This is a genomic window from Cytobacillus sp. NCCP-133, from assembly GCF_026011715.1.
In the GTDB taxonomy this organism is placed as follows: Bacteria; Bacillota; Bacilli; order Bacillales; family Cytobacillaceae; genus Cytobacillus.
In genome coordinates this window covers 114,702-172,372 of record NZ_BRVM01000007.1, presented here as the reverse complement: position 1 = coordinate 172,372, position 57,671 = coordinate 114,702, and the positions used below count along the sequence as shown (strand labels likewise).

Here is a 57,671-nt window from a genome sequence, read left to right as displayed (position 1 = left end):
CAGACGACTTAATGTTCCTTAGCAGGCCAAGGCAGCCTGTGTTTGAACCTTTGGAGTTGGATTTTCTGGTTGGCTACGTCATCTCGATTATGAAAGAACAGGGATCCAATCACAATGTAAAAATCACAGCCGAAGACCTGGCAAACTTCCCAAAGGTCGAATGCGATGAGAAGCTAATGAAGCAAGTGCTGATCAATCTCGTTAAAAATGCGATTGAATCGATGCCTGATGGCGGCACGATAACTATATCCGCAAAAATGCTCCAGGGACAGCGGGTGCTGATCCGTGTAAAAGATGAAGGCTGCGGCATAATGGCTGAAAACATCAATCGAGTAGGCGCTCCCTTTTATACAACAAAGCCGGATGGCACCGGCTTGGGGCTTATGGTGACAAGCCAAATCGTTGAGGAACATGGCGGGGAAATTGAATTTGAAAGTGAAGTTGGTAAAGGGACTGCTGTCAGCCTAACCATTCCTTTAATCCAAAAAATCAAATAGCAGCGAAAGAATAGAGGATGTGCAATTAACTGCACATCCTCTTCTTTTTAGGCCAAAGGACATGATTAAGATTTTAATAGAATAATGAAATAACAGTATTATTAGACTATTAAAAATCTTTAGGTAATTTGATAGAATTAATCTCGCAATTCGAAAATTTTAAAATTCGAAATGGGAGGCAGCAGAAATGAGCAATAAAAATAAACCCTTCAAGGTTTTATCTTCAATTACAGCCACCACAATGATGGCTGCGGCTTTATTCGCAGGGTCTTTTGCAGGAACGACGGCAGCACCATCACAAGCATCTGCAGCAGAATTGTCTGCTCCAATTGATATGAACATAGTGGATGAAGACCGTTTAGGCAAAGCACTGCAGGAAAGAGGCATGATTTCTGAAAATGCTTCCGTTAAAGAAGTTGAAAAAGCAGTAAAAGCTTATATTAAAGAAAAGCAGGGAGAAAAACCCGGCAAGGCAGATAAGGAACATAATAAGGAAGATGAGTTTGATAAAAAGGCAAAGAAGTTTTTAACAAAGCAAAAGGAAGAGCTGTCAAAGAAGCTTAATAAAGGCCATGATAGCTTTAAAATTGGAAATTCAGGAGTCAAAGTAGCATCTGCCAAGGATGCCGGATATAAGGGCGGAGTCAGAACAGATAAAGTGCTCGTGCTGCTGACAGAGTTTGAAGATCTTAAACACAATAATATTGAGCAGGAAGAAGGCTATATGTACGCTGATGACTTCAGCAAAGAGCATTATGAGCAATTAATGTTTGGCGATAAGGAATTTAAGCTGTTCAACGGCGATAAAGTTAAGACGTTCAAGCAATTCTATGAAGAGCAGTCAGGCGGCAGCTATACCGTTGATGGCACGGTTTCAGAATGGCTGACAGTCCCTGGGAATGCTAAAGACTATGGCGATGATAACCCTAATGGCGGACATGACAACCAGGCCCCTCTTGGTCCGCGCGATTTAGTAAAAGAGGCACTAAAAGCAGCAGCTGCTTCAGGTATTGATTTAGCCGATTACGATGAGTTTGATTTATATGACCTGGATGGAGATGGCAACTTTAATGAGCCGGACGGATTAGTGGATCATCTAATGATCATCCATGCAGGCACAGGTCAGGAAGCTGGCGGCGGTGTCTTAGGGGATAATGCAATTTGGTCACATCGCTGGGTGCTTAATGGTGTTTTTCCAGTTCCGAATACTACGGCGAAAGTAGACTATTGGGACGGACAAATGGCTGCTTTCGATTACACAATCCAGCCTGAAGATGGAGCTGTTGGTGTTTTTGCCCATGAATTTGGACATGATTTAGGGCTGCCAGATGAGTATGATACGCAATATTCCGGACAAGGCGAGCCGATCGCTTCCTGGTCCATCATGAGCGGCGGAAGCTGGAATGGTAATATTGCAGGTACAGAGCCAACAAGTTTCTCCCCTCAAAACAAAGAATACTTCCAGAAGTTAATGGGCGGAAACTGGGCCAATATGACAGAAGTTGACTATGAGGACATTGATGAAAAAGGGTTGACAGCGGTCATTGATCAGAGTGTAACCAAATCAAAAAATCCGGGAATTGTTAAAGTGAATCTTCCTGTAAAAGAAGTACACGGCATTGAGCCTGAATTTGGTGATAAATATTACTACAGCACAAAGGGCGATGACCTTCATACCACTTTGACAACTCCTGAATTTGATTTGACAGGTGCAGAAGCAGCAGAATTTAATGCTAAAATGTATTATGATATTGAGTTTGATTATGACTATCTGTATGTGAATGCAATAAAAGAAGATGGTAGCAAAGTTGAGCTTGATGTGATCGGTGATGAAGATACAGACGGCGACGCCCGTGCTGAATCCTCTAAAGGCCAATGGGTAGATAAAACATATGACTTAAGCCATTTGGCCGGTGAAAAAGTAAAACTAGAATTTGAATACGTAACAGACAGCGGACTTGCATTAGACGGATTTGCCATAGACAATATTTCAGTAATGGCAGGTGAAGAAGTGATTTTCTCCGACGATGCAGAAGGCGAATCTCAGATGACTCTTGACGGATTCATTGTTTCCAACGGAATCAGCTATGCCAAGAACCATTATTACCTGGAGTGGAGAAACTATGCAGGCTCTGATACGGCCCTTGCTCACTCAAGAGGAGTAAAATATAACACTGGGCTAGTTGTTTGGTATGCGGATGACAGCTATACAGACAATTGGGTTGGCGTTCATCCAGGGGAAGGTTTCCTTGGAGTAGTGGATTCACATCCGGAACCAATTATCGGATTGAAAGATGGGAAAGAGACTGTATCTCAAAGCACAAGATATCAAATTGCAGATGCAGCATTCTCTTTAGATAAAACACCATCATGGGAAATAAGCTCACCAACTCGAGGTGACTATGACTACCCTGGTTTAAAGGGAATTTCTGTTTTTGATGATTCTAAAACATACAGCGACAGCCTCATTCCTGATGCAGGACGCATCGTTCCGGAACTTGGCTTGAAATTCCAAGTCATCGGTGAAGCAAAGGACAACTCTGCTGGAGCCGTATGGATTCATAAGTAAGTGTTAAGGCGCGAATGCCAGATATGGCTTCGTGCCTTTTTCTATTAAGAGTAGACATCTTCCTGCCTATAAGCTAGTATCATTACCGATACTAGTTTTTTTCGATTTTCGGCTATACTATAAATAATCATTTGACAAACGCGATTAAGTTTAAAAGGAGTTACCTATGACACAATCTCTCATTCAAAATATGAAGCCATTCATCCAGGAGGCTTGGAAAAAGTCTGCATTTCAGCAGCCAACGACTGTGCAGGCAGAAGCGATTCAGCCGGCTCTCGAAGGAAAGGATATCATCGCAGAATCCCCGACAGGAACAGGGAAAACACTTGCCTATTTGCTTCCTGTCCTTGAAAAAATTGATCCTGATAAACAGGCGGTACAGGCAGTCATTTTAGCCTCCTCACAGGAGCTTGTGATGCAAATTCTTGGAGAAATCCAAAAGTGGGGAGAAGGAAGCGGCATTAAAGCAGCTTCTTTTATTGGCGGTGCCAATGTAAAAAGGCAGCTTGAAAAATTAAAGAAGCATCCCCATATTGCTTTGGGCACACCGGGAAGAGTCCTGGAGCTGATTAAGCAGAAAAAGCTGAAAATGCATGAAGTCAAGACGGTTGTACTTGATGAAGGCGATCAGCTATTGGTGCCTGAGCATGCACAGACAGTACAGAATATCGTTAAATCAACACTGAAAGATCGGCAGGTTCTGCTTTTCTCAGCCACTCTTCCGCCGGTCATTGAACAGCTTGCAAAGGAACTGACAGGAGATGCTGAAGTGATCCGTGTTGAAAAAGATGATACAATCCAGGCCGCAGCAGTCGATCATATTTATTTTGTGGCTGAAGCGAGAGACAAAATTAAAATGCTCGAAAAGATATTCAGGCTTGAAGGCATTAAGGCTCTAGTTTTTGTAAAGGACATCGGCAACCTGAAGGTAATGGCGGAAAAGCTGGATTTCAAAAACATCGCTTCAGGTACACTCCACAGTGACTTAAGCAAGTTTGACAGGCAAAAAGCCATCAAAAATTTCCGTACGGGCAAAACGAATATGCTTATTGCAACCGATGTGGCAGCCAGAGGTTTGGACATCAAGGGAGTGACCCATGTTGTCCACTTTGACTTACCCAAAGACATTAACCAATACGTTCACCGTTCTGGCAGAACAGGCCGGTTCGGAGCCAGCGGTACCGTCATATCCCTTGTAACCGAAAGAGAAGAACGAGAACTCAAAAAAATCGCAAAAGAACTTGGCCTCACCGCAGAAAAGAAAACGATGCGCGGCGGGCAAATTGTTTAAGTGCTAGCACAGGCACCTATACCAGTTCATCTAACTGGTATAGGTACCTGGTACTCTTTTTTTATAAATTTATAAAAATCGAACTTTGATATCCCTTATTAAGCTCGCTTATGCGTTTGAACAGGGAACCAAGCATAGAATAGCGTCATAACTGATGATAAAGACTTAAGCAAGTAAAAAAGAATAACGGCCCGCTATATGACTCATACTACTTTTGAAAAAGATAAAAGGAGCAGGTGAGAATATGGGCAGAACAAAACTAGGCAACGGCAACGCGCAGCGAAACAACAATAAGCACAGACCGCAGCGCACAAGCGAAGAACTTGTTGAATTCACAACCGGAAGTAAAGAAAAGAAAGAAAACAACGTACAAGACTAAAGAAAAAAATAAAAAATCCTCCTTCGTCTGAAGGAGGATTTTTGCATATTTGTGACAGGTACCTATACCTGATTGCTCAACGGGTATAGGTATCTGGTACTCTTAATCAGCCTCCACTTTCGTTAGCGGTTTGTCGGCTGGGCCTTCCACGACTGCTCCATCATAGGAGAAGCGGGAACCGTGGCATGGACAGTCCCAGGTGCGGTCGCCATGGTTCCATTCGCATTCGCAGCCCATGTGGGTACAGGTGGTATCCACTAGATGAAGCTTGCCGTCCGGATCCTTGTATGCTCCGGTGCGCTTGCCTTTAATCATCACAACGCCGCCTTCATCATTCTCCAAGTCCGTCGTTTCTTTAGGCACAAATTCAAGCTTGCCTTTAATGAGCTGGCCGGCTACATCTGTGTTGGCAGCAATAAACTTCTTAATGCTTGGATCAGCCTGGAATCTGGAAGGAGTGAACAATTCTGCATATGGGTTTTCTTTTTCCATTATCAAATCTTTAATCAGCATGGCTGCGGCAGTTCCATTTGTCATTCCCCATTTTCGGAAGCCGGTTGCCACAAAAATATTTTTCTGCCTGGACGTGATCGGTCCGATATATGGAACCTTATCAAGTGTATATAAATCTTGTGCAGACCAGCGGTAGGGGTAATCCGTCATGCCAAGCACCTCTTCGGCAAAGCTCTCAAGTGCCTTATAATGTTTCATGGTATCCGGGCCGTGGCCGGTTTTATGGCTGTCGCCGCTGACTAAAATCAGTTTTTCTCCATGATAAGGCGTATACCTTAAGGAACGGGTCGGTGAATCAGCACTATAATACATGCCCCCAGGAAAATCAGTTTTGGTTCTTACCCCAAGGACATAGGAGCGTTCGGGTGACAGCCTGGCAAAATAAAAGCCCTTCATGTCCGCAAAAGGGAAATGGGAAGCGGCAATGACATATTTGCATTTCAGGCGCTGGCCATCCCTAGTCACGACATCAGGCAGGTTGCCTTCTTCTATGTCTGTCGCGGTCGTATTTTCATATACGGTTCCGCCCATCTCCACAAAATCTTTAAGAAGCTTTTTCAGATACTTCAGCGGATGGAATTGGGCTTGGTTATGCATGGATAGAACGGCTGTTGTATTAATAGTAAAAGGGATGCTGTCCTTCATTCCGCCTGTAATGCCGAGCTTCTCATAAGCTTGCCACTCTTTTTCCACCTTTTTGGCATATTCATCTGAAACAGCATAAATAATGCCTTCTTCATTGCTGAAATCACAGTCCATCTGTTTTTCTGAAACAGTATTTCGAACAAAATCAATTGCGTCCGCTGATGCTTGATAGTACAGTTTTGTTTTTTCTTCGCCAAAATGGCTGATCAGCTCATCATATATTAGTCCATGCTGTGCTGTAACCTTTGCTGTCGTATGCCCGGTTGTCCCGTTCAATATATTCCCGGCTTCGAGAATGGCTACTTTGAATCCTTCTTTGGCAAGAAGATAACCAGCTGTGATGCCGGTTATGCCGCCTCCCACAATGGCAATTTCCGTTTGAGCATCTTCCCTGAGCCTGTCAAAAGCAGGAAGTTCATCTTCTCTCCAATAAGGCTCCGGATACTGGGGCATTTTATGGTTTGATGTCGTCATACCTGTCCTCCTGTAACGTCATATTCGTTCATAATTTTTCCTGTAATCCCTGAAAGTATACAAATACCACTCTTTCTCTACCCATACCCATTCAATCTGTGTGTTCAAAAGTAACAAGGGGTTTTTATTGTATTTTTGGATAAAAAATGAAGCATGAGAAATGATAAACAGTATCGAATGAGAATGAAGTATGACAATGAGGTATTTGCCATGGTTACATTTTGCTATCTGGCTATTTTTGGCTTAATGGCCATTTTAGTGACTTTGTTTGACATGAATATTTTTAATTTTACTTTCTGGGAAGCTTTAAAAAGTACACTTTTTTCGGAGGTTGCCACCGGAAGAATGATTTTGCTCGTTACGGTTGGAGTTGGACTGGTGTCCAGTATGATAACTGATTTTCGAATTTTAAAATCAAAGAAAAAATCAGCCTCCACTTAAGAAACTTTTAGCCGAATTTTTTAGCCGAATTAATGAAATAGCATAAGCTATGGCTTCCAGGCTATTCATGCTCAAACTATGTTTTTCTTAAAAGATAACCACAGGACGTGGCGCTCTTAGTCTGCGTTTCCTCGTGGGCAAGGCGCCCTGCGCTTTTCATAAAGGGAATGGTGATTAGATGTTAAAGGAGAATATATCTCTCAGTCAGCTGCTGACGTTAATGATCAATTTCCTTTTAGGCAGTGCGATTGTGGTCGGGGTTGGCGGGGATGCAAAAAAAGATGCTTGGATTGCCATCGCAATAGCAGTGATAATCGGTCTCGGAGTGATGCTATTTTATTACTTTATTATCAGCCGGCTTCCTGGGAAGAACTTATTTGAAATCATGGAGTTTTGCTTTAAAAGGCCTATTGCTGTTTTGATTACCATTTTATATGTCATCTATTTCTTGTATCTAGCCTGCAGGGTGGTCCGCGATTTTTGCGAATTGATCGCTTCTGCCATATTGCCGTCAACACCGATCGAAATTATTTCGCTGACCATCTGCTTGCTGATGGCTTATATTTTGTATTTGGGAATTGAAGTGCTGGGAAGGACCTCGGAAATTTTCACCCCTTATTTATTTGGGTTCCTTTTTCTTCTCACAATCCTTTTGTTTGCGAGCGGGAATGTAAATCTATTTGAATTGCAGCCTGTACTGGGTGATGGGTTTCAGCCAGTGTTAAAGGCGTTATTTCCAACTTTGATTGTCTTTCCTTTTGGCGAGTTAATTGCTTTTACATTAATTCTTCCGGTTGTTTCCAATTCCAAATACTGCCTGCGCGTGTCTTTATTGGGAGTGGGAATCGCAGGGGGGCTCCTGTTATTTGCTATGTTTTTAATGATTGTCACATTGGGAGTGGATGCCTTGCTTCGTTCGAATTTTCCCATGCTTAGTTCTGCACGTGAAGTCTCAATCGGAAATTTTATTGAGAGAATTGATGCATTGGTCGTTTTTATTATGATGCTTGGCATTTTAATCAAAGGATCAGTGTTTATGTTTGCAGGATTAAAGGGCCTTGAATATACCTTTCGTCTTCCGTACCGCTACTTTTCGCTGCCGGCAGCTATGATTGTTTCCGTGTTTTCCATTTTGATTTCGGTGAACTTCGGCGACCACTGGCAGGAGGGCCTGGAGCTTGTTCCATACTTTCTGCACTTGCCTATGCAATTTGGACTGCCATCATTCCTGTTACTCCTGTTAGTTTGGAAGCTAAGGAAGAAGAAGACTAAATCCGGCGTGAAGGAGATGAAGTTTTGAGTATTCTTACATCCCTGTTAAAAATGCGAAAGAAGAAAGAGCTTCCAATCCACCAGGAAGAACTTCCGGACACCGTAGAGGAGCTCCATTCTCTGAGCCTGGAGGAGCTAAAAGAAAAAGTAAAGGCTGAGTTTGGAAGCACAATCGATTTAAGCATGGATGAGCTGAAAACAGAAGGCAAAGATGCGCTGCTGCTCTATTTAACAACCACGGTTGATACGAACCTTCTGAAAGAAACCATCTTGCAGTCACTCAATGGAAAGCATGATGGGCTTGAACTGACAACTGAGGATGACCTGAAGGCGTTATGCAAGGAAAAGTTTGGGGGAGCAGGCTACCAGCTTATTGAAACATTTGATGACATTATAACGGCCATGCTATATGGGAATATCATTATTGTTTTTAAAGACATGGAGAAGGCACTTTCCCTTTTCATGCCAAGCAATGAAGATCGTGCAATCACAGAGCCCAGTACACAGACTGTTATCAGGGGGCCAAAAGATGGATTTGTCGAATCGATCTCTACCAACGTAAGTCTAATAAGGAGACGAATTAAAAATAGGCATCTTCGCTTCGAAAAATGTATCATCGGAAGCGAGACCCACACATCTGTCTACATCGGTTATATGGAAGGCATTTCGAATGAAAAAATCGTTCAGGAGGTCCGTAAAAGGCTTAACAGCATAAAGGTACATGCTATATTTGAATCTGGCAATGTTGAAGAGCTGATCGCGGATAAATCGGCCACCCCCTTTCCACTGGCGCTGAATACTGAAAGGCCTGATACGGTGGCGGCCAATCTGCTTGATGGCAAAATTGTCATTTTAGTTGATGGGACGCCATTTGTATTATTGGTTCCTGCGGTTCTCGTTGATTTCTTTTCAATAGCGGAGGATTATTACCAAAACTATATGATGGGAAGCTTTCTAAGGATCATCAGGTATTTATCATTTATGATTGCACTGCTCACTCCTTCCTTATATGTCGGCATTTTAACCTTTCATCATGAACTTCTGCCGACTCAGCTCCTGCTGGGGATTATTGCCCAGCGTGAGGGGGTGCCGTTTCCGGCAGTAATCGAGGTGCTGATTATGGAAGTGACATTTGAAATCCTGCGTGAAGCTGGAGTAAGGATGCCAAGGGCTGTCGGGCAGACGGTTTCCATTGTCGGTGCCCTGGTAATCGGACAGGCCGCTGCTGAAGCTGGAATTATCTCGAATATCATGGTCATCATCGTCGCCATTACGGCAATTGCTAATTTTGTATCGCCCACCTACAGTTTTGCTGCAGCAGCAAGGCTTTTGCGCTTTATGCTGATTATTGTTTCAGCGATACTGGGGCTTTATGGCGTGCTGATTGTCCTTGTTTTTATCGTCGCTCACTTAAGCTCGCTAAGATCGTTTGGCGTTCCCTATTTATCGCCGGTTGCTCCATTTATTATTGAAGAGCAGAAAGATGTTTTCTTTCGCTTTCCGTTCTGGAGCATGAACCAGAGGCCTTCCTATTTAAAAACCGGGAAGCCTGACAAAATGCCAAAAACAGGATCGCCTTCTCCTCCGCCGATAAAAGGGGAGGGAGCCAATTGAAAAAAATTACGGCTATAGCGATTCTTACTTTAGCCTCCTTTTTGCTTACAGGCTGCTGGGACCAAAAAGAACTAAGTAAAATAACGGTTGTAACAGGAATGGCTGTAGATAAGGGGGAAAATGAAAAATATGTGTTAGCGGTTGAGGGGATTAATGCAACTGAACTAAATAAACAAACGGCAAGCGGGTTTGCTCCGTCAATCGTCTATGAGACAGAAGGCAATTCGCTTTCAGAACTCACCTATAAAGTAAATGAAGGCATTTCAAGGCATTTGATCTATTCGCATATGAGGACCTTGATCATTGGGGAAGAGCTGGCCAAGGAAGGAATTATTGATTTCATTGACTTTCTGGAAAGAAACAGGGAAATACGCGATGATTTTAATATTCTGGTTGCAAGAGGTGCAAGGGGATCCGATATTTTAAGGGTAACCTACCAATTTCAAAAATCGCCATCTTTAAAGCTCCATACCCAGCTCGACACGATGAAGAAGGATTGGGGAGGCGATCCCGGAGTCAGGATGAACGATGTCATCATGGCATGGACTTCTTCGGGCCGGCAGCCTGTAATGGCTGCAGTTTCCATCCAGGGAGACCCGGAGAAGGGCGTTAGTTCCGATAATATGAAAAAAGTAACACCGGATGCGCTGGTCGTTCTGGATTCACTGGCTATCTTTAAAAAAGATAGGTTGGCGGGCTATCTGTCTTTGGAGGATTCAAGAAATTATTTATGGATTCAGGATAAAATAATCAAAACATCTTTAACAGTAAAATGTGCAGAAGATCGATATATGGGAATAAGAGTTTATGACACAAAAACAAAGATCAAAGGGGACATGCAAGGCGGCCAGCCTAAAATAGATATTAATATACGGGCAGAGGCATATGTGGATGGGACTCAATGCAATAATCAATTTGATCAGGCAAAAACCTATAAGGAATACAATCACAGTGCAGAAAAGCATTTAGAAAAAATTATTTCAGGAACCATTAAAAAGGTTCAGAATGAGTATGGGACAGATATTTTCGGCTTTGGAGAAGTCGTGCAAAGGCGGGACTATAAAAATTATAAAAAAGTTGAGCATAACTGGGATGAAAAGTTTGCGGAAGCGGATGTTCAAGTAAATACAACCGTCATCCTTAGAAGAACAGGAATCAGGACCAAAAGCTTTTTACCGGAAGTAAAATAGGACCCCTGCATTCCTTCATTGACGTAAAAAAACGTTATTGATATAATGTTCTTATCGAAATTGATTTACAATTCAGCATATTTTCGGGGACGAAAGGTCTGGGCGAAGTCCAGCCCTTATTTCTTTTAAAGGGGACAAGTCAGATGAATTTTGAGACCGCTGTACTGCATAAGAAAAATAAGAATGAAAGGATCATTAAAAGCAAGGTGACCCCTATTTACCAGACATCTGCCTTTGCTTTTAATGACCTTGATGAATTGGAAGGCTTTTATCAGGGGAACGGCCATTATTTATATTCCAGGGTTGGGAACCCCAATACAGACGAGCTTGGCGAGCTAATCGCGGGACTCGAAGGAGCACCCGCTGGCGCTTGTGCATCATCAGGCTTGTCAGCCATTCTTGCGGGGGTCCTTGCCGTTGTCAAAAGCGGCGACCATATTGTGGCCGCGGATGATCTGTATGGAGGCAGCTTCCATTTAATTAAAGAAGAGCTGACACAGCTGGGAATTGAAGTAACAGTCGTGTCTTTTTCCGATCTATCTAAAGTTGAGGAAGCCATCCGCGGGAATACCAAGCTAATCTACTCCGAATCCATTACAAACCCCTTATTGAGAGTGGAAAGCCTGGAAGAAGTAGCGCGCCTTGCAAGAAAGCATAACCTTGTATCGCTTATTGATAATACATTTGCAACTCCATACCATTGTCAGCCATATCTTAAAGGAATCGATTTAGTGGTTCATAGTGCAACCAAGTATATCGGAGGCCATAGCGATATCACAGCGGGTGTCCTTGTCGGAGATGAAGAACTGACTGGGAAAGCCCGCGGAAAAATCGTGAATCTTGGAGCGAATCTCAGCCCTTTTGAAGCATGGCTGACCTGCAGGGGAGCGAAAACCCTCGCCCTTCGAATGAGGCAGCAAGCCTCCAACGCGAAGAAAGTGGCAGAGGCTCTGAAGGAGAACTCGAATATTAAAACGGTTTACTATCCATTCCAGCACGGGGAAGAAGGATTTGGTGCAATCGTGACAGTTGATCTTGCAGATCATATCAATGTGAATGAATTTTTCAAAGGGCTTGGCTGGATTAAAATTGTTCCGACTCTTGCCGGTGTTGAGACATCCGTATCCCACCCATTGACTACCTCTCACAGGGCACTCCCTGAAAAAACATGCAAGGAACTGGGCATTACAAAGCATGTGGTGCGCATTTCAATCGGCATAGAGCATGCGGAAGATATTATTGCACAGCTCAATCAAGCCATCCAAAAAAGCTTAACTTGAAAACCAAAGAAGATTCCGGAGCAGCGGAATCTTCTTTTTACGGTCTAGACTATAATCTACCTACAGTTCTGCCTTTAAATACTACTCTCCAGCCTTTCCAAAAACCAAAATTTCAGCATAGTTAAAAAGATAAGTGTTTAAATCAAATGAAAGGAACATTTGTTAAAAAATTCAAGTTCTAAGATAGGGATGAAGTTATTCCTTCCATTCAATACTAAGAAAACAGATTATTTGGAAGGAGTTGACTCTATGCCTGAGCTTCCTGAAATGGAAATCTATAGAAGGATCTTGACTGAAAAGCTGGCTGGCAAAACGATAACGGGTGTGGAAGTTAACCGTGAAAAATCAATCAATGTTAATCCTGCCCAGTTTAAAAGTGAGCTTATAAATAGTGGGTTAACTGAAATTCAACGGAAAGCCAAGCATCTCATCTTCAAGCTAAGCTCAGGAAAAAGTCTCCTGCTGCACCTTATGCTTGGCGGCTGGATGTATATGGGAAACGATGAAGACAGCCCGGAGCGTACTAAACAGGTCATTCTTTCTTTTGGTGACAAAAAACTCTATTTTATTGGCCTAAGGCTAGGCTATCTTCACCTCTTAACAGACTCGGAACTGGAAAAAGAGCTGGCTGATTTAGGGCCAGACCCGATGGACCAAACCTTCAGCTATCCTGTTTTTCGGGAGCTGATTGGCGGAAGAAGAGGGATGCTGAAAACGACCTTTGTCAATCAGCAATTCCTATCCGGGATCGGCAATTGCTATAGCGATGAAATATGCTTTGAAGCCGGCTTGCTTCCAATGAAAAAAGCTGACGATCTGGATGAGGATGAAATCAAAATTCTCTACCAGTCCCTTAAAGGTGTCTTAACCAGAGCGATCCAATTTGGGGGCTATATGGAGGAACCGTTTTTCAAAGGAGATACCAAGACAGGGGGATATAATGAGCAATGCCGGGTGTATGACAGAGAGGGCGAACCATGCCTCCGATGCAGCACTGCCATTGTAAAAGAAGAGATTTCATCACGAAAAACGTTTTATTGCCGAAATTGCCAAACTTAATGGCCAATCAAAAAACGAAGAGGCTGTCTTGACGCGCAGCCTCTTTTCCATAAAAGATAAAGGAAATATAACATTCCTGAAAGCAGATAACTGTCTAGCTACAGGCGCCTACCCCCTTGAGGTCACAAGACGAGCCTCCCAAAAAGGCAAAGAACGCCTTTCCGTGAGGCTCATCTTGTGCTTAAGCCCCCAGGATGGGGGTCATTGCAGACGTTGCCGCATGGCGTGGCGCTTTTAGTCTGCGTTCCTTCGTGGGCAAGGCGCCTTGCGCTTTTCTCATTCTGCGGAATCCTCTTGAATCTGATCGATAGTCGTGGAATCGTTGGAATCCATTGCCCCTTTTAAAAAATAAACAAGCATCAATCCGGCCAGTCCCAATGAAATAATGAATCCTGCAGTAATCACCCACATTAAACCCATCTGTTAACCTCCCTTTTTATAAGCAAATGGAGAGATGAATATGTTTCCTTACTAAAGGTATATGCCTGAAATCGATAATCTTTCCCATTCCAGTTCGAAAAAGGGAGGGAAGAGCAAGATGAATCACGAAATAAACAAAGAGGATGCCCGTTATATGGGATGTCTGCTACCTGCGTTATCAAGCAATAAAAAGGAGGAGAGACCAAGTGGATTTTAAAACAGCAGATTTATGTGATGAACACAGCAAAGACCTTTTAATCTGCCAGCAAGAACTTAAAGCTTATGGAAAAAGAAACAAGTTTTCGGGTCCGATTTCAACTGTCAGAGTTTTTGAAGATAATGTTCTGGTAAAAGAAGCGCTGGAATCCATACCAGAAGGAAATGTATTGGTTGTGGACGGCGGCGGTTCGAAAAGATGTGCCTTGATGGGCGATAAGCTTGGCGGAATTGCACAATCCAGGAAGCTTGCCGGAGTGATTATTTATGGATGCGTCAGGGATACTGTTGAGCTTGGCAGTTTGGAAACAGGTATTTTCGCGCTTGGCAGCAATCCTTTAAAAAGCAGAAAAGAAGGAAAAGGGGATCGGGATATTCCTGTTACGTTTGGGGGTATCGACTGGAAGCCTGGTGATTACGTATATGCAGATGAAGATGGAATAGTTGTAGCTTCAAAAAAATTGCTATAAAAAAGAAACACCCGTGATCAATCAGCGGGTGTTTCTGACTTTTAAGCACTATCCCCAAAATGACAGAATAACCTATCAAAAAGGGGGTACAGCAAATGTTTATCATTGCTTTGCTCATTTGGGCAGCCGGCATTTACATCTTGTTCCGCAATAAGGAAGAGGAAGAAGAACTATTACTATTAAAGCTGATCGGCTATTATTTCTTAGGTTCATTTAATGTTAACCTGAATGGCTTCGTTCTTCCTGTCGGGTTTGTCATCAGCTTGTTTTTAAAGCCCCAGCAAAATAAAAGTGTGAAGCGCGGTTCAGCCATTTTCGGATTAGTCATGATGATAGTGGGTCTGTTTTTATAGTTTAGTCATCGGTTTTTGTTTCTTGGTCCCTATTGATTTCTTCAGGAAGCATTTTGGATGCTTTCGGCACCAGACGGGGTTCATAATCAATTTCATCAGACGAAAACACTCTGATGACCATCTGGCCGTTTATGGCTTTTGCCCGGATAAGCAGCGGGTAGCTGTACCGGTTTTTAAAAGTAAAGTCAGGGCCATACCAGCTGACAGTTGCATCCCGTCCTGGCGGTACATACGGAACCTTTTTGCTGTGGGAATACCGTTCGAGCACCTTGACCCCGGCCCGGTCGACTGCGTTAAAAAGAGTGGAGGAAACCTGGCAGATGCCGCCTCCAATATCCTCTGAAAGCTCGCCCCTCACGATAACAGGTGCTCGCATATAGCCTTTTTCTTTTGTCCGCCTGCCTACTGCCCTGTTGAAAGAGAACGTTTCGCCCGGAAATACAACATAATTATTGATAGCATCGGCTGCCAATTCAATATTGTGGGAGCGTGTAGTGTTGCTGGGATTAAAATAGGTTACATATTGGCCAATCTGCTTTACACGTATATAGGCAAGAAGGTCGCGGTCCACTCGCGGGTAAACCGTCAGCATCGGAATTTCTGCGTTTGCTGGTCCTCTTTGATAAAAATATGTATAAAAAAGGTCTGTAAATGCTTTGCGATGAAGTTTTCTGCCTGGCTTTTCAGAAACAATTTTTCCTGCATCATCAATATAAGCATTTTCCGGCGGCAAGTACATCTGTTGATCCAATTTGTCCAGAAACTGATTAAATTTTTCAAAATCGATAAGGGGCATGCCTGGAAAAGGTATTTGGTATTCAGCCCGCTCCATGCTTGCTATGTTTTCCCCTTCGTTTTCAATGGTTAAAGTTTCAGGAAGATTGGCCGTATGAGATTGTATGAAAAAAAGGAATCCGAATAACCATGTGAGATTCATATCGCTGGCACACCTCCGACCATAGTATGAGCAGGAAGAGGGCGTTTCATGTGCCAAAAAGAACCGAATGAAGCATACATCATTGAGGCAGCGGACTGCTGAAGTCAGCTTGGAGGCTGGGGAATCCTGCAGAAGCGATAGTAATAAATGCTACATCCCATTTTGTGGAGAAATCCAGCCGCTGAAAAAGGAAGCCCTGAATAGTTGGGCTTCCTTTTTTCAGTTGCCTGAGTTAGACCTCATTGCTGATTATTTAGACTGTTAATTGGAGAAATTGTATAGCCTTTTTAGTAAAAACAAACAAATATTTTATATGCTGCAAAATTAAGCTTTTGTCTTACCTGTTTTAAGCCATTGGTCTGGAATACGAATTCTAGTTTTTGTCCTCATTTACGAGCTGGCAGTCTGCCGAAGAATCATCCCTGTTCTTATTTCGCCAAAGCTTGCATATCGCTTTTCCATCACTAAGCGTACCGTCTGCCATATCCATTGGCAGCAGGGCGAAAAAGACGTAATAAAAGGAAAAATAAACAAATTGATACCAAAGCATCGAAGCTTCCAAAATATCAATTCGAATTAAATAATTGACAATAAAAATGCTGGCTACATTAAAAATGGAACCCCCTAAAAATATAAGCGATTTTGTCAATTTATTATTGTATGTTAAAGAGGTGTACTCACACCCTCCATACCAAAAATAAAATCGTCTGACTTCTAAAAACTTCAGTGAAAACAGCAGTTTGCCTGATCCGATGACAACCCGAATCCCTTTTCCGCCAAAAATGGCAGCAAAGAAAAAATGGCCCAATAAATGAATAAGCGTCACCACTGGGAAAACCACGAAAAAGGCCTGTATGAACTTCATAAAATCGTCAAACCCGAACATATGAGGACCTCCGTTTCAATTGATGTATGAAAAAACCTGCGAGTTTAGGCATCCAAATTTGTTGCATATCCTTTGTCTACCCCCCTTTTTTTGAACACTAACATACATTCTTTTTCCATATTTGCAAGCGGTAATAGAGTCCGACCTGCTGCTGCGTCTCAGGTCTTATATGAAAATAAAGCTGAGGCTCGTTATAGCAAAATCGAAATACAGGTAAGATGAAATTAAGAAAGGAGGAAGTGATAATGAAAAAATTTGGATTACTGATAGCAGGTGGAATTGCAGCAATAGTGCTGATATCAAATCTTGGCCCAATGGTAGGGCTGGCAATAAGTGCGGCGATTCTATATTTTGTGTTTAAGCAATTTTTAAAAGCGGAAAGTACCTTAGCGAAAGTCGGATACGGGATTATCGGATTTATCGCGCTGATGGCTGCCGCAGCAAACTTCCCGGCCATTCTGGGCCTTGCGGCTGCCTACATCCTTTACCTTATCTATAAAAAATGGAATGATTCAAGCGTAAGTGTAAAAAAAGCTGAAAACGACCCCTTTGCAAATTTTGAAAAGCAATGGGCTGAATTAAACCGTAACTAATTCAAAAAGAGGAACCGGAATTACGGCACTATAGAAATAAAAAGGAGAGATTCATATGGCAAACCTATTAACACGAATCAAAGATACAGTAATGGCAGATCTTCATGAAGCATTGGATAAAAAGGAGAAAAAGAATCCAATCGCGCTATTAAACCAATATCTTCGTGAATGTGAGCGTGAAACTGAAAAAGTCCGCAAGCTTTTGGAACGCCAAAATACATTGAAAGAGGAATTCACCCGTGAATATGAGCAGGCGAAGGAACTTTCCGGAAAGCGCAAGCGTCAGGCGGAAATCGCTTCCCAAGCAGGTGAGGAGGAACTCTATCAGTTTGCAGCCCAGGAACAATTGCAATATGAAGAGCGCGCAAATCGCTTAGAGAGCCTTCTGACCCAATCTATCCAGCAAATGGGTGATCTTGAAAGAAAATATGAGGAAATGAAGCATAAACTAAAAGATATGCACATCCGCCGCATGGAGCTGATGGGCCGAGAAAATATCACACATGCCAATCATCAAATGGAGAAGGTGCTTGAGAACAATAGTGATAAATCTTTCTCAAGGTTCAGGGAAATCGAATCCTATCTTGACCGTCTGGATCATCAGGTGAAAAGCTCATACCACAGCAGCACAATCGATGCGCGCATTGCACAGCTTGAAAAGGAACTTGAGAAGAAGACAGTCTAATCTTTAAATTGTGCCAAATGTAAGATAAACTTTAAAACCTGCCAGATAAACCTGTAGATGAGTTAGATAACAACTTGCTAGATAAACGGCAATGCCTGTAATATAACCTAATTATCATAAAAAGGCTGATTTGTAAATTTGTGTTTCCAACTAGATTTAATCAACCCTCAGAGTTTTTAAGCAAAAACAACTATAAAAGCCTGCCTGTATAAAATACTTTCAGAGAAAACGAAAACAGAGGTTGTACGATCTCTTTTTCCCGATAAAGATAAAAACTCATTCTATTTTATGAACAAAAGATGGTATTCTTAAAAGGCGTAGAGATGCTGCGCCTTTTCGGGCTTTTAACAGGAGAAGTACAGCTTCTTAGAATTGGCCAAACAACTTGGGAAAAGAATCATTCCAGACACAAAGAAGGGGGATGCCTCGTGAACGATAAAATGAAAAGCGATTATTTCAGCTGGCTTATAGTAGTGGGCATTGTCGTTCTCTTCATAGAGATTGCCTTTTTTAATAGTGGAGTGATTTTCTCTCTTCTAGTGCCAATTGGAATGGTGTATATTGGAAGAAAGAGGATGCCGCGAAGTTCAGGGAAATGGCTTTTTTGGCTAGGGCTCATTTTTCTGCTCATAACTGTATTTAACATGATGACGCTTAAATTTTTCCTGCTTGCCTTCCTGATTCACCTGCTGATTCAGTTTGCGCAATCCAAGAAAGAACCTAAGCAGATTAAGCCCGAGCTGAAGGAACCGGGCATCAGCCTTCAAAAAGAAACAATGATAAAAAAGGATCCCCTTTTTTCCAATATATTTGTCGGACAGCAAAAAACGCCTGAGCAAGTGTATGAATGGAATGATATTAACATCCAGACAGGAATTGGCAATACAATCGTTGATTTAAGTTATACCGTTATCCCCAAAGGAGAAACGGTCATCTTCATCCGTAACTTTATTGGAAATGTTAAGGTGCTGATACCGTACGATGTTGAAGTGAGTGTCAATCATTCATCCATAGCTGGAGCAGCTAAAATATTGGAATACGAAGAATCAAAACTTTTCAGCCAGTCTCTTCAGCTGCAGACTCCAGGCTATGAAAAGGCAGGGCAGCGCGTTAAGATATTCACCTCTTTAATTATTGGCGATATCGAGGTGAAACGTGTATGAGCATCGTCCAGCGGCAAATTGTCTGGGGAGCCAGCATGTCCCTCCTGATCCTAGGGGTCTTGACGGCTTCCTTTTTTACGATGTTTCCAGCGCCCGGCTGGGGGGATTTGTGGGAGACAGAAATACTTGATCTTCCCTTTATCGTATTTGTTCCCAGTGCGAGCCTGGCAATTGGATTAATTTTCGGATTCATGTCAGGTTTATATTGGCGCCGCAAGCTTTACACCGTGGATAGCATGCTTCATCAAATTGAAGAAGGGCGTCAGCTGCTGGATACTGATGAGTTGAACAGCGGGAGGGAACTGGAGACCATTGCAGCCAGGGTGGATAAAATTCAAAAGCATATAGCAGAGCAGGCAAAAATCTCGCAAAAGCTTGCGAATGAAAAAGCGGAGGATATTGAAAGCAGGATGCAGGAAATCGTCTCTCAGGAACGGAACAGACTGGCGCGTGAACTCCACGATTCCGTGAGCCAGCAGCTATTTGCAGCATCCATGATGATGTCTGCCATAATGGAAACACAGCAGGACACTGAAGGTAGACAGGCAAAGCAATTAAAGATGGTTGAAGAAATGATCCACCAATCACAGCTTGAAATGCGCGCCTTGCTCTTGCATTTGCGTCCGGCTGCATTGAAAGGAAAAACACTCCAGGAAGGAATTGAGGAGCTGCTTGTGGAATTGCTTCAAAAAGTTGCGCTGGAGATTAAATGGAAGGCGGAAAACTTCCCGCTGGATAAAGGAGTGGAAGACCACCTATTCCGGATTCTTCAGGAAGCTGTATCCAATACACTTCGCCATGCCAAATCGCATAGCATGGAAGTGCTGCTCATACGAAGAGATGATTATGCCATTCTCCGTGTGGCAGATGATGGAGTCGGCTTTGATGTGGAGGAAACAAAAGCTGGTTCCTACGGTCTGCAAAATATGTATGAACGTGCTGCGGAAGTCGGAGGCAGCATGAAAATTATCAGTGTAAAAAATAAAGGAACACGCCTTGAAGTGAAAGTTCCGATTATGTAAAACTGTCTGCTGCGGCAAGAGAGGGTGTGGCTAATGATTAAAGTTTTATTTGTCGATGACCATGAAATGGTCCGAATAGGAGTGTCATCTTATTTGACCGCACAGCCTGATATTGAGGTCATTGGAGAGGCGGATAACGGGAAAACTGCAATTGATATGGCACTGGAATTGCGTCCGGATATTATTCTGATGGATCTCGTCATGAAGGAAATGGATGGAATTGAAGCGACGAGAAAGATCATCGAGCAGTGGCCTGAAGCGAAGGTAATTATTGTGACTAGCTTCCTTGATGATGAAAAAGTCTATCCGGCACTTGAAGCAGGGGCCACAAGCTATATGCTGAAAACTTCCAAAGCGAGTGAGATAGCTGATGCAGTCCGAAACACCTACCATGGCCAATCTGTTCTGGAGCCCGAAGTGACCGGAAAAATGATGGTGAAAATGAGACAAAAAAACCAGCATCTGCCCCATGAGGAATTAACCAGCCGTGAAATGGAAATTCTCCTCTTAATGACAGAAGGGAAAACGAACCAGGAAATCGCTGATGAGCTGTTCATTGCCTTAAAGACAGTAAAGACACATGTGAGCAACATTCTAAGCAAGCTTCAGGTTCAAGATCGGACACAGGCTGTTATTTATGCCTTTAAGCACTCGCTAGTTGAATAGGAGTTGAAAGAGCTAATCAAGATTAGCTCTTTTTATTTTGCCCTGAGGATCGCACGATTAAAAATGATGATTCGAATTGTATATAGAAGGGTAACAATAAAACAAACTAAAAATGGCGGTGATAATATGTCAGTGATAGCGTTACTAAAAAAAGGGAATAAATCTTCCGGAATGGCCGCTCTCGGAAATACGGCTTTGACTATTGCCAAGGGGGTAGCGGCAATGATAAGCGGAAGCGGGGCAATGCTTGCCACAACCCTTCACTCCCTGGCGGATGCCCTGAACCAGGGATTTGTCTTCTTTGGCAGTGCACTTGCTGAAAAGGAGCCAACCAAGAGGTTTCCAACCGGATTCGGGAGGGTCATTAACTTATTTGTTCTGATAGCGGTTATTGTTATTTCCATCATGGCCTACGAAACCTTACATAAAGGCTGGGAACTGATTCAGCATCCGAAAGAATCGACAGATCTCTGGCTTAATGTAGGTGTTATGGTATTGGCGGTTTTGGTAGATGGCTTTATTTTAGTGAAGGCAATGAAAGAAATTGCCCATGAAACCAGAACTCCGGTCAAAGGCCTGGGAGTAGTACCCGTTGCATTTAAAAATGTCGGACTTGCTACTCCTCCAACACGGCTTGTTTTTTATGAAGATATTATTGCTACATTTGGTGCGCTTCTGGCCCTCATATTCATTCTCATTGCCCACTTTACTGGCCTATATTTTCTCGATGGTGTCGGAACCCTTCTGATTGGACTCCTGTTAGTCGGTATTGCCATCAAGATCGGTTTTGAAAATACATTAGGCTTAATCGGCGTGGCAGCACCAAAGGATATCGAGGACCGGATTGCGAAAATTATCCTGGATGACCCTCAAGTTGTGGACATCAAACAGCTTAGACTCATCCAAGAAGGAAGAAGATACCATGTGGAAGGCTATATCGAGCTTGTAGAAGGACTGACACTTGCAATAGCAGATGATATAAAAATTGGCGTAAGAAATGATCTGCTCGATGACCCTGACATAAGTGATGTCACCATCGGAATATTGGAAACAGACAAAATCCAGACATGGAAACAGTAAAGAGAAGGAAGCCTCATAGATAGGCTTCCTTTTTATGATATCAGAATTTACTTCCTTTTGAACTTAGATAACTGTCTAGCTCCAGGCGCCTTGCGCTTTTCTTATAGAGTAACAAAGTATATCCCCAGCATTATTACAATTTTTATGCGGGGGTGTGAGTGTAAACACATGTGAGTATATTATGCATAAATATGAATTTTTATAAAAAAATTTCAAAGATATCTTCCCATTACCGTTTAATTATTGTATAGTGTTATACAAATCTGAATAATTATTTTAATCTGAATAAACGAATATAATAAACCTTTTATATCAGGATTTTCCTAGATGGAAGTCTATTTAAAAATGAGTAATTTATTGGAGGGATGAAATGAACAGTTTTTTTATGGACTGGAATTGTGAAAAGGAAGTGATATCTTCAATGGAAGAAGATATTATGGTGACCAATTCAGAAGGCATAATTATAAAAGTCAGTAAAGGAAGCGGCAGCCACTACGGAGTTGATCCGGAATCTCTATTGGGGGAATCAGTGTACGAGCTTGAGAGGAAAGGAGTTTTCAAGCCTGCCATTACGCCTGAAGTGTTAAAGAAAAAGAAGAAAGTCATATTGGTCCAGAAGGCGGGGGCTGGTAAAAAGATATTGATAACAGGCATTCCCGTATTTAATGAAACAGGCAAAATTGAGTATATTGTCAGTTATTCCTATGATGTTTCGGAACTGCTCGTCATAAAAGAATACCTGAACAGTGTTGAGGAAGAAATGGCAAGGGTTAAGAGCGAGCTTGACCTTTTACGCAATAAGAGCATCAAAATGGACGGAATCATTGCTGATAGCCAGGCAATGAAAAATATTGCTGATACGATCGGAAGAATTCGGGATGTTGATGTGACAGTCCTGCTCCTAGGAGAATCAGGTGTGGGAAAATCAGCTCTTGCCAAATGGATTCATCAAAACAGCAATCGAAAGGACGGCCCTTTTATAGAGGTTAATTGCAGCGCCATTCCTGAATCGATCTTTGAGGCTGAGTTTTTTGGCTATGAAGGCGGTGCTTTTACAGGTGCAAAGAATAAAGGGAAAATGGGTTTTGCTGACTTGGCAAAGGATGGAACCCTGTTTTTAGATGAAATTGGAGAACTGTCGGCGCATCTTCAGGCAAAACTGCTGAAATTTATACAAGACAAGAAGTTTTATAGAGTTGGTGGAACTAAGCTTGTAAACGCTGATTTTCGCCTGCTTGCTGCTACAAATAGGGATCTTGAGAAAGCGGTTGAAACAAAGGAGTTTAGGCAGGATTTGTTCTTTCGCCTGAATGTCGTGCCGCTAAAAATTCCGCCGTTGAGGGAAAGAAAAGAAGATTTGATTGCTTTGATCCATTATTTTCTTCACTCCATTTCAAAGCGCCATAACCGTATTCGGGAGCTTGATAAAGGGCTGATAGAACATCTTCTTCAGCTTGAGTGGAAAGGGAATGTAAGGGAACTTGAAAATCTAATGGAGCGCCTTATTGTGACAAGCAGGGATTGGGTGATCACAAAAGAGGATTTGCCGTATGAATACCATATACAGGGAAAAAGTGAAGACTTTATTCAACTCGAAGGGCAATCGCTGCCAGCCATACTGGGGGAGATCGAGAAAAAAGTTTTAATGAATGCTAAGAATCGTTATCGAACGACTACAGAAATAGCCAGAGCCTTGGGCATTAGCCAGCCCTCAGTAGTGAGAAAATTAAAAAAATATGATTTTTAATACATACTTTGGCATGAATATTGCATTATTGATTCATATAGAAGCAATAGTTTATTACATCCATGCAAGATTCAGGAGGGAAAAAGAATGAACGGAGAAAACTGGGGTCATCTTGTTGGAAATATCGCGAATTTATTGGCGCCAAGCATGGCAAAAGACCACCCGAATTTACCGGTAGTGAAAGCGGAAGGCTGTTATTACTACGGTGCGGACGGGAGGGAATACCTTGATTTCACATCTGGAATTGCCGTTGAAAATGTCGGCCATCGCCATCCGAAAGTTGTACAGGCTATTAAGGACAGCGCGGATCATCTTGTTCATGGTCCATCAGGAGTTATCATCTATGAATCCATTTTGCGGCTAGCTGACGAACTGGGAAAAATCACGCCGGGAAACCTGGATTGCTTTTTCTTTGCAAACAGCGGAACAGAGGCAATTGAAGGAGCTATTAAGCTCGCAAAATATGTGACAAAAAGGCCTTATGCTGTATCCTTCACTGGCTGTTTCCACGGTCGCTCGATGGGGGCATTAAGTGTCTCTACATCCAAGAGCAAATACCGGAAGTACCAGCAGCCTTCGTGGCTGACCTATCAGCTTCCATATGCAAATGGGAAGGATTGCCCGCACGGGGAAGACCCTGAAGAGTATTTCCCTAGAAAACTCGAAAAAGATGTTGAGACTCTATTCAATCATCAGGTGGATCCGGAAGAGGTTGCCTGCATGATTATTGAACCGGTTCTGGGAGAAGGCGGCTACATTATCCCGCCGAAACAATGGATGAAAAAAATCAGGGAAATCTGTGACCGGCACGGTATCCTGCTGATTTTTGATGAAGTGCAGACCGGATTTGGCCGTACAGGGGATTGGTTTGCAGCACAGGCATTTGAGGTGGTACCAGATATTATGGCGATTGCGAAAGGGATTGCAGCCGGTCTCCCGCTCAGCGCGACAGTCGCTTCTAAAGAGCTGATGGAAAAATGGCCTCTGGGCGCCCACGGAACAACTTTCGGCGGAAATCCGATTGCTTGCTCCGCAGCATTGGCATCCCTGGAAGTATTAAAGAGTGAAAACCTGCTGGAAAATGCGAAAAATATGGGGGATTATGCCCTAAAGAAATTGAATGAGCTAAAAACCAAGCATCCAGCAATAGGAAGTGTAAGAGGATTAGGTTTGATGATCGGCATCGAAATCATCGATCCACGCACAGGAAATCCAGATGGCAATGGGGTAATGGATATCCTGAATAGTTCGCTTGATAGGGGAGTTCTCTTCTATCTATGCGGAAACTCTGGCGAAGTGATTCGGATGATTCCGCCGCTTGTTGTGACAAAAGAGCAAATTGACAAAGGTTTAGAAGTTTTAGATGAAGCACTGACAGAGCATGAAGCTGTTGCTGCCAAATAAAAAGGGGGAATGAGAATGAAGGCTGAGACAAGAGTAAAACCGCAGGCCGTCACAGGCGAATATTGGAAGTTTATTATTCCGTCATTGATAGGAACGCTGTTATTCCTCGTTCCGGTTAAGTTTCAGGGCGATGTTACAATTGGAGTTGGAATTTTAGCCTCCCTATTAAGTAAAGCATTCAGCGAGCAGATGCCGGCTTTTATTATTTTTATTCTCGGTTTATCCGCAGTTCTTTCCATTCTGGCGAAAGTGGCCAAGCCGGCATTTATTATGGAAAACAAATTCCTGAAAGGGTTATTCGATACAGGGAAACTTGGTTTAACGATGAGATTGCTTGGTTTCGCAGTCGGTTTGATGACCATACTGGAAGCTGGGCCGGAATTTATCTGGAATAGAAATACAGGTGGTGTGGTTCTTTATGATTTGGCTCCGGTCCTGCTAACATGGTTCCTATTTGCAGGCATTCTTCTTCCGTTATTAGTGGAGTTCGGATTAATGGAGTTTATCGGGGCGCTAGTCCAAAAATTTATGAGGCCGCTGTTTACCTTGCCTGGCCGTTCTTCCATCGATACTTTGGCTTCCTGGATGGGAGCAGGAACCGTTGGAGTATTAGTGACAACAAAGCAATATGATGAGGGCTTTTATACGAAAAGAGAAGCGGCTGTTATCGCAACCACGTTTTCTATTGCCTCTGTTGCTTTTAGCTTAGTGGTAGCAAATGTTGTAGGGCTCGGCCATTTATTCATTCCTTTTTACTTAACAGTTTCAGCTGCTTGTATTGTGGCTGCATTGATCATGCCAAGAATTCCGCCTCTATCAAGAAAGCCTGACACTTATTATGAACCTGTAGGACAGAAAATTGATGAAACGATTCCAGAAGGTGTTTCGAATTTGAAGTGGGGATGGCAGCAAGCAATCGAAAAAGCCAAGAATGCACCAGGCCCAAGGAAGCTTCTGTTAAGCGGAGTGGAAACCGTTTTGGATATTTGGATGGGATTGATTCCTTTGGTCATGAGCCTGGGAGCAGCCGCTTTAATCATTGCCGAATATACACCTGTTTTCCAGTTTATTTCGTACCCGCTCATTCCAATTCTTGAGTTCATGCAGCTGCCTGAAGCAGGAGCAGCCGCCCAAACCATGCTGGTTGGATTTGCTGACATGTTTTTGCCTGCAGTTATTGGAAGCGGGATTGAAAGCGAGTTAACGAGATTCGTAGTAGCAGGGCTGTCATTAACACAGCTGGTCTATATGTCAGAAATCGGCATTTTGATACTGCGCTCCAATATCCCGTTAAGCTTTACAGATTTATTCATTATTTTTATTGAAAGAACCATCATTACGTTACCGATTATTGTGCTGCTTGCGCACGTATTCGTTTTTTAATAGGAAAGGAGGAGGCTGCAACTATAGCTGCCTCCTTTTCCTATTTTAGAATAAATCTTTTTAAACTTAGATAACTAATATTATCCGGACATGTCTCATATCTTATATAGAATCTGCAGTATAAGGAGAGGCGAAATGAGTAAATTCTTCAAAGGGGTAGTTTTGCTGGCGCTGGCTGCATTTGCCAGCGAGTGCATAGAGTTTGTGGTAAACATGGTGCTCGCCCGGGAGCTGGGTGAGAGAGGGCTCGGCATGTATATGTCGATTTTGCCCACCATCTTCCTGATTGTTCTTTTAGCAAGCTTCGAGCTGCCCATCTCCATATCCAAGTTTATTGCTGAAAAGGATAATAAATATCATTTAAGTATGCTTAACCATGTGATCAAACTGACAACTCTATTTACAGCTGTTCTTGTGCCGATTGCAGCATCGATTATACCGTTTATCTCTGTTTTTAACGAGTATCATCCTCTATTAAGATGGATTGTGATCGGCTTTATACCGATTGTTTCATTCTCTTCGATTGCCAGAGGCTTTTTTATGGGCAAGCATCAAATGGGGAAAATTGCAGCTTCCAATTTCCTTCGCAAAGCTGTGCAGGTTTTGCTGCTGGTTGTGCTGTATCAGGTCTTCCAGTTTGATACAAATACTGCGGTTTTGATTGCATTTTGCACATTCGTAGGGAGCGAGATTGTTGTATTTCTTTATTTGGTCCATATGTTTATCATTCAGTATCAGCGTGTTAGGAAAGAGCCATCTCAATTTATAAGCGGAAAAAGCGTGAGGCATAGTTTGATATCTGTTTCAGTGCCGACTACCGCTTTAAGGGTTTTTCATGCTCTGACTCATGCTGTTCAGCCCTTTCTAATAAAAGGGGCACTCCTAAAAGCAGGAGTGCCAGGGGAAATAGCGACAGAGCATTTTGGGATGCTGGCAGGTGTAGCCATGACGATAGGCTTCTTTCCGTCATTTATTGCCCATTCGTTTTTAATCATGCTGATTCCAACTGTCTCGAAAGAATTTGCCGATAAAAATCTGGAGGAATTGCGCAGGCTTTTGCAGCAGGTATTCTTTGTTACCTTCTTGTATGGGGTCCCGTCTGTAGGACTTTTCTGCTTGTTCGCCAGGCCGCTAACGGAGGTATTTTTCCATTCAACAGATGCAGCCATATACCTGCAGATGCTATGGCCATTCTTTCTGCTCCATTTTTTCATTATCCCGATGCAAGCCTATTTAATTGGTATGGGGCTGATGAAAGATGCCTTTTATCATTCCGTGTGGTCTACGATCGTTTCTTTCACAGCCATATTCCTTCTGGGTTCACTGCACAGTCTTCAGATGGACGGTATTATCATGGGCATGAATATGGGTGCTGTTCTGCTTGCTATGATGCATTATGTGACCGTTTGCCGGAAAATCGGTTTGACCTTGTACCTTTCGCCTGCAAAGCAGTTTAATTAAAGATTTTTATTTAGAAAACAGAGAAAAAGCATTTGCCCATCAGCAGATGCTTTTATTTTTGCTGGTATTCAATTGGGCCAAACTTTTCTTCAATCGCATTTTCATCTCCATATATGATGATATGGTCGCCTTCTTGTATTACTGTAACCAGCCGATCTTTTCTTATTTTTAAGTCGCCTCTTTGGATATATAAAACAAGGATATCTGCATCCTCTTCAATAATATTTCTAAGCTCTTTTCCAATAAATTGGCATGATTCATCAATGAAATAATCCAATATTTGATCACTTTCATCTGTCAAGAGAGCATCCCGGATTGGCAAATCGCGAAAATCAAAATGTTCTTCCAGCTCATGTTCGAGCTTTTCGGAAAGAAAACTTTTTATTTGAGGCATTTTTAACATGAAAATAATAATGATGAGAACGACTGCTGCGATCGAAATTTTTGTTGTATAAAATTCATCGGAAAGCAGATTGCTTATAGCCGAAATGATTACTGCCAGTGAGAAGGCTCCAAATAATATCAAGAAGGCGCCTAATCTCCTGCGTATGGGGTGGTCAATAATCAGCTCAGATTCACCTGTAGTAAAGCCGGTACCAGTCAGCATGCTGATAACCTGGAAGCGGGCTACATGCTTATCCAGTCCAGTATAGCTAAAAAGCAAGGAATTTATTTCAATTACAGCCAGAACGATTCCCAAATAAATAAGGATAAAAAGTACACCCATCTCTATTCCTCCGATTGGTCCTGTTATATAAAAAACCTAAGGAAGCTTATCCTTAGGTCATTGCTGAACTTTTTCATTATAGTAATTTACAGAATACATGGCGCCTTCATCAACCATTTTATTGTCTTCTATATTATGTGGATCCGGATGTCCCAATTTTTCAGTTGGGACTGTGTCGTTTAAAAAACGGTCAGGAATCATGCCCTTCATTTTCACGGCAAGGGACTGAACCTTGAATCTATTATTCTTGCTGGCCAATAACAAGATACTTGCAATGCCAACACCGGCTAAAAGATAGGGATTGAACGGACGAGAATTCAACATTTTACTCCTCCTCATAAACTTAAAATGGGTCTATCTTGCTCTATATTTACCCGATCAGTTGAAGTGAAAACATTTTGGCCTCTAAATATCATTTCCAGTTTAAGAAAAAATTACTCTTTCTATTAGGTTTTATTGAGTATAAGGATAGGGAATTATAAATTTAGTAGAATTATGCTCCGACTGAAAGGGAGATGGAGATGGAGAAAGAATATAGAGAAAACAATTGGAAATGGTATCGTTATGACCATACCAATGAAATTGATAAGTCTTTTAACAATGATTATAAGAATGCGCTATTGCATTGGGCTAAAAATACTTCTGATAATAAAACCAATTTAATGAAAATGAATACAACACTCCAGGGCAAAGAGTATATGAGCGGATCGCTTATTTATCAGCAAACCATAGATGATCAAAACGAAAATAAGTTATTTCATTATTTTCTGGCCAGAGATTTTTTAGTGACAATTAACTTTAATTCAACTGTTATTGAATCAGTTGATGAAAAGTCTTTGCTTAAAAAAATGGATTATACCCAAAATGCCATTGAAGGTTTTTTTGTTTTATTAGGTGAAGTACTGAGTGAAAGTATTACAAAGATAGACAAATTTGAACTTCGATTGAATGATTTATTATGGAAAGTAAAGAAAAAGAACAGCATCGAAATTTTAGAAGAAATTTATCAGCTTAGACATGAGCTTCTTGTTTGGAAGAATTTAATTATCCCTGTAAAAGAGATTAAATTGGGGATTGAAGAAGCCTTTGGAGAGGGCGTTAGCAAAGAAATTGAATTTAAGAGGACATGTAAAAGAATTGAAAGGGGCGATACACTAATTCGAGAATATCAGCAGGAAATTGATACTCTTGTAAACTTTGAGGAAATCGTCTCCCACCACAGAGGAAATGAGATCGTAAAAACCCTGACAGTAATTACAACATTAATGACACCAGTAGCATCATGGGGAGCCCTGTGGGGCATGAACTTCAAATATATGCCTGAACTAGACTGGAAGATTGGTTATCCCCTGTCACTCTTAATAATTATCGGCTCAACAGCAGCCCTCTATATCATGCTTATTAAAAAAGGCTGGATGGGTGATATATTAAGGGGGAAAAAGAAGAACTCTTTTTTCAAATAAACAAGAGTGCCGTCAAAAAGTGGCACTCTTTTCTGTGTTTTGCAATATATAGTCCAGTGTTTCCCTAATCCCATCCGCATAGGCTGTTTTAGGAATGGAGCCTATGCGGTTTTCGTATTTGCTGCCCTCAAGAATAACAGGCGTTTCATTCAGATACATCAATTCCGCATATTCCCTCATCATCGGATCAAAGATGCCAATGGCACAGATCATCCACTTATGGACAGGGTGAAAGGAGACCTTTTTATTAAGATGCCGGGCGGCAATATGGGCAATTTCTTGACCCGTAATCGTTCCTGCCCCGGGCATATTCCATGTCTCGCCATATGCCTCTTCATTTAAAGCAAGCTCTGTTAATGCCTTTGCTCCATCTTTAATAAAAATATATTCTCTGGCTATATCGGTTTTACCGACAAATAAGCCTCTATTTTTATTAATAATTTGCTCGAAAGTGTAATGTAAAAGAGTGTTCCCTGCATGCGGACCGTAAAAGTCTGGAAAGTGGGCGATGATGTATGGGACAGCAGCACCCTTAATTTTCTCACTTAAAGTTTGGCGAAACTGGCCTTTTTTTGTGTGAGGATCCCTGTCTGCTGTTTCTGTGGCAGGCATGGTTTGAAAACCGTAGGAGTATATATTATCAACATAGATAAAAGGCTTTTTATGTTTGCGGCATACGTGCAGAATATTATCAAGGATGATAGACAATGCCGGTTCCCAGTTCTGGTAAGGGATATTGATCGCATGGAAAACGGCATCTGCTTCAGAAACCGCTTTTTCGATATCTGCTGGCTTCAGGGCATCTCCAGCAAAGATTTCCGCATTTGGACCCCATTCTTCTTTGTATTTAGTCAAGTTCTCTTCTGATCTAGCGAACGCGATCGTCCTGATATTTTTATGGCAAAGAGCCTCTGTCAGAGCATACCCCATACCGCCTGTAGCGCCAAGGACTGAAGCAGTTTTAATCATTTTAATCATCCTTTTCAGTTTTTATTGACCACTGTTCAAATAATGGCAAAACAAAAGAAATGAAGATTTCTATTTCTTTAGCTAATTGCTTTTATTAAAAAGTTTACGTGGGAAGCGGCAAGCTCTTTAACTTCATCAAAGCTGGTTTCTGATTTGCAATAATGCGTGACAAAACCGTGCATACTTAAAAATATTGACCATGTCTCCTTGATAGAAAGCGGTTTGGCAGAAAGCGAGTTAATTGATTGGGCAAATTGCAGATAGCTGTTGTTTGGTCCTTCTTGGAGGTAGCTTTTCACATCATTATCGCGTATCAAAAACATTAATTCATAATGCTTTTGGTGGGTTAGGCCAAACTCGATATAGCGGTAGAGAATGTTGTATAGCTTCTGTTCATTTGTGTCAGCAGATTCTGACAGGACGCTTTCAAGCACTTGATTAAGTTGCTGGAAATCGGCTTCAACCATTTCATAAAATAACTGTGCTTTATTTTTGAAATGATAATAGATGGCTCCGTGGCTGCAGTGGAGAATATCCGCAATTTTTCTCATGGATGCGGCTGAGTACCCTTCTTTGACAAACAAGTCACGGGCTACTGTGATAATCGCTACTTTTGTTAGTTCATCGTGTGCTGCTTTTCTGGGACTCATGAAATCACCTTTCGTTATTGAACACCGGTCAATAAAATTATATGCCGTTGGGGAAATATTTGGCAACTCTTTTTGATAATCATTCCAAATTATTTTTATTAACTGTCAGCTTTTGATATGCTTTAAGAAAAATATTTTTCAGGAGGAAAACACCATGAATGAAACAAAAACATGCAGAGAATCTTTTACAGTAAAAACCAGCATCGTCCTGCCCCCTGACACCAATACATACGGAACATTATTTGGTGGCAAGTTAATGGCTTATATTGATGATGTGGCTGCCATTGCCGCTATGCGTCATGGAAGAAACAATGTGGTCACAGCATCAACGGATTCAGTCGACTTCCTGCATCCTGTTTATGAAGGCAACTCGGTTTGCCTAGAGGCATTCGTAACTTATACAGGCCGGACATCCATGGAGATTTTCGTGAAAGTCATCGCAGAAGATTTGATTACTGGGGATCGAAATGTATGTGCCATGTCATTTTTGACGATGGTTGCTGTTGATGAAAACGGAAAGCCCACTCCGATACCAACAGTTGTACCTGAAACAGATGAAGAAAAAAACTTATATGAAACAGCGAAGGAGCGGGCGGAAATCCGTAAAAAGCGCAGGAAAGACAGTGAAGCCAGGGCGAAGAAATTCGGCACAGGCCTGCCTTGGTAGAAAAGGAGGAAAATATGGGTTCAAGAGTGATGCATGCTGTTATCTCAACGGAAATCGCATCAGATTGGAACTTGAAGACAAATTAGCCTTTGTATGGGGAGGAATAGCGCCTGACGCTGTTTCTCCCAAACAGCTTTCACATTTTTACAAAGGGAAGTCATCTATCGAAAAGGGGGATCATCGAGTTAAAGAAGTTTTTAATTGTAAAAAAATAACTCCTCATTTTTTCCTTGATATGTAATTTGAACCTTTTTATATACATGCCTTTAGTTTAATAGATTTAACTTTCAGAATATTAACTTAGAAAGCAGTTTTTTCTGCCTTCAGGAGGGAAAAAGGAATACCAAAAACAATAGGAGGGATTACAATGTCACAAAAAACAGTAAAGATTTAAAAGATGTTGTAAAAGAACAGCAGTCAGAGCAGGACATGCAGAAATCACTAAAAGATCAGGAACGAATGCCAGACCAGCAAAACCGTTTGAAGGACCCGGAAAATATGAGAAAGTAAATGTAAGGAAGAGGGCTGCCTATATGGCCCTCTTTTTTAGAGGAAAAAAGACATTCGTCCCGAATAATAAGGCAAAGGTTTGCCGATGATGAATATCATATAAAAAGGGGGACGGAAGATGGGCGTTTTATTTGGTTTAATCATTGCAACCCTGGTGTTTGCCTACGGAATTGACCGCAAACGCAAGAAGATAAACAACACATTGCAAAAGGGCATTAGCCCCAATGAAAAGCCTGGGGAGAGCACAAATTATACGATGGGCGACAACCATTATACCGGCGGCGGCCAATGATGAAGCATTGCTTTACAATGAGCAAGGCTTCTTTTTTTGCCGAATAATGCTTTCATCTCCTAAAAATGGGAAAAGCTAAGGGTGCAGGGTTTCTTTTGGTCATCAAACAGGGTATAAGAACTTCATATGTTATCTTTTTAGAGTTGGAGAAGTGGAAAATGAGAAGACGGAGAGTTGAATCAATATTTGTATTTATCTTGATCGCATCAACTTATACGCTATTTTTTACAGATGCCGGCACACTCATCAAAGCAGGTGCTGCCATTTTGTATGGGGCAGCTATTATAATTAGCGCCTATTCCATCATGCTTGAAAACCGCACTCCTCATCAGACTCTTTTATGGATGTATGTTCTCGTGTTCTTTCCGGTGTTTGGCTATTTGTTCTACTTGTTTTCCGGACAGCTTTATCTAAAAGGCTACCTTTTTAAAAGCAAAAGGAGCAGGGATCGGGATGAATGGAAAAGACTGATGAAGAGAGAGGATACTCCCGACATTACTTTTATGCAGGACAGCCAGCAGTGTTTTGCGAAGTTTGCAAATAACGTAGCGCTGACACCTTTAAGCGTCAATTCGAGGGCAAAGATTCTAAAAAACGGCGAGGAAACCTTTCATGAAATGAAAAAAAAGCTGCATGAGGCAGAAGAGTTTATTCACATAGAATATTATATTTTCCGGTCAGACCGGCTTGGAAAAGAAATTATCAATATTTTAATTGATAAAGCCAAACAGGGTGTACAAGTCCTCTTTATTTTTGATGCGGCAGGCAGCATGGGCATTTCCCTGGAGGATCTGCAATCAATGGAAGATGCAGGCATTAAAGTGAGGCCATTCTCTCCTTTGAAATATGGATTCTTCAACCAGAAATTCAACTTCCGCAATCACCGCAAGATTGTTGTCATTGATGGAAAGGTCGGCTTTGTAGGCGGCCTTAATGTCGGCATAGAATACTTGGGGGAAGACGAAAAAATTGGTTTCTGGCGTGATACACATATGGTTCTTAGAGGCGAGGCCGTTTACACGCTCCATACGGTATTTTTGCTGGATTGGGAGTATGTCAGCAAGGAAGAAGTGCTTGGGGAGTACAGAAATGTAAAGTATCCAATTGACGATGATGTCCTGGATGGAGCGGTTCAGGTGGTGGCGAGCGGGCCTGATACACAGCAGGGAATCATGAGTGATTTGTATTACTCCATGATCTCCTGTGCCACGAAATCCATATGGATTGCTACACCCTATTTTGTGCCTGATGAATCCATCCGAACAGCGTTGCGGGTTGCAGCAGCCAAAGGGGTGGAGGTGCGCATCCTGGTTCCGGAAGTGAACGACAGCTTTCTGACCCAGTACGCAAGCCGATCGTACTTCCCGGAGCTCCTGCGGTACGGAGTGGAAATCTATTCGTACAAAAAAGGATTTTTGCACCAGAAAATTATTATCGTTGATGGAATTCTCGCTTCAATTGGAACGGCCAATATGGATATGCGCAGTTTCCATCTCAACTTTGAAGTCAATGTTTTGCTATACGGCACAAGCTCCATTCGCGATCTTGTCGCCCATTATGAAGAGGACATGGAAGAGAGCGTTAAAATAAGCCCTGTTCAGTATTATAAACGGGGCTTTATCGAAAGATCGAAAGAATCATTCGCCCGGCTATTTTCAGGGGTGTTATAGAGGAATCCTTAAAGGTGCCTAATGTAAGGCTCCTTTTTTCATGGAGTTCAAAACTTTGCAAATAGAGGCCTCAGTCCTGCAAATAGACTGCCCGAATCTGCAATTAGGCAAGGGGAAAAGGCGAATAGACTGATCAATTTTGCAAATACTTTTGCCTAATCTGCAAATAGCTCAACCGCCAACTGCCAAAAGAACCATTTAGGTCTCCAGACCGAGGCACAATCATTTTCCTTATTGGTCAAAAAAGGAAATAGTCATACTAAAATGATTATCAGTGCGATATGATTAGAATAGTTTGAAAAATTAGAAATAAAGGGGGGTTCATGCTTTCACAATCAATTATTGAAGATGTGATAGCGGCCGCACTTGCCACTGGCGGGGATTTTGCGGAAGTATATTTGTTGAGAACCGTTTTACAAATAATCTGGCCTTGCAGGGCGGGAAAATTGAGAGCAGTTTATCAGGCAGGGATTATGGGATTGGCATTCGCGTATTCAAAGGCCTTCAAAGTATTTATGCCTATACAACGGATGGCTCAAAGGAAGGTTTGCTGAAAGCAGCGGGAAATGCTGCACAAGCGATTAAAGGAAATACCGCCATCCAGCCATCCCAGCTGCACAAAGATATCATACAGCCGGCGCATCCCATTTCTCTAAACCCGCGTGAAGTCGAAAAGCTCCGCAAAGCAGAGGTGATGAAAAAGGCTTACGAGATTGCGAAAAATTATCATAACAGCATTCAGCAGGTAACAGTAAGATACCTGGATGAAGAGCAAAATGTGCTGATTGCCAACTCGGAGGGCAAGTTGGTAGAAGATCGCAGAGTGCGCAGCCGGCTTGCGATCCAATCCATTGCTGTAGAAGGGAATCAAATGCAGCCTGGATTCTACGGTCCTGGTGCCCACAAAGGTTTTGAATTTATGGAGAATCTGAATCTCGAACATTATGCAAATGAAGCTTCCCGTATTGCGGTTACGATGCTTGGCGCAGGCCCATGCCCGAGGGGAAATTCCCGGTCATCATTGATAATGAATTCGGCGGGGTTATTTTCCATGAAGCCTGCGGACATGGTCTTGAAGCGACATCTGTTGCAAAAGAGAACTCTGTTTTTGCGAACAGGATAAGAGAAAAAGTGGCTTCTGATGCCGTTACATATATTGATGACGGCACCATCGCCAATGAGTGGGGATCCCTCACGATTGATGATGAAGGTGAAAAAGCACGTAAAAATGTGCTGATTGAAAATGGTATTTTAAAAGGTTACTTGATAGATAAATTTAACGGGCGCAGAATGGGCATGGAGTCCACTGGGTCAGGAAGAAGGCAGTCCTACCGCTTTGCACCGACCTCGAGGATGACGAATACGTATATCGCCAATGGTAAGTCCACTCCCGAAGAGATTATTTCGAACACGGAGCATGGCATCTATACGAAATACATGGGAGGCGGACAAGTAAACACAACTACTGGCGATTATAATTTCGCCGTTATGGAAGCATACCTTGTAAAGGATGGAAAAATCGGGAAACCGCTCAAAGGTGCTACCTTAATTGGAAATGGTCCCAAGACCCTTCAGCTAGTTGATATGGTCGGAAATAATCTGGATCACGGAGCTGGCATGTGCGGGTCTCAGAGCGGCAGCATCCCTGTGAATGTTGGCCAGCCGATGATTCGTGTGAGCGAAATGACTGTAGGCGGAAGAAAGGGGGACGAATAGAATGAATTTGCTGGAATTCAAGGAGAAGCTTTTTCAGCTGGGAAAGCAGCATGGATTTACCGATATGGAGCTTTATTATGAGAGGGATGAAAAGTTTGCCTGTGAGCTGTATAAAGGTGAAATCGATTCTTACGATACTTCGGAAGTGTTCGGAACCTGCTTCCGAGGGCTTTACGAGGGCAAGATGGGCTATGCCTTTACAGAAAAGCTAGATGAAGAATCCCTCTCCTTTCTTATCGAAAATGCGAAGGAAAACGCCCAATTCATAGAAGATGACGTGCAGGAAGAAATATTTAGCGGCAGCGGGCAATATGAAGAAGGAAACTTCTATTCAACGAATCTCGCTGAAGTTACGATTCCTGAAAAAATTAATTTGCTTAAGGAAATTGAGAAGTATATTTATGCTTATGATGAGCGGGTTACAGGAACCGATTATTTTATGTTAAACAGCGGTGAAACGGAAAGGGCTATTATGAACAGCAAAGGCCTGAATCTCCGTGAAAAGAAAAATCATATCGGCATTTATGTATCCGTGATCGTAAAGCAGGGGGATCAGGTGAAAAATGGAGAATACTCTAAAATTACAAGGGACTTCTCGATCTTAAAACCCGAAAAAATCGCAAAACATGCTATTGAAGAGGCATTGTCCCAGCTAGATCCTCAAAGTGCAGAAAGCAAAAACTACCCAGTTCTGCTGCGGAACGGTGCGGCGAGTGCATTACTGCAAACCTTCACACCTATTTTCTCAGCGGAAAATACTCAAAAGGACAATCCGCTTTAAAAGGAAAAACGGGCGAAAGGATTGCGGTGCCATCATTGAATATTGTGGACAATCCCTATTTGGAAGAAGGGCTGCTCAGCTCAAACTTTGATAGCGAGGGGTGGCCACCGTCAAAAAAGAAGTTGTGAAAGACGGCAAACTTGTATCGCTGCTGTATAACCGCAAAACAGCGCAGAAGGAAGGCGTTGAATCAACAGGCAATGCCTACAAAGCCTCTTATAAAGGAGCGTTAGCGGTAGCTCCAACGAATCTTCATGTCGTTCCAACTGATAAGAACTATAATGAATTGGTTTCCTCTATTTCTGAAGGGATCATCATAACTGAGCTGTCCGGACTTCATTCCGGTGCGAATACGGTATCTGGCGACTTCTCCATTGCAGCAAACGGGTACTTCGTCAGAGACGGAAAAGTCCAAAACGCTGTCAATCAAACGACCATTGCGGGCAATTTCTATGAGCTGCTGAACAATATCGAAGCGATTGGATCTGACTTGGAATTCTCCATGGGATTCATGGCCGCGGGCTATATTGGATCGCCATCACTGATAAAAGAGCTTGATGTAACGGTGGAGTAAGAAATTCACTCATTTGAATCCGTTTCATCATTATGGTTCAATGGAAGCATACCTTTTCAATACTGGAGGTTCCATGTGAAACTAATTGCTTCCCATCCGTTTATCATTGTCAGCCGGACGATTGATTGGAATCAGCAGCAGTATATAGAACAGAAACACTATCTTCATCTGTATGAGGATCACATAATCTCGCCAACTGAAAAATTCCTTCTTGATGAAGTATGGGATATGTCATATAGGTCTTCCAATTCGGATATTGGCTTTCTCTATCTTCATACAAATAGAGGGTTATACTCCTTTCATGTAAAGTCCGAACCCAGGCAATTCATTAGTCTGTATAAAGAACTTAAGCAGTAAAGTGAAACTTCAATCATTGGGGGGCTTTATCCCTTAATGATTTGTTAGTTGAACCATTCGGGCCTTTACGGGCAGTTGGACTCTTACTTATCCGCCTTCGATTATTCTGAGTCCTGAAGGGGGAGTTTTACTGCTCGTTAGACTGCGAAAAATAAGCCGGAATTGTCACTTGCAGACAATTCCGGCCCATTATTTAACGTTATGCCTGTTCTGTCAGGCGGACTAGCATATGTGCGAGTTTATGCCTTTCCTCTTCATCTCCAACCTTCCATAATTCTTTCAGCAGCTGTTCTTCACTGTTTCTGGGATTTACGTTTTCAGCGAGGTAAGCAGCAACTTTCTCTGCAGTGACCGCAAGCTGTTCTTCATTTAATCCCAATTTTTTGCCGAGTTCGAATCTTTCGCTTAGATAGCTTTTAAACTCATCGAAGCTGCTTAAAATATCTTCAGCTCTTTCATTAGAGATTCGGTCCATTGCCTTGCTTACATTGCTTGAATCCAATTCACCATCTTGTTTGATTACATGTTCTTGTTCATCCATTTTTACAGACCTCCCAAAAGAAAGTTTTTTTATTCAATATCCATTTGGGAGCAAACTTAAAATTGTCAGATCTCGCTGGATGGCGATTCCTGAACAGCTTTCAATTTTTTAAATGTTACTTTAGACAAAATAACACCTATTTCATACAGCCCAATCAGTGGCACTAGGACAAGAATTTGTGAAAATAAATCCGGAGGTGTAATAAGGGCTGAAACTACAGCCATGATCAAATAAGCATATTTTCGCAGCGAGCTGAGCATGGCTGGTGTGACAATGCCGATCGTTGTCAGAAACAATAACAGCAAAGGCACTTCAAAAAGAAAACCAAAAGGGATGGTCGACATAAGCAGAAAGGAAAAATACTCTCTGGCAGTGATCATCATGGCAAAGTGTGATTCTCCCAAAAGCATTAAAAATTGATAAATGGCGGGAAAAATAATAAAAAAGCCAAAGCCAAGACCGCCAATGAAGCTGAAGAGAATAGCCGGGAAAAATAGTAAGGATACTTTGCTTTCTTTTTCAGTTAATGCAGGCTTCACAAATAGCCAGATCTGATAGGAGATAAAAGGAAGCGAAAGCCCAAGGCTGATGCTCCCTGCAATTCCTGTGTACAGTTTAATGACATCCAGCGGTCCAAGCATAACAAGCTCATGTTCATTTGCAAGTATAGGTATCAATCTGTTTATAAAAAACAGACATAAGATAAAGCAAATGATAAAGAACAGCAGTGACCGAATCAGCACTTTTCTCAGATCTGTTAAATGCTCTACAAGGGTTTGTTCTTCCGTTTTCATAATAATAAACCCTCCTATTAAAGCGGTTTATCCTTCTGGTCAGCCGTTTCAATTGAACGTGCTTTTGAATCAGGTTCATCATCATCGCTCATAATATCTTTAGCAGATTTTTTGAATTCTGATAGGGTCCTTCCAAAGGCTGACCCGATCTCAGGAAGCTTTTTTGGCCCAAAGATAATTAAAGTAATGACCAGGATAATAATCAATCCAGGAATTCCGATATTTGAAAGCCCCATGACTTTCCCTCCTTTTTGTGAAATTCTTAAAAGGTAAGTTAGTTTTCGTTTGAACTTCGAGAACTGTCTAGCTCCACAAGGAACGCTTCCGCAGCTTCATCATAGAAGAACTAAAAGCGTTTGCTTTTAGGAGGATGCGGGCCATGCAGACGTTGCCACAGGACGTGGCGTTCTTAGTCTGCGTTCCTTCGTGGGCAAGGCGCCCTGCGCCTTCTTATGCAAGCAGGCCGCCTTCTTTGCTGTATTTAATGATTCCTTCTGCAGCACGGTATGCGAGTGCCCCAACTGTTCCTGTCGGATTATAGCCCCCGTTATGAGCGAAAGCAGATGCGCCAATGACAAAGACATTTTCTGCATCCCACATTTGCAAATAATTGTTCACAGCTGATGTTTCGGGCTCAGCCCCCATGATGACACCGCCGGTATTGTGTGTTGTCTGATATGGGACGATATCGTAATGTTCCAGCTGCTGCCTGTCATTAATTTTTGACGGTCCCATTTCCTTCATGATCTTATCAGTGATTTTTCCAATATAGTTATAAAGATTTTTATCCTGTTCGGTGAAGTCGTATGTCAGACGAAGCAGCGGAAGTCCGTAAGCATCTTTATAAGAAGGATCCAGATCCATAAAATTGTGCTGCACAGGCATGGAAGCTCCCTGCGTCCCAATGCTCAATGCCCGAGTAAAATATTTGATGGAATTTTCCTTAAACTTGCTGCCCCATTTCGGTGTATCAGTCGGTACCATATTATATTGGATGGGGCGGTACCCGGATTGGTTGATGGATATGGAGCCGCCATGGATAAAGTCGAGATCGGAGTGGTCAAAATTGTCTCCATTGTAATCATCAACAGTGGCACCAAGAGCACCGGCCCCCATAAAAGTATTAAACTGCTCCTCATCAAAAAAACCTGCTGAACCTGGAAGGATCTGATAACAATAGTTCTTTCCAATTACCCCAGTGCCTGTGTCAGGATTGTAAGGACGTCCCAGTTTAGATGTCAAAAGAAGCCGGGTGTTGTTCATGACATAGCTGGTCAAAATGACCATTTCTGCCGGCTGAATGAATTCTTCCTTTGTTTGCACATCAACATAGCGCACACCGGTTGCTTTTTTGCCGTCATGAATAATTTCTGTTACATTCGCAAAGTTGCGGATATCCACATTTCCCGTTTCTTTGGCAAACGGAATGACGGCCACGGTGGGATCCGCCTTTGCTCCATATTCACAGCCGAAGCGTTCGCAAAATGCACAATACTGACACTGAGCGAGCTTGGCTCCATACTGATTTTCATAAGCCTGGCTCATATTGCCGGATGGCATATGGTAAGGTTTCATCCCCAATGATTTTGCTGCCTCTTTAAATCTTGCCGTAATGGGTGTTTCTTTCATTGGAGGATTTGGGAATGGATTCGCTCTCTTTGGCCCTAGCTCGCCTTCTTCTCCGCTAATCCCTGCGGCTTTTTCAAATTCGTAGAAATAGGGCTCCAATTCATCGTATGTAATGCCCCAATCCTGAACCTGAAGACCTTTAATCTTTGCTGCTCCATATTTTTTAACCGTCTGCGACTTAATTTCAAAGTCATACGGAAGAAAACGGAAAGTATGCCCATTCCAGTGAACACCAGATCCTCCAAGTCCCTCGCCAAGCAAAAAGGAGCCAAGCTGCCGCATTGGAAGGGATCTTTCCTTTGCATGATTGCGGAAAGTAATCGTTTCTCTTGAAAGATCCTGCATTAATTCATAGCGGATTCCATAGCGAAGTTCATCATGGACAACATAGTAGTCCTTAACACCACGCTCTTTACCCCGTTCGAGACCGACTACATTTAAACCTTGTTTACCGAGCTCAGCCGCAATGATTCCTCCGGCCCATCCCACTCCTACAATGACTGCATCTGTTTTTGGCAATGTTTTAGCCATCTTCATCACTTCCTTAAGAGATATTTCTATTTCGTATATGAATGGAGACTGTTCGGTTTAATTTCAACAAATTTTTCCGATTCAATTTGATTAATATAGCTCATCTGATGGCCGGGAAAGTCCTTCATTTTCCAGCCTTCCATATTCTTGTTTCCGGCATAGGCAGGATCTGCATAGACCCCTTCAATGGTTGCAGCCCGGAGAATATTAAAAAATGTCCTGGACGTAACACCCCGAAGCTTAACTTTGTCCTCTTCAAAGGCTGTGAGAATTTCATCCTGCTGTTCACCCTCTAGTTCAGCGAAAGGTTTATTATATTTATCACGGCTGTAGGTTTGCAGGGCGGCAAGGCCGACATCAAATACTTCATGCCGTTTTAAGGGAGATTGGTAACCCTGGAAGTTTGACCCAGGGAAAAATGGACCCTGCATATATTCCCTCGTATTGTTTCCCCATGAGCCCGCAAGCTGATGGTCGATAAAAAACGGAACATCCAAATCATTTGCCCCAGGGCCATTCTCATCCTTAGGATAAATTCTTTCGACAGCTGCCTGCAGGATTCCAAATGTCTCAGGGTTTGTGAAATATAAGGGTGACTGCTGGTATGCAACCTGGTCATGTCCATTTCCGTGCCCGCCTGTATCACTGACTTCTTCATCTTTCTTCATATTCGCGCCAATCAGGCCGCCAAGAATACCGCCTCCTACCAAGCCTCCAGCAACTAACCCGGAATTGCGGATGAATCTCCTGCGGGACATGGTTGATTCTTGTTTTTGTTCATGCTCAGACATATATAAAGAAACCTCCTTTTAATTGCCATTATGGAGAAAGATATACTGATCTAAACAGTTTTTGAAAACTTTTTTACAGATATTGAGATTTCTTTAGTTAAATTTAGGGATTTAGGGGAGGAAAGATACGAAAGAAGGTTTTTGGGAGGCATTAAAAAAAGGTGCAAACCGATTGGTCTGCACCTTTTTTAAGTCCGATGACGGACAACCTAAGGGGGTACGATTTGCATAAAGTTTCACATCTTTATTTATTTTTTAATAAATCCCTGATTTCTGTTAAAAGCTCGACATTCTTATCCACCACTGGTGCCGGCTTCGCAGCCTCTTTCTTTTTGAATCGGTTAATCGTTCTGACAACCATAAAAATTGAAAATGCGATAATCAGAAAATCAACAATATTTTGGATAAACAATCCGTATTTTACTTCAGCGCTGCCGACCTTGAGAATCAAATCCGAAAAATCAATTCCTCCTAAAAGAAGTCCGACAAGCGGCATAATAATATCATCTACGAGGGAAGATACAATTTTTCCAAAAGCAGCTCCGATGACTACCGCAACAGCCAAATCTAAAACATTCCCTTTTAAAGCAAATTTCTTAAATTCATTCCACATACTTTTTCTCCTTTTTGCAAATTAACGTAATTATACTATGAAGAATAAGAGGAAGCCAGATGCAACAGTCATTGGTTCTTTGAAGAGGATCACCGCTAATAATTAAAGCAAACCTCTATTATGTGATAGCCTCAATCCACACTGTATTCTTTCCTAAAATATCCGTTGACAGAAACAAGCTTTTTCTCTATAGTAACTATGACAATTGCATTTAGAATATTCCCGTGTGAACGGGAGAGGTTCATAGCTTCACCCTCTATAAAAAACTATGGCTTTGATTATACAAAATCAACCATATCCAAAAGAGGATATGGTTTTTGTTTTTTCAGGCTATGTTTGGGATCTCTCTTTGAATTCGAGGGATTGATATAAAGGGAGGCTTTTTTTATGTCAGGAAGAAAAGATGAGGAATTAACGGATATTTCACTATTGGGTAACCAGGGCACAAAATATCTATTTGAATATTCGCCTGAGATTTTGGAAGCGTTTGATAATAAGCATCCGAACCGTGATTATTTTGTAAAGTTCAATTGCCCTGAGTTTACGAGTCTTTGCCCGAAAACGGGACAGCCGGATTTTGCGACCATTTACATCAGCTATATTCCAGATCAGAAAATGGTTGAAAGCAAATCATTAAAGCTATATCTTTTCAGCTTTAGAAACCATGGCGATTTTCATGAAGATTGCATGAATATCATCATGAACGATTTAATCGAACTGATGGATCCGCGCTATATTGAGGTTTGGGGCAAGTTTACACCGAGAGGCGGCATTTCCATTGACCCTTATTGCAATTATGGGAAGCTGGGAACGAAATATGAGAAGATGGCGGATTACCGCTTGATGAACCATGACCTTTATCCGGAGACCATTGACAATCGTTAATGTGAAGGAGATTTCTTTGCTGTGATCTACCCACGGTTTCGAGAGAAAGCTGATTGATTCAACCGTGTTCTTTCTAATTGCCTTCTATGGCACATGCTGCTCAGCGCATTACTGGGGATGATTGCCACGCAATATACTTATACGTTTATCGCAGCGGCTGCTGATGCACCTTTAGTCTATTTATTCGCTAAAATGGCAAAAAAGAACGTGCTTGTGGAGAAATAAATAGGGCACTGTATGCTTGCCTAAAGCCCCATTTTGACCTAATATCAAAAAAGCAGAGCAATCTGCTTTTTTTTGTTGCAGAAAAAAGGCATTAATGGGATTATGTTTAAGGAATATTCTGTATATTAATAGGAAACAGATGTAAGAATAACTTTGATTTCATACATACTATAAGAAAGCATTAAAGGGGGGATAAGATGAAGGTACATAAAAAAGACCCTCGCTTTAAAATTGCCGAAAAAGAAGCGTGGATCGGAATAGGGCTTGTTCTATTTAATTTTATATGGTGGTACGGATTTGCTTATGGAATGGGCTCGGGCCCGGCAGAGGAATATACATACATATTTGGATTGCCGGCATGGTTCTTCTATAGCTGTGTAGTTGGTTTTCTCATAATGGTTGTACTTGTCGCGATTGCTGTAAAGTTCTTTTTTAAAGAAGTTCCTTTTGAAGATCAGCAGGAAGGGGGCGATTCCGAATGAACTGGGAAGTTGCGGCTCCACTGCTCATTTTTTTAGTCGTCATCTTTATTATTGGTTTCTGGTCCAGCAGACATATTCAATCGGGAAATTCATTTCTTCAGGATTACTTCCTGGGCGGAAGGCAGCTGGGCGGCTTTATTCTGGCCATGACGATGATAGCTACCTATGGCAGTGCGAGCAGTTTTATCGGCGGGCCCGGCGTTGCTTATACGCAAGGGCTCGGATGGGTTTTGCTGGCCATGTCACAGGTGGTTACAGGCTATTTCGTCCTCATGGTTTTAGGGAAGAAGTTTGCCATCTCAGCACGGAAGTATAATGCGGTCACGCTCATCGATTTTCTTAAAGAACGATACAACAGCAAATGGGTAGTCTGGCTTTCGGCTCTAAGCATTATCGTCTTCCTGTTTTCTGCTATGGCGGCGCAGTGGGTAGGCGGTGCAAGATTAATTGAGTCTTTAACGGGATTAAGCTATCTGTCTGCTCTGTTTATTTTTGCAGCATCTGTTTTGGTTTATGTCGTGATCGGAGGGTTTCGGGCTGTAGCGGTGACTGATGCAGTCCAGGGAGCGATCATGTTTATCGGAACGCTGATCCTGCTAATTGCAATAATCGCAGCGGGGGGAGGCATTACCACTATTATTAATGACCTCTCTGCAGAGAATCCGAATCTTATTACCCCATTTGGCTTTGATGGGGGACTGACACCTATGTACGTTTCGTCCTTCTGGATTTTAGTAGGAGTTGGCGTGGTTGGCCTTCCTCAAGTTGCGGTGAGGGCAATGTCCTATAAAAATGCGAAAGCCATGCATCGTGCGATTATTATTGGAACAGTGGTGGTTGGCTCCATTATGCTCGGCATGCATCTGATCGGCGTCTTCGCCCGTCCGATTCTGCCGGGAATTGAATTAGGGGATAAGGTAATGCCATTGATAGCAATGGAAGTGCTGCCTCCGTGGCTTGCAGGGATTGTACTCGCTGCTCCGATGGCAGCAATCATGTCGACAGTAGATTCCTTATTGCTGCTTGTAAGTTCGGCCATTGTGAAGGATGTATATATGAATTATATTAAGCCTGATGCGAAAGAGGGCACAATTAAAAAAATGAGCTTTAGCGTTACCGCCCTGTTAGGAATCCTGGTGTTCCTAATGGCGCTAAGTCCGCCTGACCTGCTGATCTGGCTAAATCTGTTTTCTTTTGGAGGGCTGGAGGCAGCCTTCATTTGGCCGGTTGTGCTTGGTTTGTATTGGGGGAGAGGCAATCGGTATGGAGCGGTAGCCTCCATGATTGCAGGGACAGGCTCTTATATTCTTTTTCATACCTTCTACCCAAACGCGTTTGGCATGAATACAGTCGTTATGCCTATTTTATTTTCGCTGCTGACATATGTAGCGGTAAGCCTATTTACCGGAAAATCATCAGCTGAAGTAGCAGAAATTTAGAAAGGGACAGGTTTCGCAAGGACGGGACCTGACTTTTTGTGATTGCAGAATTAATATCGTTTTGAACTTAGATAACTGTCTAGCTCGAGGCGCCATCGGCTCTCGAGTCTAAGCCAATCCTTCCAAAAGGTTAAAAAACAACCTTTTCAGCCGGCTCGTCTGATGCTTGTAGGGGGTGGACAAGGCGCATTGCACTTTTCTTTGGTATCCCTGGCAAGAACCAAATTCAATCAAACGTTTGATTGAAGCAGGAGAAAAGCCTTAAACCGAGGATATGAAAGGAAATGCTTATTTTTATAAAAAAATGAGCATATTGGTAGATTTGTAGAAACTATCCCTATTTGTTACACTAAATAAGTTAAAGGCAAAGTATTTGTAACATTTGACTTTAAATGGAAATGTTTTTATAACATTAGGGAGAATACAATGAAAAATTTTATATATATTATCTCAATGGTCTTGCTGCCATCTGTACTAGCAGGCTGTTCAGACGAAACCAATGCTTCATTAAATACAGAAGAAATTACTTTTAAAAAAGAAGATAAAATAGAGTCGGAAAGCAAGCCTTCTGCTGTAAAAACAGAAGGAAAGGATAAAAAAGATTCTGTTTGGATTAAAGAAAAAGCCTTATTTCAGTTTGAAGCAGCTGATGGGAAACTGAATTATACGGTATTTCTATACGCTGAAGATGAACAGAAAGTTACCCTGGAAGAAGACGGTTCCAAAGGGGAAAAAGGAGATTCCGTTTACACTGGGCATTACTCAGTCTATTTGGCAGAAAAGGATGGAGATGTCGCATATAAGCAGGATGTTCTCCAGGACTTTGGTGAATTATCCTTTAACCCATCCAAGGAACAAGCTTATCCATTAAATATGAGAAATAAAACGATCATTTCGGTGTTTCAGGAGAATGACAAGCATTTAGCTAAAGGGGAGCTGCTTGCCATTAAAGATGGCGAGGTAGTCGAAATTAGTCTAGAAAAAGAATTGATTACTTCTGCACATGCGAAGGTCAAAACGATAAATCAAAAGTTTATCCAAACTGCTCAAACGAATCAGAAACAGTGGGTTTTTTCAACATGGCTTTTTAATGAAGAAACATTTTCACTGACTCTTCATGATCGGGAAGAGTTGAAGAAGGATGACGGTAATAGTATCAGCTGGATGGACCTCTGGCTGGATGAAGAGTTTATCTATTATCCATTTAAAAATCTGGAACTCGGCAGCGATGTCATAGAAAAGGCAAAACAGGGGATCCCATTCGGCAGCCCTTATCCGATTGGCACCCATATAACTGAAATAAAAAAGTCTGATCCCAATTTCATAAAAGAGGGGATTTCAAACGATATCCCTTATGTGATGTATCCGGAAATCACCTACTATTTTGAACCTGAAACAGGCAATGTAACGGCTGTCTCCATCCCAGGGCAGCGGATGAGAATATCAATTGATGAAATTACTACCTTATTCGGCACTCCTGCAGAACAAAAAGAAGCGCCGTTATCAGGCGGCCAGATTTCCCGGTATACTGCAGACAAATACTCCATCGAAGTTTTTTCCGATGAAGACGGGAAGGTAAGCAAGGTATACGTGGTAAAGTGAAACTTCAATCAGTGGGAGTGCTTTATTCCCGCTGATTGTTAGTTGAACCAATCGGGTCTTTACGGGCAGTTGGACTTCTGCTTATCCTTCTTTGATATGGGAAGATGGAGACATAGTGCCCGTTAGGCGCGGTAAAACCAAAAAATCATGCGGAGTAATTCCGCATGATTTTTTGGTGGTTTCTAGATTATCCTATCTTTCTTAAAAAGCCCAATCGCCTTCGCGGAATACTGGTTCAGCTTGCCCATTTTCGGTAATTCCGTCGATGTCCATTTCGGATGAGCCAATCATGAAGTCAACATGTGTTAAGCTTTCATTTAATCCGTTTTCCGCCAGCTCTTCACTTGACATTTTCTTTCCGCCTTCAATACAGAATGCATAAGCACTGCCGATTGCCAGATGGTTGGAGGCATTTTCGTCAAATAAAGTGTTATAGAAAAGCAAGTTTGACTGGGAAATTGGCGAGTTAAAAGGAACAAGGGCCACTTCACCAAGATAGTGGGAGCCTTCATCTGTTTGAACAAGCTGCTTAAGGATTTCTTCTCCTTCTTCTGCTTTTACATCCACAATGCGCCCATTTTCAAAAGTCAGGCTGAATTTATCGATGATATTTCCGCCGTAGCTTAATGGTTTTGTGCTTGAAACCGTTCCGTTAACACCTGTTTTGTAAGGAACAGTGAACACTTCTTCAGTTGGCATGTTAGCCATGAATTCATTTCCTTGTTCATTGATGCTTCCAGCTCCGACCCATAAGTGGCCTTTTGGAAGTTCAATGGTTAGGTCTGTTCCAGGAGCTTTGTAATGAAGCTTCTTATAACGCTTGCCGTTCAGATAGTCCACTTTTTCATGAAGTGTTTCATCATGCTTTTTCCATGCTTCAACCGGGTTATCCAAGTCAGTGCGAGTCGCTTTAAAAATGGCGTCCCAAAGCATTTCTACCCGTGATTGTTCCGGTGCATCAGGAAAGACCATATTGGCCCATGATTGGGATGGCGCCGCGATAACAGTCCAGCTTACTTTATCAGACTGTATAAATTTGCGATACTTTGAAAGCGCTTTACCGGCAGCTTTTTGGAAGCTGCCAATGCGTTCTGATTTTACACCTTTCAGCAAATCAGGGCTTGCAGAAACGATGGACATGAAAGCCGCGCCATTTTCAGCCAGGTCTTCCATCTCTTTAGCGCGCCATTCAGGATATTCTGTGAAGGCTTCGTCCGGAGCTAAATCATACTTTGTGCGGGTAACCGTGTCGTCGCTCCAGTTCACGATTACATTGTGTGCACCTGTTTCATAAGCTTTTTTTACAATAACACGAACGAGTTCAGCAGAATCAAGGGTGGTGTTAATGACTAGCGTCTGTCCCTTTTGAACATTGACGCCAACTTTGACAGCCAGCTCAGCGTACTTCTCTAAATTGTTTTGAAAGTTACTCATTATGTAATCTCCTTTGTCAGAATCTTCATTCCTAATTGTAGCTTTTCTGAAAGGAAAAAGAAACAGATTGAACTGAAAATCGTGCTGGAGAAGCTGAAGGTTCCATCTCAGCATGGAGCTGCTTCCAATATGGCAGCAAGATTGTGACAGAGTGAATTTAAATCTCCTGGGCTGCAGAAGGTTTAAAATGAAAAAACGGTCTTAAAAGTCTTAAAAGTCTATATCTAACCATAATAAACCCCCAGCTCCAGCTGGGGGCAAAGATTAATCATTATCCTTCATCGCGGCCTTCAGCAGATCGCCAAGGCTTGTTCCAAAAGTTTCTTCCTTTTGGGTATATTTTTGGACAAGTTTGCGTTCTTCACGCTTGTTGACTGCTTTTTTCTTGTCCTGTGCTTTTTCCACAACGTTGCATGGACGGCACTGGAAGTATGTGCCTGCTTTGCCCTGGTGGATCTCCATCTTCTTGCGGCATTGAGGGCAGCGGCGGTTTGAAAGCTTTGGATCTTTGCGTTTGCGGAAATTGCATTCAAGATTCGAGCAAACAAGGATTTTCCCATCTTTTGTGTTTCTTTCCTTTAGGAAGGAATCACATTCCGGACATTTTGAGCCTGTGAGGTTATGGGCACGATAAGATTTGTCGCTCGTTTTAATCTCGGATACCAGTGTTCTGGTCTGCTTGCGGATGTTTTTCAGGAATTCCTTCGGATCCGCTTTTCCGCGGGCGATCTTTTCCAAATCCTGCTCCCATTTAGCTGTTAGTTCAGGCGATTTCAAATCATCATTCACAAGATCCATGAGCTGCTTGCCTTTTTTTGTTGGATACAGGCGGCCATTTTGCCGTTCTACTGCTTCTGTTTCAAGCAAGCGTTCAATGATCTCTGCCCTTGTGGCCGGTGTTCCAAGGCTGTACTTTTCCATTTGAGTCAGAATATCCGCTTCGGAATAACGGAGCGGAGGCTCGGTCAGCTTGGCAGCAGCTTCTGCTGATTGTAATGTAAAGGATTGGCCCTTCGAGATGTTCTTCAGGCTTTGCTTATCAGCTTCCTCGTCCGCATGACGCTCAACCTTGCGATATCCTAAGTCAACAACAGCTGTTTCCTTGGCTGTAAAGGTTTCACCGTTTGCGTCAATAATGGCATGTATGCTTTCGTACTTAAATGGGTTATGGAAAAGCGCCAGGAACCTGCGAAGAATCAGTTCATATAACTTGCGTTCATCTGGGGACAGATCGCCCAGATGTACTCGTTCCTCGGTCGGTATGATCGCATGGTGGTCTGTTACTTTTTCATTGTTAAAGACACGCTTCGCCAGCACTTTTCCCTGATTGGCCAGAATCGGCCGCACTTCGTCTTTATAGGAAGCTGAAATGCCGTGGAGGCGATCCATCATGGTTGCTTCCATATCCCTAGTCAGATAACGTGAGTCCGTCCTTGGATAGGTGACCAGCTTGTGCTGTTCGTAAAGCTTCTGCAGGACATTCGACGTTTTCTTGGCTGAGAAGCCAAAGCGCTTATTAGCATCCCGCTGAAGCTCGGTCAAATCATATGGAAGCGGCTGCGGTTCTGTTTTCTCTTTTCGGTTAATGGACTTTATAACAGCTTTTTGCCCATTTACTTTCGAAACAATTTTTTCGGCTGTTTCTTTTGAAAAAAGGCGCTTTTCCCCGTTGTTTTCCCAATCAGCCTGAAGGGGACCTATCAGGCCGTGTATGGTCCAGTATTCTTTAGGAACAAATTTTTGAATCCTTTTTTCCCTTTCCATAATGAGTGCGAGAGTCGGAGTCTGCACCCTTCCAGCGGAAAGAGGATCCTTATATTTCGTTGTAAGCGCCCTTGTGACATTCAGGCCGATGAGCCAGTCAGCCTCTGCACGGCAGACTGCGGATTCATACAAGTCATCAAAATGTTTCCCGGGTTTTAACGTTTTAAATCCATCGCGAATGGCACGGTCTGTAACGGAGGAAATCCATAATCGCTTAATGGGTTTTCTCCAGCGGATTTTATCCAGTATCCACCGCGCGACAAGCTCACCTTCCCGTCCGGCGTCCGTCGCAATAATCATTTCTTTAATATCTTGTCTCTTTGCCAGATTTTCGATGGCCCTATATTGGTGGCTAGTCTGCTTCATCACCTTCAATCCCATTTGGTCAGGAATGATTGGCAGGTCCTCGAGCTTCCATGTTTTATATTTGCTGTCATAGTGCTCAGGCATCTTTAACTCGATTAAATGGCCAAGAGCCCAAGTCACGACATATTTATCGCCTTCGATATAGCTTTTATGTGATTGCCGGCAGCCCAGCACTCTTGCAATTTCACGTGCAACGCTGGGTTTTTCTGCAAGAACAATTGATTTCATAGTAACTCCTTTCAATTAAGGCAATTCTTAATCCTTTTCTATCCTTACTCAGTATAGCGGAAAAGCTTCAAAATTTGTAATAAGGGGGCTATCTTATATAAACAGCCTGCTGTTTTAAAAAGATAAGGAATGAGAAAGTTATAAGGTGTATTGCTTCCAATTTATTGACCATTCATTCTACAATGGTACATACAGTATCTTTACAAATGGAAAGACAAGGTGAAATCATGGATTCAAAAAACAAAAAGCTATATGACTTTATTCAAGCAAATTCAAAAAACATAACGGATAAGTGGCTTTTAACAAGAGAGAAGCAGAGAAATTCCATTTACTCTGCAGATGCAGACCCGGCATATGAGAACTTGCTGAGGGAGCAAAACGCCTTTACTAATTACACAGTTTCTACAATTTTGCTTGAGGACGAAGATGTGTTCAAAGAGAATATGGAAAAGTGGTCCAGTACTGTTGCTGAAAGCAGAATTGATTCTAATACGCCCATTTTCGAAGTCCTAGAAGCATTAAGCCATGTCAGGGAAACGTTCTGGGAATTTGTACAGATGTATATCAAAGAAAATCAGGATCAAGTGACAACAGCCGATGTATTAAAGTGGAGCTCGATTATTAATTCAGCTTTCGATAAACTCATCAATAAGTTTACGGAGAAATATTATAACCTAACAAATAGAAGGCTTGTAGCCCAGCAAAATCTAATTAACGAGCTGGGGGCACCGGTTATTCCTATTAAAGATTCGACTGCAGTTTTGCCGCTGATTGGCAATATCGACACAGAGCGGGCCCAAAAGCTTCTTGAACAAATACCCCAAAAATGCGCGAAGGAAAATATTGAGCATCTTTTCATTGATTTATCGGGAGTTCCCATAATTGATACAATGGTTGCCCATCAAATATTCTCATTAACCGCCGGGTTAAAGCTGCTGGGTGTAAAATCAACCATTTCAGGCATTCGGCCTGAGGTTGCCCAGACTTCCATCCAGCTTGGTTTGGATTTCACCGGCATTGATACGTATAGTACATTAAAACATGCTTTTAAAAGAAAAGGCTTTGAAAAGGAAGAATAGGATTTGTAAGAAGCTGGATGCGCGTGCCGGCTTTTTCTTTTTGTAAAAATCCTTTACTGTATTACCATTCTACCATTCTAATATGTTAAAATATGGTAAAAAAGTGATTGACAAATATCCACTTTGACACATAAAATTAATTATATTCTGAAAATATATTGATATTGGACTGATGATGATGAAGTACCAACAAAATCACACTGCGAATAAATCTTTTAAAAAGGCTGTATTTCAAACCCTTGTTTGAGATACAGCCTTTTCTTTATCTCGCTAATGTACCGGGGAGGATATGAAATGGAAAATTTAACAGGATCTGCGATGACTTTAATGTATGGGAGGGAAAATAAAATGGTTACCTTGAACGGAAACCAGCTTACGCTGAATGAAATTAAAAGAGTTTTATTTGAAGGAGAAAGAGTTGCTGCCTCTGAAGAGAGTATGAAAAGTGTAAAAAACAGCCATACAGCCGTTAAGAAGATTGTCAGTGAAGAAAAAGTGGTTTATGGCATCAATACAGGATTTGGAAAATTCAGCGATGTGCGGATTGACCAGGGAGATGTTCAGGACCTTCAGTTAAATTTGATCCGCTCTCATGCATGCGGAGTTGGAGAATCATTTCCTGAATCTGTATCCCGGGCGATGCTGCTTTTAAGAGCCAACGCATTATTAAAAGGGTTCTCAGGAGTTCGCCCGGTGTTAATTGAAACATTGCTTGAACTGGTTAATAAAAATATCCATCCGGTCATTCCTCAGCAGGGTTCGCTGGGAGCAAGCGGCGATTTGGCGCCCCTTTCCCATTTGGCACTCGTGCTGCTTGGTGAGGGAGAGGTATTTTACAAAGGGGAAAGGAAACCAGCTATAGAAGTGCTGGAGGAGGAAGGGATTTCACCTTTAGTACTGGAAGCCAAGGAAGGCCTGGCCCTGATCAACGGCACGCAGGCTATGACGGCAATGGGTGTGGTCGCCTATCTTGAAGCAGAAAGATTGGCTTATCAAAGTGAGTTGATTGCCGCTGTGACAATGGAAGGTCTGAACGGTATTATCGATGCCTTTGATGAAAATGTCCATCAGGCAAGAGGCTATAAGCAGCAGGTGGATACTGCAAGGAGAGTGCGGGAGTACCTCTCAGGAAGCAGCCTGATTACCAGGCAGGGAGAAATTCGCGTTCAGGATGCCTATTCCATCCGCTGTATTCCTCAAGTGCATGGTGCTTCCTGGCAGGCGCTTGATTATGTAAAAGAAAAGCTTGAAATTGAGATGAATGCAGCAACAGATAATCCCCTTATTTTTGATAACGGAGAAAGCGTTATTTCGGGAGGGAATTTCCACGGGCAGCCAATCGCACTCGCAATGGATTTTATGAAAATTGCTGTTGCGGAGCTTGCTAATATTTCAGAGCGCCGGATCGAAAGGCTTGTAAATCCCCAGCTTAGTGATCTGCCGCCATTTTTAAGCCCTGAGCCAGGCCTGCAATCAGGCGCTATGATTATGCAGTATGTTGCAGCCTCTCTTGTTTCCGAAAATAAGACGCTTGCCCATCCTGCTAGTGTGGACTCCATCCCATCTTCTGCTAATCAGGAGGATCATGTAAGTATGGGGACAATTGGTTCAAGGCATGCTTATCAGATTATCCAGAATGTAAACAAAGTCCTGGCCATTGAATTGATTTGCGCATTGCAGGCTGCTGAACACAGAGGGCCAGATAAAATGGCAGATAAAACGAAAAAATTCTATGATGAGGCCCGAAAAATTGTGTCTTCCATTACAAAAGACCGTATTTTTTCGAAAGACATTGAAGCTTGTGCATTCTGGCTTAAAAATATTGATATTGAAGCAATATAAAAAAATGGGTCTGAAGTGATTCAGACCCTAAATCTTATTCTTTTGCACGATCCTCAAGCTCTTTTGCTTCATCTTCTTCAAAACGGTTTTTAAATGATTCCTGGGTTACAATTAATTCCTCGTCTTCTTGTGCTTCGGTTGTATGCTGTTCTACCATTGTAAGTTCTGGGAAGTTCCCTGGATGATGCTTTCTTTTATGGTTGAAATGTACTCCACGTGACATGATCATGCCCCTTTCTTCAGTAGAATTGCGATCTTTTACTATTTTTCCCCTGCGGTTAAGGACTATGTATGGAAGCTAATTTCATTCTTTTTACGTTCATATTTTCCTTCATGTGCATATTTATATAAAGCAGAAGAGGAAGGCTGAAGGGAGGGAATCGTGAATGAATGGGCAAAGTGAGGCCGGTTTTTGTGCCGGACGAGGAGATCGTGCTCCCATATTCATAGCGGATGCCATTATAGACAGCCAAATAAAGAAAGTGAATCTGGAGAATTATAAGGGAAAATGGGTATTGCTTTTTTTTTATCCAAGCGACTTTACCTTTGTCTGACCAACAGAATTGGCGGCGGTCGCCGCTGTTCAGCCATATTTAAAAGCACTTAATTGTGAAGTGATGTCCATTAGCACGGATAGTGTATACGCTCATAAAGTATTTAAGGAAACATCTCCTTCATTAAAAAAAGTAAACTATCCAATGGTGAGCGATCGAACACATGGCATCAGCAGAGCCTACCGGGTACTTGATGAAAAGTCGGGTGCAGCTGTAAGAGCTTCTGTTTTTATTGATCCAAATGGAGTGATCGCTGCAAAATTAATTTATCCTGGGGAAGTTGGACGTAACCTTCATGAACATGTTAGAATCCTGCAGGGAGTTCAATTTGCGCAGCAGACAGGGCAGGGAGTGCCTGCAAATTGGCAGCCGGGTCAGCCGGGAGTCATCCGGGATCCGAATTTAATAGGGAAAATATAGACGGAGGAAGTAAGAGCTTCCTCTTTTTCCGCATAGCCCTAACATATAATTACTTTAATTAACAGCGTCTAATCTATATAATTAGAGGAAACAAACTATGTAAAGGGGGAACTGAACGTATGGACTTGTTTACCATTATTTCGGAGGACCGGATTAAAAGGGCATACAAGAATGGAGAATTTGAAAACTTGCCCGGCTACGGCAAACCAATGCCTTTCGATGATTTAGCATCAGTGCCGGAAAATCTGAGGATGGCATACCGTATTCTGAAAAATGCAGGCTATACTGAGGAAGAAAGCCAAATGAAGCAAGAAATGCTAACGATCGAAGACTTAATTAAAAAGTGCAATAACAGTGAAGAGAAGAAAGAACTTCAGCAGAAGCTGAATGAAAAAATGCTTCGGTTTAATAGCATAATGTCAAAAAGAAGGCAAAATACGAATTCATCCATTTTTAAAAATTACGAAGAGAAAATAAACAATAAATTATTCTAGTCCGGATTCTAAATAAGTTCCCCCACCCTGAAATTGGACTAACGATCGAGGAGAAGCTTCTATGAATAAAGATGAGTATATAAAAACTCTGGAGAGAAGGGTGGAGGAATACGAAGCAGCAATTGCCGATATGACTGCCCCAATTATTCCATCCATTGTCCCCAAAACGATTTTGGTGCCTATTACAGGCCTTCTGATGGCAGAAAGGTTTGAAAAGATTACAGTCAAGATCCTGAATTATATTAAGGACCATGATGTCGAATTCGCCATTATTGATTTTACCGATATTACAATTGATCGAATTGAGAGAATGTGCCTGGTAGAATTAGGCCAGCAAATCAAAAATTTGACTGAATCGATTAATCTAATGGGGGTAAAACCTTATTTTGTTGGCATGACCCCGCAGCTGATAAAGGAAATTGTCCTGTCTGGCATTGAGCTGAATGCAGAAACACATGCAACTTTCCAGGCGGCTTTAATGCATCTGATGAAAATCAACAAACTTGTATTTCAAAAAATATAGCTGACTTAACAACTTCTCTCCTAACCAGGAAAGAAGTTTTTTTGATTTAAAAGATAAGATAAATTTTTGAACGTCGATAACTGTCTAGCTTCAGCGACTGCCTCCCTGAAGTCACACGTCGGTCCTCTCAAAAAGGCAAAGAACGCCTTTCCGTGAGGCCCGCTTGAGGCCACCAGGATGGGGTCATGCAGACGTTGCCACAGGACGTGGCGTTCTTAGTCTGCGTTCCTTCGTGGGCAAGGCGATTGCGCATTTCTTATTTGACATGCACAAATTCAAACAGAATGGGGATTTGTCCATGCGGAAAACAGTTTGTGTACATATTCTATAGTATCAAGAAAGAAAGGGGGTATTGGAATGTCTAGAGATTGGAGAAGACGATTTGAGATTAATGCAGATGAAGTAGAAATTCGTGCTGACAGAGTCATTGTCAGAGAAGAAGATGATAGACGACGCGATGATGTAGCTGGTGCTGAAGACAGACGCAGAAAACATCACCGTGATGACGATATTGCAGGTGTTAAGGACAGACGAGGAAGACATTGCGGATGTGGAGATAAAGTTGGCGGAGCAGAAGATGATCGCAGAAGGCATCATCGTGACAGAGTAGCTGGTGCTGGAGATCTATGGTTTAATAGGGATTTAGCCGGTTCTGGAAGAGGCTGCCGACGCAGACGCGGGGCAGAGGATGACCGCAGAAGACACAGAGGATTCTGCGGCTGCCGCTGGTTCTAATCGCTTGATTTGGGACAGGGGGAATTCCCTGTCCTTTGGCATTTTAAAAACATCTAAGAAAAATTTCCTAAAGAACTGTTAAAAGTATCCGAAATTAATAATAGATAGGGTGGATTTTACACTACATAGATAGGTGTGGCGCGGATGGATAAAACAACGATAATAGGAGTTATTTTAGGGATCATAGCAGTCGGAGCCGGGATGATCTATAAAGGGGTAAGTCTTTCTGTTCTCCTTAACCCTGCAGCGATTCTGATTATTATTTTAGGTACAGCTGCGGCCGTATCCATTGCTTTTCCGACTAGTGAAATAAAAAGGGTGCCCAAATTATTTAGGGTCTTATTTAAAGAAGAAAAACTTTTGGATTCTGCTGAAATGATTCGAATGTTTTCAGACTGGGCCCAGCTGGCAAGAAAAGAAGGGCTGCTGGCCCTTGAAGTCAAAACCAATGAAATCGAAGATCGTTTTTTAAAAAGCGGATTGTCATTGGCCGTTGACGGTCAAAGTGCTGATTACATCCGGGATGTTTTAAGCGAAGAAATCGAAGCCATGGAAGAACGGCACCAATCAGGAGCCTTGATATTTTCCCAGGCAGGCACCTATGCCCCTTCCCT

Annotated in this window: 56 protein-coding genes, 2 pseudogenes and 1 riboswitch (2 of these 59 cut by a window edge); of the genes and pseudogenes, 41 read left to right on the top strand and 17 right to left on the bottom strand. The window is 42.2% G+C overall.

Annotated elements, in window-relative coordinates:
• The 4 genes from NCCP133_RS10930 to NCCP133_RS10915 form a co-directional block, all read left to right on the top strand.
• On the top strand, positions 1 to 497 hold the 3' portion of the coding sequence (locus tag NCCP133_RS10930; RefSeq protein ID WP_264804999.1) for an ATP-binding protein. 742 nt of this gene lie to the left of the window's left edge; the window shows 497 of its 1,239 coding nt (coding positions 743-1,239); its start codon lies off the left edge, out of view; its stop codon occupies positions 495 to 497.
• 187 nt (positions 498 to 684) lie between these two features.
• On the top strand, positions 685 to 3,066 hold the full coding sequence (locus NCCP133_RS10925; RefSeq protein ID WP_264804998.1) for an immune inhibitor A: 2,382 nt from the start codon (positions 685 to 687) through the stop codon (positions 3,064 to 3,066).
• Positions 3,067 to 3,232: 166 nt separating this feature from the next.
• The gene (locus NCCP133_RS10920; RefSeq protein WP_264804997.1) at positions 3,233 to 4,357 is read left to right on the top strand and encodes a DEAD/DEAH box helicase; all 1,125 of its coding nucleotides are present in this window, start codon (positions 3,233 to 3,235) and stop codon (positions 4,355 to 4,357) included.
• A gap of 244 nt (positions 4,358 to 4,601) precedes the next feature.
• A complete protein-coding gene (locus NCCP133_RS10915; protein WP_258549819.1) occupies positions 4,602 to 4,736 on the top strand; it encodes a hypothetical protein in 135 nt (44 codons plus the stop codon).
• A gap of 102 nt (positions 4,737 to 4,838) precedes the next feature.
• Here NCCP133_RS10915 and NCCP133_RS10910 read toward each other — a convergent pair whose 3' ends face one another.
• Complete coding sequence (locus NCCP133_RS10910; RefSeq protein WP_264804996.1) at positions 4,839 to 6,368, bottom strand: FAD-dependent oxidoreductase; 1,530 nt, start codon at positions 6,366 to 6,368, stop codon at positions 4,839 to 4,841.
• Between the two features lie 153 nt (positions 6,369 to 6,521).
• Here NCCP133_RS10910 and NCCP133_RS10905 point away from each other — a divergent pair, with 153 nt between their 5' ends.
• The 6 genes from NCCP133_RS10905 (at position 6,522) to mutM (ending at position 13,224) form a co-directional block, all read left to right on the top strand.
• Complete coding sequence (locus NCCP133_RS10905; protein WP_264804995.1) at positions 6,522 to 6,809, top strand: hypothetical protein; 288 nt, start codon at positions 6,522 to 6,524, stop codon at positions 6,807 to 6,809.
• 178 nt (positions 6,810 to 6,987) lie between these two features.
• A complete protein-coding gene (locus tag NCCP133_RS10900) occupies positions 6,988 to 8,109 on the top strand; it encodes a GerAB/ArcD/ProY family transporter (protein WP_264804993.1) in 1,122 nt (373 codons plus the stop codon).
• Positions 8,106 to 9,695 (top strand): spore germination protein, encoded by a 1,590-nt coding sequence (locus tag NCCP133_RS10895; protein ID WP_264804991.1) that lies wholly within the window; start codon positions 8,106 to 8,108, stop codon positions 9,693 to 9,695. The genes NCCP133_RS10900 and NCCP133_RS10895 overlap by 4 nt, the downstream gene beginning before the upstream one ends.
• Positions 9,692 to 10,885, top strand: a complete 1,194-nt coding sequence (locus tag NCCP133_RS10890) for a Ger(x)C family spore germination protein (RefSeq protein ID WP_264804990.1) — start codon at positions 9,692 to 9,694, stop codon at positions 10,883 to 10,885. The genes NCCP133_RS10895 and NCCP133_RS10890 overlap by 4 nt, the downstream gene beginning before the upstream one ends.
• Positions 10,886 to 11,028: 143 nt before the next feature.
• Positions 11,029 to 12,165, top strand: a complete 1,137-nt coding sequence (locus NCCP133_RS10885; RefSeq protein ID WP_264804988.1) for a trans-sulfuration enzyme family protein — start codon at positions 11,029 to 11,031, stop codon at positions 12,163 to 12,165.
• A 249-nt stretch (positions 12,166 to 12,414) separates the two neighbouring features.
• Positions 12,415 to 13,224: a bifunctional DNA-formamidopyrimidine glycosylase/DNA-(apurinic or apyrimidinic site) lyase gene (mutM, locus tag NCCP133_RS10880; protein WP_264804987.1), complete on the top strand. Its 810-nt coding sequence runs from the start codon at positions 12,415 to 12,417 to the stop codon at positions 13,222 to 13,224.
• 276 nt (positions 13,225 to 13,500) lie between these two features.
• Here the strand turns inward: mutM and NCCP133_RS10875 are convergent, their stop codons facing one another.
• Positions 13,501 to 13,644, bottom strand: a complete 144-nt coding sequence (locus tag NCCP133_RS10875; protein ID WP_264804986.1) for a hypothetical protein — start codon at positions 13,642 to 13,644, stop codon at positions 13,501 to 13,503.
• Positions 13,645 to 13,850: 206 nt separating this feature from the next.
• On the opposite strand from NCCP133_RS10875, the gene rraA reads away from it, so the two are divergent.
• Complete coding sequence (gene rraA / locus NCCP133_RS10870) at positions 13,851 to 14,330, top strand: ribonuclease E activity regulator RraA (protein ID WP_264804985.1); 480 nt, start codon at positions 13,851 to 13,853, stop codon at positions 14,328 to 14,330.
• Positions 14,331 to 14,425: 95 nt separating this feature from the next.
• The gene (locus NCCP133_RS10865) at positions 14,426 to 14,683 is read left to right on the top strand and encodes a hypothetical protein (protein WP_264804984.1); all 258 of its coding nucleotides are present in this window, start codon (positions 14,426 to 14,428) and stop codon (positions 14,681 to 14,683) included.
• Position 14,684: 1 nt separating this feature from the next.
• On the opposite strand, the gene NCCP133_RS10860 is transcribed toward NCCP133_RS10865, so the two are convergent.
• Positions 14,685 to 15,620, bottom strand: coding sequence for a VanW family protein (locus NCCP133_RS10860; protein WP_264804983.1), 936 nt, complete (start codon positions 15,618 to 15,620; stop codon positions 14,685 to 14,687).
• 373 nt (positions 15,621 to 15,993) lie between these two features.
• Complete coding sequence (locus NCCP133_RS10855; RefSeq protein WP_264804982.1) at positions 15,994 to 16,506, bottom strand: hypothetical protein; 513 nt, start codon at positions 16,504 to 16,506, stop codon at positions 15,994 to 15,996.
• Positions 16,507 to 16,751: 245 nt separating this feature from the next.
• On the opposite strand from NCCP133_RS10855, the gene NCCP133_RS10850 reads away from it, so the two are divergent.
• The 10 genes from NCCP133_RS10850 (at position 16,752) to NCCP133_RS10805 (ending at position 27,710) form a co-directional block, all read left to right on the top strand.
• Positions 16,752 to 17,099, top strand: coding sequence for a lmo0954 family membrane protein (locus NCCP133_RS10850; RefSeq protein WP_264804981.1), 348 nt, complete (start codon positions 16,752 to 16,754; stop codon positions 17,097 to 17,099).
• Positions 17,100 to 17,154: 55 nt separating this feature from the next.
• Complete coding sequence (locus NCCP133_RS10845) at positions 17,155 to 17,784, top strand: PspA/IM30 family protein (protein ID WP_264804980.1); 630 nt, start codon at positions 17,155 to 17,157, stop codon at positions 17,782 to 17,784.
• Between the two features lie 428 nt (positions 17,785 to 18,212).
• Entirely contained in the window at positions 18,213 to 18,947 is a 735-nt protein-coding gene (gene liaF, locus NCCP133_RS10840; protein WP_264804979.1) for a cell wall-active antibiotics response protein LiaF, read from the top strand.
• The gene (locus tag NCCP133_RS10835) at positions 18,944 to 19,969 is read left to right on the top strand and encodes a sensor histidine kinase (RefSeq protein WP_264804978.1); all 1,026 of its coding nucleotides are present in this window, start codon (positions 18,944 to 18,946) and stop codon (positions 19,967 to 19,969) included. The genes liaF and NCCP133_RS10835 overlap by 4 nt, the downstream gene beginning before the upstream one ends.
• Positions 19,970 to 20,002: 33 nt before the next feature.
• On the top strand, positions 20,003 to 20,635 hold the full coding sequence (locus tag NCCP133_RS10830; RefSeq protein WP_264804977.1) for a response regulator transcription factor: 633 nt from the start codon (positions 20,003 to 20,005) through the stop codon (positions 20,633 to 20,635).
• 126 nt (positions 20,636 to 20,761) lie between these two features.
• Positions 20,762 to 21,715: a cation diffusion facilitator family transporter gene (locus NCCP133_RS10825; RefSeq protein WP_264804974.1), complete on the top strand. Its 954-nt coding sequence runs from the start codon at positions 20,762 to 20,764 to the stop codon at positions 21,713 to 21,715.
• A gap of 370 nt (positions 21,716 to 22,085) precedes the next feature.
• Positions 22,086 to 23,462 carry a sigma-54 interaction domain-containing protein gene (locus tag NCCP133_RS10820; protein WP_264804973.1) on the top strand — a complete coding sequence of 459 codons (1,377 nt, stop codon included), beginning with the start codon at positions 22,086 to 22,088 and terminating at the stop codon, positions 23,460 to 23,462.
• Between the two features lie 87 nt (positions 23,463 to 23,549).
• On the top strand, positions 23,550 to 24,866 hold the full coding sequence (locus NCCP133_RS10815; RefSeq protein ID WP_264804972.1) for an aspartate aminotransferase family protein: 1,317 nt from the start codon (positions 23,550 to 23,552) through the stop codon (positions 24,864 to 24,866).
• 15 nt (positions 24,867 to 24,881) lie between these two features.
• On the top strand, positions 24,882 to 26,249 hold the full coding sequence (locus NCCP133_RS10810) for a YjiH family protein (protein ID WP_264804971.1): 1,368 nt from the start codon (positions 24,882 to 24,884) through the stop codon (positions 26,247 to 26,249).
• Between the two features lie 135 nt (positions 26,250 to 26,384).
• Positions 26,385 to 27,710 (top strand): polysaccharide biosynthesis protein, encoded by a 1,326-nt coding sequence (locus NCCP133_RS10805; RefSeq protein WP_264804970.1) that lies wholly within the window; start codon positions 26,385 to 26,387, stop codon positions 27,708 to 27,710.
• A 52-nt stretch (positions 27,711 to 27,762) separates the two neighbouring features.
• Here the strand turns inward: NCCP133_RS10805 and NCCP133_RS10800 are convergent, their stop codons facing one another.
• Both NCCP133_RS10800 and NCCP133_RS10795 read right to left on the bottom strand, forming a co-directional pair.
• Entirely contained in the window at positions 27,763 to 28,437 is a 675-nt protein-coding gene (locus tag NCCP133_RS10800; protein WP_264804969.1) for a TrkA C-terminal domain-containing protein, read from the bottom strand.
• A gap of 57 nt (positions 28,438 to 28,494) precedes the next feature.
• Complete coding sequence (locus NCCP133_RS10795; RefSeq protein ID WP_264805016.1) at positions 28,495 to 28,758, bottom strand: hypothetical protein; 264 nt, start codon at positions 28,756 to 28,758, stop codon at positions 28,495 to 28,497.
• 200 nt (positions 28,759 to 28,958) lie between these two features.
• Between NCCP133_RS10795 and NCCP133_RS10790 the strand changes: the two genes are divergently transcribed.
• Positions 28,959 to 29,900: a magnesium transporter CorA family protein gene (locus NCCP133_RS10790; RefSeq protein ID WP_264804968.1), complete on the top strand. Its 942-nt coding sequence runs from the start codon at positions 28,959 to 28,961 to the stop codon at positions 29,898 to 29,900.
• 12 nt (positions 29,901 to 29,912) lie between these two features.
• Here NCCP133_RS10790 and NCCP133_RS10785 read toward each other — a convergent pair whose 3' ends face one another.
• Complete coding sequence (locus tag NCCP133_RS10785) at positions 29,913 to 30,869, bottom strand: SDR family NAD(P)-dependent oxidoreductase (RefSeq protein ID WP_264804967.1); 957 nt, start codon at positions 30,867 to 30,869, stop codon at positions 29,913 to 29,915.
• A gap of 77 nt (positions 30,870 to 30,946) precedes the next feature.
• Entirely contained in the window at positions 30,947 to 31,519 is a 573-nt protein-coding gene (locus NCCP133_RS10780) for a TetR/AcrR family transcriptional regulator (protein ID WP_264804965.1), read from the bottom strand.
• A gap of 154 nt (positions 31,520 to 31,673) precedes the next feature.
• Here NCCP133_RS10780 and NCCP133_RS10775 point away from each other — a divergent pair, with 154 nt between their 5' ends.
• The 7 genes and pseudogenes from NCCP133_RS10775 (at position 31,674) to NCCP133_RS10740 (ending at position 38,086) form a co-directional block, all read left to right on the top strand.
• Complete coding sequence (locus NCCP133_RS10775) at positions 31,674 to 32,186, top strand: acyl-CoA thioesterase (RefSeq protein ID WP_264804964.1); 513 nt, start codon at positions 31,674 to 31,676, stop codon at positions 32,184 to 32,186.
• 628 nt (positions 32,187 to 32,814) lie between these two features.
• The gene (locus NCCP133_RS10770) at positions 32,815 to 32,988 is read left to right on the top strand and encodes a hypothetical protein (protein ID WP_264804963.1); all 174 of its coding nucleotides are present in this window, start codon (positions 32,815 to 32,817) and stop codon (positions 32,986 to 32,988) included.
• Between the two features lie 158 nt (positions 32,989 to 33,146).
• On the top strand, positions 33,147 to 34,658 hold the full coding sequence (gene cls / locus NCCP133_RS10765; protein ID WP_264804962.1) for a cardiolipin synthase: 1,512 nt from the start codon (positions 33,147 to 33,149) through the stop codon (positions 34,656 to 34,658).
• Between the two features lie 323 nt (positions 34,659 to 34,981).
• Positions 34,982 to 36,374 (top strand): annotated as a pseudogene (locus NCCP133_RS10760) (TldD/PmbA family protein).
• A gap of 1 nt (position 36,375) precedes the next feature.
• The gene (locus tag NCCP133_RS10755) at positions 36,376 to 37,155 is read left to right on the top strand and encodes a TldD/PmbA family protein (RefSeq protein WP_264804961.1); all 780 of its coding nucleotides are present in this window, start codon (positions 36,376 to 36,378) and stop codon (positions 37,153 to 37,155) included.
• Positions 37,092 to 37,729: pseudogene (locus tag NCCP133_RS10745) on the top strand (metallopeptidase TldD-related protein). Before NCCP133_RS10755 ends, NCCP133_RS10745 begins: the two are co-directional and overlap by 64 nt.
• A gap of 75 nt (positions 37,730 to 37,804) precedes the next feature.
• A complete protein-coding gene (locus NCCP133_RS10740; RefSeq protein ID WP_264804957.1) occupies positions 37,805 to 38,086 on the top strand; it encodes a hypothetical protein in 282 nt (93 codons plus the stop codon).
• 199 nt (positions 38,087 to 38,285) lie between these two features.
• Here the strand turns inward: NCCP133_RS10740 and NCCP133_RS10735 are convergent, their stop codons facing one another.
• From NCCP133_RS10735 to mscL, 6 genes are all read right to left on the bottom strand, one after another.
• Positions 38,286 to 38,627: a DUF3243 domain-containing protein gene (locus NCCP133_RS10735; RefSeq protein WP_264804956.1), complete on the bottom strand. Its 342-nt coding sequence runs from the start codon at positions 38,625 to 38,627 to the stop codon at positions 38,286 to 38,288.
• A 65-nt stretch (positions 38,628 to 38,692) separates the two neighbouring features.
• Positions 38,693 to 39,421, bottom strand: a complete 729-nt coding sequence (tatC, locus tag NCCP133_RS10730; protein WP_264804955.1) for a twin-arginine translocase subunit TatC — start codon at positions 39,419 to 39,421, stop codon at positions 38,693 to 38,695.
• Between the two features lie 17 nt (positions 39,422 to 39,438).
• Positions 39,439 to 39,657 carry a twin-arginine translocase TatA/TatE family subunit gene (gene tatA, locus NCCP133_RS10725; protein WP_264804954.1) on the bottom strand — a complete coding sequence of 73 codons (219 nt, stop codon included), beginning with the start codon at positions 39,655 to 39,657 and terminating at the stop codon, positions 39,439 to 39,441.
• Positions 39,658 to 39,871: 214 nt separating this feature from the next.
• The gene (locus tag NCCP133_RS10720) at positions 39,872 to 41,581 is read right to left on the bottom strand and encodes a GMC family oxidoreductase (protein ID WP_264804953.1); all 1,710 of its coding nucleotides are present in this window, start codon (positions 41,579 to 41,581) and stop codon (positions 39,872 to 39,874) included.
• A 26-nt stretch (positions 41,582 to 41,607) separates the two neighbouring features.
• On the bottom strand, positions 41,608 to 42,372 hold the full coding sequence (locus tag NCCP133_RS10715) for a gluconate 2-dehydrogenase subunit 3 family protein (RefSeq protein WP_264804952.1): 765 nt from the start codon (positions 42,370 to 42,372) through the stop codon (positions 41,608 to 41,610).
• 244 nt (positions 42,373 to 42,616) lie between these two features.
• Positions 42,617 to 42,985 carry a large conductance mechanosensitive channel protein MscL gene (mscL, locus tag NCCP133_RS10710; RefSeq protein ID WP_264804950.1) on the bottom strand — a complete coding sequence of 123 codons (369 nt, stop codon included), beginning with the start codon at positions 42,983 to 42,985 and terminating at the stop codon, positions 42,617 to 42,619.
• 230 nt (positions 42,986 to 43,215) lie between these two features.
• A riboswitch (PreQ1 riboswitch) is annotated at positions 43,216 to 43,261 on the top strand.
• A gap of 111 nt (positions 43,262 to 43,372) precedes the next feature.
• Between mscL and queF the strand changes: the two genes are divergently transcribed.
• The 4 genes from queF to NCCP133_RS10690 all read left to right on the top strand — a co-directional run bounded on the left by queF (position 43,373) and on the right by NCCP133_RS10690 (position 47,618).
• Positions 43,373 to 43,870 (top strand): preQ(1) synthase, encoded by a 498-nt coding sequence (gene queF / locus NCCP133_RS10705; RefSeq protein ID WP_264804949.1) that lies wholly within the window; start codon positions 43,373 to 43,375, stop codon positions 43,868 to 43,870.
• 422 nt (positions 43,871 to 44,292) lie between these two features.
• Positions 44,293 to 44,577, top strand: coding sequence for a YhdT family protein (locus NCCP133_RS10700; protein ID WP_264804948.1), 285 nt, complete (start codon positions 44,293 to 44,295; stop codon positions 44,575 to 44,577).
• Entirely contained in the window at positions 44,574 to 46,016 is a 1,443-nt protein-coding gene (gene panF, locus NCCP133_RS10695; RefSeq protein ID WP_264804947.1) for a sodium/pantothenate symporter, read from the top strand. The genes NCCP133_RS10700 and panF overlap by 4 nt, the downstream gene beginning before the upstream one ends.
• A 426-nt stretch (positions 46,017 to 46,442) precedes the next feature.
• Positions 46,443 to 47,618 (top strand): hypothetical protein, encoded by a 1,176-nt coding sequence (locus tag NCCP133_RS10690; protein WP_264804946.1) that lies wholly within the window; start codon positions 46,443 to 46,445, stop codon positions 47,616 to 47,618.
• 201 nt (positions 47,619 to 47,819) lie between these two features.
• Here NCCP133_RS10690 and NCCP133_RS10685 read toward each other — a convergent pair whose 3' ends face one another.
• Positions 47,820 to 49,052 (bottom strand): aminopeptidase, encoded by a 1,233-nt coding sequence (locus tag NCCP133_RS10685; RefSeq protein ID WP_264804945.1) that lies wholly within the window; start codon positions 49,050 to 49,052, stop codon positions 47,820 to 47,822.
• A gap of 264 nt (positions 49,053 to 49,316) precedes the next feature.
• Positions 49,317 to 51,410, bottom strand: a complete 2,094-nt coding sequence (locus NCCP133_RS10680) for a DNA topoisomerase III (protein ID WP_264804944.1) — start codon at positions 51,408 to 51,410, stop codon at positions 49,317 to 49,319.
• Positions 51,411 to 51,637: 227 nt separating this feature from the next.
• On the opposite strand from NCCP133_RS10680, the gene NCCP133_RS10675 reads away from it, so the two are divergent.
• Positions 51,638 to 52,489: an STAS domain-containing protein gene (locus NCCP133_RS10675; protein ID WP_264804943.1), complete on the top strand. Its 852-nt coding sequence runs from the start codon at positions 51,638 to 51,640 to the stop codon at positions 52,487 to 52,489.
• A 348-nt stretch (positions 52,490 to 52,837) separates the two neighbouring features.
• Complete coding sequence (hutH, locus tag NCCP133_RS10670; RefSeq protein WP_264805014.1) at positions 52,838 to 54,331, top strand: histidine ammonia-lyase; 1,494 nt, start codon at positions 52,838 to 52,840, stop codon at positions 54,329 to 54,331.
• 34 nt (positions 54,332 to 54,365) lie between these two features.
• Here the strand turns inward: hutH and NCCP133_RS10665 are convergent, their stop codons facing one another.
• Entirely contained in the window at positions 54,366 to 54,554 is a 189-nt protein-coding gene (locus NCCP133_RS10665; protein WP_264804942.1) for a hypothetical protein, read from the bottom strand.
• A gap of 163 nt (positions 54,555 to 54,717) precedes the next feature.
• Between NCCP133_RS10665 and NCCP133_RS10660 the strand changes: the two genes are divergently transcribed.
• The 5 genes from NCCP133_RS10660 to motA form a co-directional block, all read left to right on the top strand.
• Positions 54,718 to 55,305 carry a peroxiredoxin gene (locus NCCP133_RS10660; protein ID WP_264804941.1) on the top strand — a complete coding sequence of 196 codons (588 nt, stop codon included), beginning with the start codon at positions 54,718 to 54,720 and terminating at the stop codon, positions 55,303 to 55,305.
• Between the two features lie 119 nt (positions 55,306 to 55,424).
• Positions 55,425 to 55,799 carry a DnaJ family domain-containing protein gene (locus NCCP133_RS10655; protein WP_264804940.1) on the top strand — a complete coding sequence of 125 codons (375 nt, stop codon included), beginning with the start codon at positions 55,425 to 55,427 and terminating at the stop codon, positions 55,797 to 55,799.
• A 61-nt stretch (positions 55,800 to 55,860) separates the two neighbouring features.
• Positions 55,861 to 56,322, top strand: coding sequence for an STAS domain-containing protein (locus tag NCCP133_RS10650; protein WP_264804939.1), 462 nt, complete (start codon positions 55,861 to 55,863; stop codon positions 56,320 to 56,322).
• A gap of 357 nt (positions 56,323 to 56,679) precedes the next feature.
• Positions 56,680 to 57,057: a hypothetical protein gene (locus tag NCCP133_RS10645; RefSeq protein WP_264804938.1), complete on the top strand. Its 378-nt coding sequence runs from the start codon at positions 56,680 to 56,682 to the stop codon at positions 57,055 to 57,057.
• Positions 57,058 to 57,201: 144 nt separating this feature from the next.
• Positions 57,202 to 57,671: the 5' portion of a flagellar motor stator protein MotA gene (gene motA / locus NCCP133_RS10640; protein ID WP_264804937.1), read on the top strand. 325 nt of this gene lie beyond the right edge of the window; the window shows 470 of its 795 coding nt (coding positions 1-470); it begins with the start codon at positions 57,202 to 57,204; the stop codon falls past the right edge of the window.

Coding starts and splice junctions, on each gene's coding strand:
- tatC (WP_264804955.1), bottom strand. CDS start 39,421: ATGAAAACGGAAGAACAAACCCTTGTAGAGCATTTAACAGATCTGAGA.
- NCCP133_RS10885 (WP_264804988.1), top strand. CDS start 11,029: ATGAATTTTGAGACCGCTGTACTGCATAAGAAAAATAAGAATGAAAGG.
- NCCP133_RS10855 (WP_264804982.1), bottom strand. CDS start 16,506: ATGTTCGGGTTTGACGATTTTATGAAGTTCATACAGGCCTTTTTCGTG.
- queF (WP_264804949.1), top strand. CDS start 43,373: ATGTCAGGAAGAAAAGATGAGGAATTAACGGATATTTCACTATTGGGT.
- NCCP133_RS10810 (WP_264804971.1), top strand. CDS start 24,882: ATGAAGGCTGAGACAAGAGTAAAACCGCAGGCCGTCACAGGCGAATAT.
- cls (WP_264804962.1), top strand. CDS start 33,147: ATGAGAAGACGGAGAGTTGAATCAATATTTGTATTTATCTTGATCGCA.
- NCCP133_RS10680 (WP_264804944.1), bottom strand. CDS start 51,410: ATGAAATCAATTGTTCTTGCAGAAAAACCCAGCGTTGCACGTGAAATT.
- hutH (WP_264805014.1), top strand. CDS start 52,838: ATGGTTACCTTGAACGGAAACCAGCTTACGCTGAATGAAATTAAAAGA.
- NCCP133_RS10790 (WP_264804968.1), top strand. CDS start 28,959: ATGGAGAAAGAATATAGAGAAAACAATTGGAAATGGTATCGTTATGAC.
- mutM (WP_264804987.1), top strand. CDS start 12,415: ATGCCTGAGCTTCCTGAAATGGAAATCTATAGAAGGATCTTGACTGAA.
- panF (WP_264804947.1), top strand. CDS start 44,574: ATGAACTGGGAAGTTGCGGCTCCACTGCTCATTTTTTTAGTCGTCATC.
- NCCP133_RS10805 (WP_264804970.1), top strand. CDS start 26,385: ATGAGTAAATTCTTCAAAGGGGTAGTTTTGCTGGCGCTGGCTGCATTT.
- NCCP133_RS10910 (WP_264804996.1), bottom strand. CDS start 6,368: ATGACGACATCAAACCATAAAATGCCCCAGTATCCGGAGCCTTATTGG.
- NCCP133_RS10815 (WP_264804972.1), top strand. CDS start 23,550: ATGAACGGAGAAAACTGGGGTCATCTTGTTGGAAATATCGCGAATTTA.
- NCCP133_RS10905 (WP_264804995.1), top strand. CDS start 6,522: ATGAGAAATGATAAACAGTATCGAATGAGAATGAAGTATGACAATGAG.
- NCCP133_RS10785 (WP_264804967.1), bottom strand. CDS start 30,869: ATGATTAAAACTGCTTCAGTCCTTGGCGCTACAGGCGGTATGGGGTAT.
- NCCP133_RS10720 (WP_264804953.1), bottom strand. CDS start 41,581: ATGGCTAAAACATTGCCAAAAACAGATGCAGTCATTGTAGGAGTGGGA.
- NCCP133_RS10665 (WP_264804942.1), bottom strand. CDS start 54,554: ATGTCACGTGGAGTACATTTCAACCATAAAAGAAAGCATCATCCAGGG.
- NCCP133_RS10865 (WP_264804984.1), top strand. CDS start 14,426: ATGTTTATCATTGCTTTGCTCATTTGGGCAGCCGGCATTTACATCTTG.
- NCCP133_RS10825 (WP_264804974.1), top strand. CDS start 20,762: ATGTCAGTGATAGCGTTACTAAAAAAAGGGAATAAATCTTCCGGAATG.
- NCCP133_RS10645 (WP_264804938.1), top strand. CDS start 56,680: ATGTCTAGAGATTGGAGAAGACGATTTGAGATTAATGCAGATGAAGTA.
- NCCP133_RS10700 (WP_264804948.1), top strand. CDS start 44,293: ATGAAGGTACATAAAAAAGACCCTCGCTTTAAAATTGCCGAAAAAGAA.
- NCCP133_RS10845 (WP_264804980.1), top strand. CDS start 17,155: ATGGCAAACCTATTAACACGAATCAAAGATACAGTAATGGCAGATCTT.
- NCCP133_RS10780 (WP_264804965.1), bottom strand. CDS start 31,519: ATGAGTCCCAGAAAAGCAGCACACGATGAACTAACAAAAGTAGCGATT.
- NCCP133_RS10775 (WP_264804964.1), top strand. CDS start 31,674: ATGAATGAAACAAAAACATGCAGAGAATCTTTTACAGTAAAAACCAGC.
- NCCP133_RS10900 (WP_264804993.1), top strand. CDS start 6,988: ATGTTAAAGGAGAATATATCTCTCAGTCAGCTGCTGACGTTAATGATC.
- NCCP133_RS10800 (WP_264804969.1), bottom strand. CDS start 28,437: ATGGGTGTACTTTTTATCCTTATTTATTTGGGAATCGTTCTGGCTGTA.
- NCCP133_RS10685 (WP_264804945.1), bottom strand. CDS start 49,052: ATGAGTAACTTTCAAAACAATTTAGAGAAGTACGCTGAGCTGGCTGTC.
- NCCP133_RS10675 (WP_264804943.1), top strand. CDS start 51,638: ATGGATTCAAAAAACAAAAAGCTATATGACTTTATTCAAGCAAATTCA.
- tatA (WP_264804954.1), bottom strand. CDS start 39,657: ATGGGGCTTTCAAATATCGGAATTCCTGGATTGATTATTATCCTGGTC.
- NCCP133_RS10920 (WP_264804997.1), top strand. CDS start 3,233: ATGACACAATCTCTCATTCAAAATATGAAGCCATTCATCCAGGAGGCT.
- NCCP133_RS10915 (WP_258549819.1), top strand. CDS start 4,602: ATGGGCAGAACAAAACTAGGCAACGGCAACGCGCAGCGAAACAACAAT.
- NCCP133_RS10715 (WP_264804952.1), bottom strand. CDS start 42,372: ATGTCTGAGCATGAACAAAAACAAGAATCAACCATGTCCCGCAGGAGA.
- mscL (WP_264804950.1), bottom strand. CDS start 42,985: ATGTGGAATGAATTTAAGAAATTTGCTTTAAAAGGGAATGTTTTAGAT.
- NCCP133_RS10830 (WP_264804977.1), top strand. CDS start 20,003: ATGATTAAAGTTTTATTTGTCGATGACCATGAAATGGTCCGAATAGGA.
- NCCP133_RS10835 (WP_264804978.1), top strand. CDS start 18,944: ATGAGCATCGTCCAGCGGCAAATTGTCTGGGGAGCCAGCATGTCCCTC.
- NCCP133_RS10655 (WP_264804940.1), top strand. CDS start 55,425: ATGGACTTGTTTACCATTATTTCGGAGGACCGGATTAAAAGGGCATAC.
- NCCP133_RS10860 (WP_264804983.1), bottom strand. CDS start 15,620: ATGAATCTCACATGGTTATTCGGATTCCTTTTTTTCATACAATCTCAT.
- NCCP133_RS10735 (WP_264804956.1), bottom strand. CDS start 38,627: ATGGATGAACAAGAACATGTAATCAAACAAGATGGTGAATTGGATTCA.
- NCCP133_RS10755 (WP_264804961.1), top strand. CDS start 36,376: ATGAATTTGCTGGAATTCAAGGAGAAGCTTTTTCAGCTGGGAAAGCAG.
- NCCP133_RS10690 (WP_264804946.1), top strand. CDS start 46,443: ATGAAAAATTTTATATATATTATCTCAATGGTCTTGCTGCCATCTGTA.
- NCCP133_RS10770 (WP_264804963.1), top strand. CDS start 32,815: ATGGGCGTTTTATTTGGTTTAATCATTGCAACCCTGGTGTTTGCCTAC.
- NCCP133_RS10875 (WP_264804986.1), bottom strand. CDS start 13,644: ATGGGTTTAATGTGGGTGATTACTGCAGGATTCATTATTTCATTGGGA.
- NCCP133_RS10925 (WP_264804998.1), top strand. CDS start 685: ATGAGCAATAAAAATAAACCCTTCAAGGTTTTATCTTCAATTACAGCC.
- NCCP133_RS10850 (WP_264804981.1), top strand. CDS start 16,752: ATGAAAAAATTTGGATTACTGATAGCAGGTGGAATTGCAGCAATAGTG.
- NCCP133_RS10650 (WP_264804939.1), top strand. CDS start 55,861: ATGAATAAAGATGAGTATATAAAAACTCTGGAGAGAAGGGTGGAGGAA.
- NCCP133_RS10820 (WP_264804973.1), top strand. CDS start 22,086: ATGAACAGTTTTTTTATGGACTGGAATTGTGAAAAGGAAGTGATATCT.